Annotated in this window: 48 protein-coding genes, 1 pseudogene and 1 riboswitch (2 of these 50 cut by a window edge); of the genes and pseudogenes, 36 read left to right on the top strand and 13 right to left on the bottom strand. The window is 47.9% G+C overall.

The window, feature by feature from the left end; genetic code table 11:
* The 3 genes from ACT6PV_RS13900 to ACT6PV_RS13890 form a co-directional block, all read left to right on the top strand.
* Window positions 1-248, top strand: the final stretch of a protein-coding gene (locus ACT6PV_RS13900; protein ID WP_445116871.1) for an ankyrin repeat domain-containing protein. It extends 295 nt beyond the left edge of the window; only the last 248 of its 543 coding nucleotides appear in the window; its start codon lies off the left edge, out of view; its stop codon occupies window positions 246-248.
* A 14-nt stretch (window positions 249-262) separates the two neighbouring features.
* The gene (locus ACT6PV_RS13895; RefSeq protein WP_445116870.1) at window positions 263-1,030 is read left to right on the top strand and encodes a transporter; all 768 of its coding nucleotides are present in this window, start codon (window positions 263-265) and stop codon (window positions 1,028-1,030) included.
* Between the two features lie 111 nt (window positions 1,031-1,141).
* Window positions 1,142-1,846: a glutathione S-transferase family protein gene (locus ACT6PV_RS13890; RefSeq protein WP_445116869.1), complete on the top strand. Its 705-nt coding sequence runs from the start codon at window positions 1,142-1,144 to the stop codon at window positions 1,844-1,846.
* Between the two features lie 63 nt (window positions 1,847-1,909).
* Here the strand turns inward: ACT6PV_RS13890 and ACT6PV_RS13885 are convergent, their stop codons facing one another.
* A complete protein-coding gene (locus ACT6PV_RS13885; protein ID WP_445116868.1) occupies window positions 1,910-2,824 on the bottom strand; it encodes an alpha/beta hydrolase in 915 nt (304 codons plus the stop codon).
* A 152-nt stretch (window positions 2,825-2,976) separates the two neighbouring features.
* Between ACT6PV_RS13885 and ACT6PV_RS13880 the strand changes: the two genes are divergently transcribed.
* Complete coding sequence (locus ACT6PV_RS13880) at window positions 2,977-3,408, top strand: DUF2147 domain-containing protein (protein WP_445116867.1); 432 nt, start codon at window positions 2,977-2,979, stop codon at window positions 3,406-3,408.
* A 76-nt stretch (window positions 3,409-3,484) separates the two neighbouring features.
* Here the strand turns inward: ACT6PV_RS13880 and ACT6PV_RS13875 are convergent, their stop codons facing one another.
* Both ACT6PV_RS13875 and ACT6PV_RS13870 read right to left on the bottom strand, forming a co-directional pair.
* Window positions 3,485-3,832, bottom strand: coding sequence for a Spx/MgsR family RNA polymerase-binding regulatory protein (locus tag ACT6PV_RS13875; protein ID WP_445116866.1), 348 nt, complete (start codon window positions 3,830-3,832; stop codon window positions 3,485-3,487).
* 541 nt (window positions 3,833-4,373) lie between these two features.
* Window positions 4,374-5,192, bottom strand: a complete 819-nt coding sequence (locus ACT6PV_RS13870) for an exodeoxyribonuclease III (protein ID WP_445116865.1) — start codon at window positions 5,190-5,192, stop codon at window positions 4,374-4,376.
* 39 nt (window positions 5,193-5,231) lie between these two features.
* On the opposite strand from ACT6PV_RS13870, the gene pyrE reads away from it, so the two are divergent.
* The 10 genes from pyrE to lpxC all read left to right on the top strand — a co-directional run bounded on the left by pyrE (window position 5,232) and on the right by lpxC (window position 15,905).
* Window positions 5,232-5,882: an orotate phosphoribosyltransferase gene (gene pyrE, locus ACT6PV_RS13865; RefSeq protein WP_445116864.1), complete on the top strand. Its 651-nt coding sequence runs from the start codon at window positions 5,232-5,234 to the stop codon at window positions 5,880-5,882.
* Between the two features lie 74 nt (window positions 5,883-5,956).
* A complete protein-coding gene (locus tag ACT6PV_RS13860) occupies window positions 5,957-6,487 on the top strand; it encodes a hypothetical protein (protein ID WP_445116863.1) in 531 nt (176 codons plus the stop codon).
* 114 nt (window positions 6,488-6,601) lie between these two features.
* Window positions 6,602-7,546, top strand: a complete 945-nt coding sequence (gshB, locus tag ACT6PV_RS13855; protein ID WP_445116862.1) for a glutathione synthase — start codon at window positions 6,602-6,604, stop codon at window positions 7,544-7,546.
* A gap of 252 nt (window positions 7,547-7,798) precedes the next feature.
* On the top strand, window positions 7,799-8,896 hold the full coding sequence (gene murG, locus ACT6PV_RS13850; protein WP_445116861.1) for an undecaprenyldiphospho-muramoylpentapeptide beta-N-acetylglucosaminyltransferase: 1,098 nt from the start codon (window positions 7,799-7,801) through the stop codon (window positions 8,894-8,896).
* Between the two features lie 14 nt (window positions 8,897-8,910).
* A complete protein-coding gene (gene murC / locus ACT6PV_RS13845) occupies window positions 8,911-10,359 on the top strand; it encodes a UDP-N-acetylmuramate--L-alanine ligase (protein ID WP_445116860.1) in 1,449 nt (482 codons plus the stop codon).
* 59 nt (window positions 10,360-10,418) lie between these two features.
* Window positions 10,419-11,348, top strand: a complete 930-nt coding sequence (locus tag ACT6PV_RS13840; RefSeq protein ID WP_445116859.1) for a D-alanine--D-alanine ligase — start codon at window positions 10,419-10,421, stop codon at window positions 11,346-11,348.
* A gap of 3 nt (window positions 11,349-11,351) precedes the next feature.
* Window positions 11,352-12,206 (top strand): cell division protein FtsQ/DivIB, encoded by an 855-nt coding sequence (locus tag ACT6PV_RS13835; RefSeq protein ID WP_445116858.1) that lies wholly within the window; start codon window positions 11,352-11,354, stop codon window positions 12,204-12,206.
* Between the two features lie 64 nt (window positions 12,207-12,270).
* The gene (gene ftsA / locus ACT6PV_RS13830) at window positions 12,271-13,533 is read left to right on the top strand and encodes a cell division protein FtsA (protein ID WP_445116857.1); all 1,263 of its coding nucleotides are present in this window, start codon (window positions 12,271-12,273) and stop codon (window positions 13,531-13,533) included.
* A 164-nt stretch (window positions 13,534-13,697) separates the two neighbouring features.
* Window positions 13,698-14,879: a cell division protein FtsZ gene (gene ftsZ / locus ACT6PV_RS13825; protein WP_445116856.1), complete on the top strand. Its 1,182-nt coding sequence runs from the start codon at window positions 13,698-13,700 to the stop codon at window positions 14,877-14,879.
* Window positions 14,880-15,002: 123 nt separating this feature from the next.
* Window positions 15,003-15,905, top strand: coding sequence for a UDP-3-O-acyl-N-acetylglucosamine deacetylase (gene lpxC, locus ACT6PV_RS13820; protein WP_445116855.1), 903 nt, complete (start codon window positions 15,003-15,005; stop codon window positions 15,903-15,905).
* Window positions 15,906-16,002: 97 nt separating this feature from the next.
* On the opposite strand, the gene ACT6PV_RS13815 is transcribed toward lpxC, so the two are convergent.
* On the bottom strand, window positions 16,003-16,443 hold the full coding sequence (locus ACT6PV_RS13815) for a DUF721 domain-containing protein (protein WP_445116854.1): 441 nt from the start codon (window positions 16,441-16,443) through the stop codon (window positions 16,003-16,005).
* 106 nt (window positions 16,444-16,549) lie between these two features.
* On the opposite strand from ACT6PV_RS13815, the gene ACT6PV_RS13810 reads away from it, so the two are divergent.
* The 4 genes from ACT6PV_RS13810 (at window position 16,550) to ACT6PV_RS13795 (ending at window position 23,109) form a co-directional block, all read left to right on the top strand.
* Window positions 16,550-17,248 (top strand): M23 family metallopeptidase, encoded by a 699-nt coding sequence (locus tag ACT6PV_RS13810; protein WP_445116853.1) that lies wholly within the window; start codon window positions 16,550-16,552, stop codon window positions 17,246-17,248.
* A 238-nt stretch (window positions 17,249-17,486) separates the two neighbouring features.
* A complete protein-coding gene (aceE, locus tag ACT6PV_RS13805) occupies window positions 17,487-20,204 on the top strand; it encodes a pyruvate dehydrogenase (acetyl-transferring), homodimeric type (protein WP_445116852.1) in 2,718 nt (905 codons plus the stop codon).
* Window positions 20,204-22,183, top strand: a complete 1,980-nt coding sequence (locus ACT6PV_RS13800; protein ID WP_445116851.1) for a 2-oxo acid dehydrogenase subunit E2 — start codon at window positions 20,204-20,206, stop codon at window positions 22,181-22,183. Before aceE ends, ACT6PV_RS13800 begins: the two co-directional genes overlap by 1 nt.
* A gap of 109 nt (window positions 22,184-22,292) precedes the next feature.
* A riboswitch (yybP-ykoY riboswitch) is annotated at window positions 22,293-22,443 on the top strand.
* A gap of 90 nt (window positions 22,444-22,533) precedes the next feature.
* Window positions 22,534-23,109, top strand: coding sequence for a TMEM165/GDT1 family protein (locus ACT6PV_RS13795; RefSeq protein WP_445116850.1), 576 nt, complete (start codon window positions 22,534-22,536; stop codon window positions 23,107-23,109).
* A gap of 242 nt (window positions 23,110-23,351) precedes the next feature.
* Here the strand turns inward: ACT6PV_RS13795 and ACT6PV_RS13790 are convergent, their stop codons facing one another.
* Window positions 23,352-23,594, bottom strand: a complete 243-nt coding sequence (locus ACT6PV_RS13790) for a hypothetical protein (RefSeq protein ID WP_445117125.1) — start codon at window positions 23,592-23,594, stop codon at window positions 23,352-23,354.
* Between the two features lie 21 nt (window positions 23,595-23,615).
* Between ACT6PV_RS13790 and ACT6PV_RS13785 the strand changes: the two genes are divergently transcribed.
* The 5 genes from ACT6PV_RS13785 (at window position 23,616) to recJ (ending at window position 30,557) form a co-directional block, all read left to right on the top strand.
* A protein-coding gene (locus tag ACT6PV_RS13785; protein ID WP_445114756.1) for an IS3 family transposase occupies window positions 23,616-24,763 on the top strand; the annotation gives its coding sequence in 2 pieces (ribosomal slippage) (window positions 23,616-23,862 and window positions 23,862-24,763; 1,149 coding nt in all).
* Between the two features lie 486 nt (window positions 24,764-25,249).
* Window positions 25,250-26,716 carry an IMP dehydrogenase gene (gene guaB / locus ACT6PV_RS13780; RefSeq protein WP_445116849.1) on the top strand — a complete coding sequence of 489 codons (1,467 nt, stop codon included), beginning with the start codon at window positions 25,250-25,252 and terminating at the stop codon, window positions 26,714-26,716.
* A gap of 116 nt (window positions 26,717-26,832) precedes the next feature.
* The gene (gene glmM, locus ACT6PV_RS13775; protein ID WP_445116848.1) at window positions 26,833-28,170 is read left to right on the top strand and encodes a phosphoglucosamine mutase; all 1,338 of its coding nucleotides are present in this window, start codon (window positions 26,833-26,835) and stop codon (window positions 28,168-28,170) included.
* A gap of 24 nt (window positions 28,171-28,194) precedes the next feature.
* Window positions 28,195-28,851 (top strand): pyridoxamine 5'-phosphate oxidase, encoded by a 657-nt coding sequence (gene pdxH, locus ACT6PV_RS13770; RefSeq protein WP_445116847.1) that lies wholly within the window; start codon window positions 28,195-28,197, stop codon window positions 28,849-28,851.
* A 2-nt stretch (window positions 28,852-28,853) separates the two neighbouring features.
* Window positions 28,854-30,557: a single-stranded-DNA-specific exonuclease RecJ gene (gene recJ / locus ACT6PV_RS13765; RefSeq protein ID WP_445116846.1), complete on the top strand. Its 1,704-nt coding sequence runs from the start codon at window positions 28,854-28,856 to the stop codon at window positions 30,555-30,557.
* Between the two features lie 53 nt (window positions 30,558-30,610).
* On the opposite strand, the gene ACT6PV_RS13760 is transcribed toward recJ, so the two are convergent.
* Window positions 30,611-31,384, bottom strand: coding sequence for a putative porin (locus tag ACT6PV_RS13760; protein ID WP_445116845.1), 774 nt, complete (start codon window positions 31,382-31,384; stop codon window positions 30,611-30,613).
* A 418-nt stretch (window positions 31,385-31,802) separates the two neighbouring features.
* Here ACT6PV_RS13760 and prfB point away from each other — a divergent pair.
* The 5 genes and pseudogenes from prfB (at window position 31,803) to ACT6PV_RS13735 (ending at window position 36,439) form a co-directional block, all read left to right on the top strand.
* A protein-coding gene (gene prfB, locus ACT6PV_RS13755; RefSeq protein ID WP_445116844.1) for a peptide chain release factor 2 occupies window positions 31,803-32,898 on the top strand; the annotation gives its coding sequence in 2 pieces (ribosomal slippage) (window positions 31,803-31,874 and window positions 31,876-32,898; 1,095 coding nt in all).
* A 141-nt stretch (window positions 32,899-33,039) separates the two neighbouring features.
* The gene (locus ACT6PV_RS13750; protein ID WP_445116843.1) at window positions 33,040-33,339 is read left to right on the top strand and encodes an ArsR/SmtB family transcription factor; all 300 of its coding nucleotides are present in this window, start codon (window positions 33,040-33,042) and stop codon (window positions 33,337-33,339) included.
* Between the two features lie 64 nt (window positions 33,340-33,403).
* Window positions 33,404-34,279: pseudogene (locus ACT6PV_RS13745) on the top strand (oxidoreductase); the annotation flags it as partial.
* Window positions 34,280-34,437: 158 nt separating this feature from the next.
* Complete coding sequence (locus ACT6PV_RS13740; protein ID WP_445116842.1) at window positions 34,438-35,718, top strand: 3-deoxy-D-manno-octulosonic acid transferase; 1,281 nt, start codon at window positions 34,438-34,440, stop codon at window positions 35,716-35,718.
* 13 nt (window positions 35,719-35,731) lie between these two features.
* On the top strand, window positions 35,732-36,439 hold the full coding sequence (locus ACT6PV_RS13735) for a 16S rRNA (uracil(1498)-N(3))-methyltransferase (protein ID WP_445116841.1): 708 nt from the start codon (window positions 35,732-35,734) through the stop codon (window positions 36,437-36,439).
* Here ACT6PV_RS13735 and ACT6PV_RS13730 read toward each other — a convergent pair.
* A complete protein-coding gene (locus tag ACT6PV_RS13730) occupies window positions 36,419-37,411 on the bottom strand; it encodes a mechanosensitive ion channel family protein (RefSeq protein WP_445116840.1) in 993 nt (330 codons plus the stop codon). The genes ACT6PV_RS13735 and ACT6PV_RS13730 overlap by 21 nt on opposite strands.
* Before the next feature lie 318 nt (window positions 37,412-37,729).
* Between ACT6PV_RS13730 and acs the strand changes: the two genes are divergently transcribed.
* Window positions 37,730-39,673 carry an acetate--CoA ligase gene (gene acs, locus ACT6PV_RS13725; protein WP_445116839.1) on the top strand — a complete coding sequence of 648 codons (1,944 nt, stop codon included), beginning with the start codon at window positions 37,730-37,732 and terminating at the stop codon, window positions 39,671-39,673.
* Window positions 39,674-40,064: 391 nt separating this feature from the next.
* Window positions 40,065-41,246 carry an acyl-CoA dehydrogenase family protein gene (locus ACT6PV_RS13720; RefSeq protein ID WP_445116838.1) on the top strand — a complete coding sequence of 394 codons (1,182 nt, stop codon included), beginning with the start codon at window positions 40,065-40,067 and terminating at the stop codon, window positions 41,244-41,246.
* A 630-nt stretch (window positions 41,247-41,876) separates the two neighbouring features.
* Here ACT6PV_RS13720 and sfnG read toward each other — a convergent pair.
* Together sfnG and msuE are read right to left on the bottom strand one after the other, a co-directional pair.
* The gene (gene sfnG, locus ACT6PV_RS13715) at window positions 41,877-42,995 is read right to left on the bottom strand and encodes a dimethylsulfone monooxygenase SfnG (protein WP_445116837.1); all 1,119 of its coding nucleotides are present in this window, start codon (window positions 42,993-42,995) and stop codon (window positions 41,877-41,879) included.
* Between the two features lie 29 nt (window positions 42,996-43,024).
* On the bottom strand, window positions 43,025-43,765 hold the full coding sequence (gene msuE / locus ACT6PV_RS13710; RefSeq protein WP_445116836.1) for an FMN reductase: 741 nt from the start codon (window positions 43,763-43,765) through the stop codon (window positions 43,025-43,027).
* Between the two features lie 430 nt (window positions 43,766-44,195).
* Between msuE and ACT6PV_RS13705 the strand changes: the two genes are divergently transcribed.
* Entirely contained in the window at window positions 44,196-44,846 is a 651-nt protein-coding gene (locus ACT6PV_RS13705; protein ID WP_445116835.1) for a response regulator, read from the top strand.
* 144 nt (window positions 44,847-44,990) lie between these two features.
* Here the strand turns inward: ACT6PV_RS13705 and ACT6PV_RS13700 are convergent, their stop codons facing one another.
* A complete protein-coding gene (locus tag ACT6PV_RS13700; RefSeq protein ID WP_445116834.1) occupies window positions 44,991-45,767 on the bottom strand; it encodes a hypothetical protein in 777 nt (258 codons plus the stop codon).
* A 481-nt stretch (window positions 45,768-46,248) separates the two neighbouring features.
* Window positions 46,249-49,761: a hybrid sensor histidine kinase/response regulator gene (locus ACT6PV_RS13695; RefSeq protein ID WP_445116833.1), complete on the bottom strand. Its 3,513-nt coding sequence runs from the start codon at window positions 49,759-49,761 to the stop codon at window positions 46,249-46,251.
* Window positions 49,762-49,967: 206 nt separating this feature from the next.
* On the opposite strand from ACT6PV_RS13695, the gene ACT6PV_RS13690 reads away from it, so the two are divergent.
* From ACT6PV_RS13690 to ACT6PV_RS13675, 4 genes are all read left to right on the top strand, one after another.
* Window positions 49,968-50,300 carry a DUF485 domain-containing protein gene (locus ACT6PV_RS13690; protein ID WP_445116832.1) on the top strand — a complete coding sequence of 111 codons (333 nt, stop codon included), beginning with the start codon at window positions 49,968-49,970 and terminating at the stop codon, window positions 50,298-50,300.
* A 1-nt stretch (window position 50,301) separates the two neighbouring features.
* On the top strand, window positions 50,302-52,017 hold the full coding sequence (locus ACT6PV_RS13685) for a cation acetate symporter (RefSeq protein ID WP_445116831.1): 1,716 nt from the start codon (window positions 50,302-50,304) through the stop codon (window positions 52,015-52,017).
* 260 nt (window positions 52,018-52,277) lie between these two features.
* Window positions 52,278-52,955, top strand: coding sequence for an ion channel (locus ACT6PV_RS13680; RefSeq protein ID WP_445116830.1), 678 nt, complete (start codon window positions 52,278-52,280; stop codon window positions 52,953-52,955).
* 169 nt (window positions 52,956-53,124) lie between these two features.
* A complete protein-coding gene (locus tag ACT6PV_RS13675; protein WP_445116829.1) occupies window positions 53,125-55,092 on the top strand; it encodes a BCCT family transporter in 1,968 nt (655 codons plus the stop codon).
* Window positions 55,093-55,144: 52 nt separating this feature from the next.
* On the opposite strand, the gene omp33-36 is transcribed toward ACT6PV_RS13675, so the two are convergent.
* Window positions 55,145-56,029: a porin Omp33-36 gene (gene omp33-36, locus ACT6PV_RS13670; protein WP_445116828.1), complete on the bottom strand. Its 885-nt coding sequence runs from the start codon at window positions 56,027-56,029 to the stop codon at window positions 55,145-55,147.
* Window positions 56,030-56,815: 786 nt separating this feature from the next.
* A complete protein-coding gene (locus tag ACT6PV_RS13665) occupies window positions 56,816-57,517 on the bottom strand; it encodes an HAD family hydrolase (protein WP_445116827.1) in 702 nt (233 codons plus the stop codon).
* A gap of 83 nt (window positions 57,518-57,600) precedes the next feature.
* Here ACT6PV_RS13665 and ACT6PV_RS13660 point away from each other — a divergent pair, with 83 nt between their 5' ends.
* A protein-coding gene (locus ACT6PV_RS13660) for a GGDEF domain-containing protein (RefSeq protein ID WP_445117124.1) crosses the window boundary here: on the top strand, window positions 57,601-57,671 show its 5' end (the start). Its footprint extends 1,648 nt past the window's final position; the window shows 71 of its 1,719 coding nt (coding positions 1-71); it begins with the start codon at window positions 57,601-57,603; its stop codon lies beyond the right edge, outside the window.

The raw sequence follows: 57,671 nt of genomic DNA, 5'->3' as shown, positions 1-57,671 counted from the left end.
AATGCTATGGTCCGCTCTGGGACGCGGCAAGTGCTGCCTGTGTACCGGCGGTACAGCGTTTACTGGATCAGCAGGTGGATCCCAATACCCGCGATGAAGAAGGCAATACCATTCTGACCTCTATCAGTGACCTGTTCTTTGATGCGGATTTTGATCAGATTGACTGGACACAGGCTTTACCTGAAGAAAGAGAAACTTTAGAGTTGTTACGCAGTCGCGGCGCAAAAATGTCGAAAGAAGTTATTTAATTTTGGATAAGTACATGAAAATATGTAAAAAAATCACATTTATGCTTGTTTCTTCGGTCAGTATGGGCGGCATGGCTGCTGAGTTTTCATTTGACCGCCCTGGTACAGGTTTTGGTACAGGAATTGCTCCAGCGGGCCATCTGGTGTGGGAGCAGGGTCTGCCAAGTGCAAAATATACAGAAACAACCATAGATGGTGCAAAGTCCAGAACGGTGACTTTGAATGAAGATATGCTGTTTCGTACCGGTTTGACGCCTACGCTGGAATTAAGATTGGGATGGCAGGGCCCTGGCTGGACGCAGACCAGTTATAAGGGCGACAAACAGGATGAATCAGGTCTGGGTGATGTCAGTATCGGCATCAAAAAAGCCATTGATTTAAAAGATGATAAATTGTCACTGGCAGTGCTGGCCCAGGCACAGATTGCGACCGGGAATGAAGGTTTTGGTGAAGAAGATGATATTTACAGTATCGGTTCCTCACTGGCCTATAAATACAATGAACTGCTGAATACCGGAATCACCATGAACTATCAGGTGCAGGATGGCCGTTGGGCAGTGACCGCCATTCCGACAATTGGTTATAAAATTGCAGGGAAACTGTCAGGCTTTTCTGAGTTTGTTTACCGCAAGGAAGAAAGCCGGAACTATGAATACGGATTGGGTTCCGGTCTGATTTATGCGCTGAATGACCGGGCTCAGCTGGACGCCAGTATCGGGGTTGACCTGGATGGCGATGACCGCAGTTACAGAGCAGGTCTGGGCGTTGCATTCCTGTTCTGAGTGTTGTCTGAATCTCAGTTGAACGGGAACCATCAGGAGTAGCAGTGTTGCTCCTGATTCATACAAATACTCAATAAAAAATACTCTATTTTGTGTTTCCGGAGGCGGCCTATGATGGACTTATTTATCGGTAATAAAAACTATTCCACCTGGTCAATGCGACCCTGGCTGGTGCTCCGGCATTTTGAGATTCCTTTCAGCGAGCATCTGATTGCATTTGATCATTTCGGGCCGGACAGTACCTTCAAACAGAAGATTCTTCAGATCAATCCGACAGGTAAGGTGCCCGCACTCAAATTTGAGGATCTGCTCATCTGGGATACACTGGCCATCTGTGAGTTTCTGGCGGAACAGTTCCCTGACCGATCACTCTGGCCAAAAGATATGAAGCAGCGGGCACGGGCAAGATCAATCAGCGCTGAAATGCACAGTGGCTTTACAACGCTGCGCAGTATTTGCGAAATGAATATTGAAGCAGACCTGGCTGAAGTCGGGGCGCAATTGTGGCGCGACCATCCGGCATTGCAGCAGGATGTGCAAAGAATTGAAAGCATATGGTCCGAACGGCCTGAGCCGGAAGGTTTTCTGTGTGGTCCTCAGTTCAGCATTGCAGATGCCTTTTATGCGCCGGTGGTCATGCGTTTTCTCAGTTATGCCCTGCCGGTCAGCGCATCCAGCCAGCAATATATGCAACATATGCTGCAGTTACCGGCGATCCGGCAATGGATGGACGAAGCAAAGCAGGAGCATATGTTCGTGGAATGCGAAGAGCCTTATCGAAACCGGCCGGATGGACCAGATGAGTCCAGCATTTAAACAGGGTATTGCTACCATTTTATTTGTTCACAGGCCGGATAAGCTCTACAGGTCTGTAATGAATCAGCTCTGATCAATTTCCTGTGCGAACTCAGCAAGATCATCCAGTGAACGCTTTGCTTCATCAAACCAGGGGCTGAACATCTGAAAGTTATGCCACATGCCGGTATAAAGTTTAAATCGGACTGCAACGCCGGCCTGACTGGCTTTTTGTTCAAAGCGTCTGGCATCATCCAGTAAGATTTCCTTGGAGCCGACCTGTACCAGGGTGGGTGGCAAGCCGGTAAAATCTCCGAAAATCGGGGACAGTTCGGGTGTGGATCGGTCCATGTCCCCGGGAACATAAAAGGAGATGCCGGTTGCCACGGTTTCAATGGACAACAGGGCGTCATGTTTGCGGTTATAGCGCAGCGACTGGCTGGTCAGGGTCAGGTCCAGCAGCGGTGACATTAAAATCAGTGCGGAAGGTACCAGCGCCGGATTTCTCTGCTTGAGTTGCAGAACCAGTGCAAGTGCGAGACTGGCACCACAGGAGTCACCGGATACAATAATATCCTTCGGCTGAATACCCTGATCAAGCAATTGCTGATAGACATCATAAATTGCCTCAGCAGCATCAGGATATTGATGCTCAGGCGCCAGTGGATAGTCGATATGCAGCACCTGCATTTGAGTGCGGACAGCAATTTCAGATAAAAATGCACGATGCGTATTCAGCGAGCCCAGAAAAAATGCACCACCGTGAATATGAAAAATCAACTGAGTCGCGGCCGGTTGTGGTTTGATCTCTTCGGCAGCAATACCGGCAAGCCGGATCTGGCGTATTTCCACGTCCCTGCGCTGTGGGAAAACCCGGGTAATCTGTTCCAGCGCAAAACGCAAGGATGACGGTGGTAGTTTCAGGCGGCTCGGCATACGCAGACCGGTCTTTAAAATCGCCTCTGTAATATATTGTTTCAGAATTGGGGGTATCTTCATGTTTTTTCCATTTTATGCAATTCTGGAGCAGTTTTTGATGTGTTTATCTACAGTGTTTACTTAGGCTACACTAAATAGTCACATTCAAAAATTGCAAAATTGTTGTGAGTTTTGAATACTATCTAAGTCAAAATGACCAGGGAAATGAGAAAATGAAAAAAATTGTACTTGCACTGGGATTACTTGCAACTGCGGTACTGAGCCATGCAGCCGATCCATTGAATGGAACGGTATGGAAAACGATTGATGATAAAACCAAACAGCCCAAAGCTGTGGTGAAATTCACTGAGCAAAAGAATGGAACATTGTCTGCATCCATTCAGAATGTATTGACGCCAGGTGAAGAAAGCTCCTGTGGCAAGTGTGAAGGCCCATATCACAATAAGTCATTAAAGGGCGTAACCATTGTGACCGGCTTAAAAAATATTGGCGGTCAGAGCTATGACGGCGGAACCATCCTGGATCCTAAAAACGGCAAATCCTATAAATTAAAAGGTGAACTTGCCGGGAATCAGCTGAAACTGCGTGGTTATATCGGAGTTTCTGCATTAGGTCGTAATCAGACTTGGATTCGTGCAAACTGATACAGCTGTGCGTCTGACAGAAATGAAAAAGCCTGAATTGATTCAGGCTTTTTCATGATGAAATGGTGTCAGGTCCTTATTTTAAGGCTCGGATGGCATCTTCATTGAAGCCGGCAATATAGCCTGTTGCAGTTTGAATGACCGGACGTTTGATCATGCTGGTTTGTTGGGTCAGCGTTTCAATCAGATTTGCCTCACTGGCCAGTGCCTGTTGTTGTTCCTGATCAGACAGTTTTTTCCAGGTGGTGCCTTTTTTATTCAGAACAATATCCGCTCCAATTTCATTCAGCCATTGCTGTAAGGTTTCTGCATCAATTCCCTGTTTTTTATAGTCATGAAATTCATAGGCAAGGCCAAGCTCATTCAGTAAATCGAAAGTTTTTTTCATTGAATTACAATTTTTAATACCATAGATCTTTAACATGGATTTTATCCTGAATGATTAAGTCGGTGTACAGCCTAACAAAAGCGGGACGGAAACGGCAGCGCAAGTAAAAAGAAATTATTTAAAAAAGATGGGGTAAATGTCATAAAACTGTAAGGTTTTTATATCAGAATGTGTACAGAAGAGAAAAATAAAGAAAAAATAAGAATCAATGAGGGTTGATCGATAAATGACTTAATAATTAAAATAATAAGATAGATACAAAATAGAAGAAATAGAAATAGAAATAAAAAGCGGATAATTGAGAAAGTGATTGAAAAGAGAAAACCCGCATTAATCATCCTGATTATGCGGGTCTCGATACGACGTCCAATGTCTCATCCCTGGAAATAAACACTAAAAGTATTTATTTACGCTCCATCCTGCGGCTTCCTGTCCCTTTGTTGTCATCCTGACAATGTCCCTGTGCCGTACAAGCATAATGCGCTTATTTACAGGGAATAAAAATGCGTTAATACGACAAAAGCCGTAAGAAATTAACTTACATTGAGTAAACATTTGTTCACTCAATTTTTTTGACTTAAATTCGATAATCAATAATAACCGGTGCATGGTCACTGAACCATTCATCCTTATACACCCAGGCATTGACGGTCCGGTCTTTCCAGTCCGGTGAGCAGGCGTGGTAATCAATACGCCACCCGACATTTTTGGTCCGTGCCTGTCCCCGGTTTGACCACCATGAATACAATTCAGCGTCCTTACGGACTTCACGGAAGGTATCGACATAGCCCAGGTCGTCATAAATATGATCCAGCCATGCCCGTTCATGTGGTAAACAGCCGGATGATTTCTGGTTGCCGGACCAGTTTTTAATATCAATCCGTTTATGCACGATGTTGTAGTCACCACAGACAATCACGGATTTGTTCTCATCTCTCCATTGGCTGAGAATCTGCTGATATTGCTCCAGAAAATGATCCTTACGGGCCTGTGCCTCATCACCTGAGGAGCCGGAAGGCAGATACAGCGAACAGATATGTACCATTTTGCCCAGCCCCAGTTCAAACTCAGCACTGATAAAACGGCCCTGCGAATCTGCCAGTTCAAAACCAAGTCCATCTGTCACGGAAACAAAGGGTAGCCGGCTGTAAATGGCAGTGCCGGCATAGCCTGCACGTTCAGCAGGAAACAGATGGGTATGCCAGCCTTCAGGTCTGAATTTGTCAGTCCATTGCTCGTGGGTAATCCGACTTTCCTGCATGCAGATCACGTCTGCATCAGACTTTTCCAGCCATTCCAACAGCCCTTTGCTGACTGAGGAGCGTAAGCCGTTGACGTTAATTGAAACAACACGGAGAATTTTTTGATCACCTGGATAGCTACTCTTTGGTATCATGCGCAGTCATAACCTCAATTGATGAATCTGGAGCACTTCATGACATTGCCCGCTCAGTTTAATCCGCAAGCTTTTATCGAACTCGCCCTGTCACGCGGTGTGCTTAAATTTGGTGAGTTTACTTTAAAATCCGGTCGAGTGAGTCCTTATTTTTTTAATGCGGGTTTATTGAATGACGGGGAAGCCTTGTCGCTTCTGGCACAGGGCTATGCAGATAAATTAACACAATGTAGCAATGTTGACGTTATTTTTGGGCCAGCATATAAGGGAATTCCATTTGTTGCCGCCACTGCAGTGGCACTGTCTCAGCTGCATGGTGTGAATGTGCCCTGGGGCTTTAACCGGAAGGAAGCCAAGGATCATGGCGAGGGTGGTGTGCTGGTGGGTGCTTCTGTGGAAGGGAAAAAGGTCTGGATTGTTGATGATGTGATTACTGCCGGTACCGCAATCCGTGAAGTGGTGACCCTCCTGAAAAATGCCGGTGCGACCATTGCCGGTGTACTGGTGGCATTGGATCGCCAGGAGCGTGGCCAGGGGCAGTTTTCTGCCATTCAGGAGGTACAGCAGGAACTGGAAATTCCGGTTCATGCCCTGATCAGCATGCAGGATCTCATGCGCTTTCTGGAGGCTGGCGGTGAAATGGCGGCACTGGCAAAAATGGAAGCATACCGGGTGAAATATGGGGTATGAATAGGCTGTATCTATTCATATATGAAATATTGCAGCTTATCTGAGGCTGCAATGCTGACTGGAAGCAACTTTCAATGCATTTTCTGATTTTATTGCTTATTTGTGTTGCTGTGGGGTTTATTGTGGTCCGGCGGTTTGACCGGCGCAGATGGCACCGCTGCCAGATTGAACGGGATATTTTTTTTCGTAATCATCCCTATGGCCTGAACGGTGATCAGCAATTTAAAGTGAGTCTGGCGCTGAGTCAGTCTGCTCAGAAAAAACTGGTGAATGAATTGATGCTGAAACCGATAGATCAGAGTGTTTATAAAAAGGCTTGTCTTCAACGTGAGGCTGGTCAGCACAATCAGCCATTTCTGGTCAGGGTTATGATCCATGATTTTAAAATCGGTTATCTGGAGCCGGCCTATGCAGAGCAACTCTGCAAAAATCTGCATCAGACAGATTTTATGATTGGCCGTCCGGTCGCTGTGCTGGCCGAGATTCTGATTTTCCAGAAAACAGCGCATGATTTCAGATGTCGGGTTAAGCTGGACTTACCGCAGGATCCCCGAAGAGTCCGCAGTCTGATTGACTATAAAACCGTGGAGGGTTCTGCTGACTGAATACAGGCGGCTATGTTCAGGTCCTGTCGGATCAGCCTGTTGTGCGAGTGGAACAGGAATGCTCCAATCTCAGTTATACTTGTCTCAATCCGGAATTTTATACAGAGTCTGAATATGCGTGTACTTGTAGTGATGGATCCCATCGAAAATGTAAACCTGAAAAAAGATTCCACCATGGCCATGCTTTGGGCAGCATCACGTCGTGGACATGAGCTGGGCTATGTATTGCAACAGGATTTATATATTGACCAGGGCAAGGCATTTGGACTGGTTGCACCACTCAGGGTTTTTGAAGATTACGGGCACTATTTTGAGCTGGGGGACAGGAAAAGAGAGTCCATAGCGGCCTATGATGTGGTGCTGATGCGCAAGGATCCACCCTTCGACATGAATTTTGTTTACAGTACCTATATTCTGGAACAGGCTGAGCGGGAAGGTGCCTGGATTGTCAACAAACCGCAGAGTCTGCGGGATTGTAATGAAAAGCTATTTGCCACCCAGTTTCCGGCATTACAGGTTCCGACACTGGTCACATCACAACAGTCGCTGATTCGTGAGTTTCTGCAGGAACATGGTGATGTCATTGTCAAACCACTGGATGGTATGGGCGGCATGGGAGTTTTCCGTTTATATCAGGAGGGAGTGAATATTGGCTCGACCATTGAAATTCTGACTGAAAATGGGACCCGGCCGATTATGGCACAGCGTTATATTCCGGAAATTGTGGATGGTGATAAGCGCATTCTGATGATTAATGGTGAAGCTGTACCTTATTGCCTGGCCCGGATTCCTCAGAATGGCGAAGTCCGTGGCAACCTTGCCGCAGGTGGACTGGGCGAGGCACGGCCACTGACAGAACATGACCGGGCCATTGCTGCAAAAATCGGGCCTTTTCTGAAACAGAAGGGACTGGTCTTTGTCGGGCTGGATGTGATTGGCCAGTATGTGACTGAAATTAATGTGACCAGTCCGACCTGTATCCGTGAAATTGATGCTCAGTATGGTACATGCATTGCAGATGATCTGTTTGATGTACTGGAAGCCGGACGTTCTGTCTGATGCGTGGGTGTCATCCGCAAAAAGTCCATCCGGGCTTTTTGCGCTCAATAAATACCGGGCCTGCGCTGTGTCGGGCTGCATAAAATTTTAGTATTCAGCATGAAACTGGTTTAAACTGCCGGGCAGTAGCAAAAACAATGAAGTGTCTGGTAAAAAAGTAAATAAACTTTTCCCGCATGGCCATTTGTGATTAAAATTGGTTTTTTAAAACGTATCTGTATCCATTTTATTTTTTGAATTGAAGAATTGACCGTGACCAGACCTCAGCAAAGCTCACCCAGACACGTCATGATGATGGCGGCAGGGACCGGTGGGCATGTATTTCCCGCACTTGCTGTCGCAAAGGAACTGCAACAACAGGGCTGTCAGATCTCCTGGCTGGCAACACCATCCGGTATGGAAAATCGATTATTAAAACAACATGATATTCCGATTTATCAGATTGATATTCAGGGAGTGCGTGGCAATGGCCTGGTCCGTAAACTGGCGGCGCCCTTTAAAATTTTAAAAGCCACACTCAGTGCCATGCGTTATATGAAGCAGCTGAAAGTGGATGTCGTTGCCGGTTTTGGCGGCTATGTTGCCGGTCCGGGTGGTCTGGCGGCCCGTATGCTGGGTATCCCGGTGATTGTTCAGGAACAGAACGCAGTGGCCGGGTTTACCAACACCCAGCTTTCCCGTATTGCAAAAACCGTCTGCCAGGCATTTCCGGACACATTTCCGGCCAGTGATAAAGTCGTTACCACAGGCAACCCGGTACGTACGGAAATCACCGCCATTTATAACCCATCATTTCGGTATAAGGCCCGTCAGGCAGCGGATGAACCGATTCATATTCTGATTGTCGGTGGGTCGCTCGGTGCTCAGGCGCTGAATGAATGTGTGCCGTTGGCATTAAAGCAGCTGGATGTACCCTTAAGGGTCTTCCATCAGTGCGGACAAAATAAACAGGAAGGCACCGAGGCGCTATATGCTGACGCAGCTGACAACTTACAGGTCAATGTGCAGCCATTTATTGAAGATATGGCACAGGCCTATGCTGATGCCGATCTGATTATCTGTCGTGCCGGTGCATTGACTGTGACTGAGGTGGCAACTGCAGGTGTGGCAGCGATTTTTGTTCCGCTGCCGGGCGCAGTGGATGATCATCAGACCGCCAATGCAAAATTTCTGGCCAGGAGTGGTGCAGCTAAAATCTGCCCACAGGCAAGCCTGACTCCTGATTCACTGAAGGATGTGCTGATTCCGCTGATGAACCGTCAGCTGCTGATGGAAATGGCAGTTAAGGCACGCCAGCAAGCTCAACCAGACGCAACCCAGCGTGTGGCTGGTTTTATTCAAGATTTATAAGCTCAGAGTAAACTATGTCTCCAGTAAGTCCTGCCGATAAAGCAAAAAATCTGATTAAAATCCCGGAAATGCGCCGTATTAAACACATTCATTTTGTGGGCATTGGCGGGGCCGGGATGTGCGGTATTGCAGAAGTATTGAAAAACCAGGGTTATAAAGTGTCCGGTTCAGATATTAAGACCTCAAAAACCACGGCACAGCTGGAAGCCAACGGGATCAGGGTTTATATTGGACATGCGGCTGAAAATATTAAGGATGCAGATGTACTGGTGGTGTCGACAGCCATTGATGCGGACAATGCAGAAATCAGGGCGGCCATTGAAACCCGTATTCCGTTGGTACGCCGTGCAGAAATGCTGGGCGAGTTGATGCGTTATCGTCATGGGATTGCTGTTGCAGGAACACATGGCAAAACCACTACCACCAGTCTGGTGACCTGCATGCTTGCAGAAGAAAATATGGATCCGACCTATGTGATTGGCGGGTTGCTGAACCGTACCGGGGTTAATGCTGCATTGGGGGCAAGCCGTTATATTGTGGCTGAGGCCGATGAATCCGATGCTTCATTTTTGTATCTGGAGCCAATGGCTGCAATTGTCACTAACATCGATGCGGATCATATGGACACCTATGGTGGCAGTTTTGATACGCTGAAGGATACTTTTGTTCAGTTTTTGCATAAACTGCCGTTTTATGGTCTGGCGGTCATGTGTGGCGATGATGTCAACATCCGTGAAATCATGCCGCGTGTCGGTCGTCCGGTACTGACCTATGGTTTTGAAGAAGACAATGATATTCGTGCAGTGGATGTGGTGCAGGAAGGCATGCAGTCCCATTTTACCGTGCTGCGCAAGAACCGTGAACCTTTGCGTCTGACCATTAATTTGCCCGGCATGCATAATATTCTGAATGCCCTGGCTGCTATTGGTGTGGCGACGGATGAAGGCGTTTCCGATGCTGCCATTGCCCGCGCGCTGGAAAGTTTCAGTGGTGTGGGGCGCCGTTTCCAGGTGCATGGTGAGTTTGCACATGGTGAAGGGACCGTAAAACTGGTGGATGATTATGGCCATCATCCCCGGGAAGTTGAGGCGACCATTAAGGCGGCACGTGCCAGTCACCCGGACCGCCGGCTGGTGATGCTGTTCCAGCCACACCGTTTTTCCCGGACCCGGGACTGTTTCGATGACTTTGTCGATGTGTTGTCACAGGTGGATCAATTGCTGTTGCTGGAAGTCTATTCTGCAGGTGAAAAGCCCATTGTCGGGGCGGACAGTCGCTCACTGGCGCGCAGTATTCGTCTGCGCGGTGAGGTGGAGCCGATTCTGATTGATCCCGTGGAAGCCAATCTACAAAATGTGGTACAAAAAGTGTTACAAGCGAATGACTTGTTATTAACACAAGGTGCAGGTAACGTGGGAGCAATTTCGGTAGAATTGGCCCAGCATCAATTATATTTAAAATAGTCACATCAGTGATTTGACCCTGATCGACCCGATTTAAATCATTTTAAGGAAATAAAAACGTGTCAAATGCTGCTAAATTCGGCAAAGTTGCTGTGTTGCTCGGGGGGAACTCCGCAGAGCGTGAGGTGTCACTGGATAGTGGTCAGGCCGTGCTGGAAGCATTGCTGCGTTCTGGGGTGAATGCTGAAGCATTTGATCCGCAGCTGCGCAGTGTGACGGAACTGGTCAATTATGATCGTGCATTCATTGTGCTGCATGGTCGTGGTGGTGAGGATGGTCAGATCCAGGGCGCACTGGCGTGGATGGGCGTGCCTTATACCGGAACCGGTGTGCAGGGTTCCGCCATTGGTATGGACAAAGTAAAGACCAAGCAGATCTGGCAGGGTTCAGAATTACCTACGGCGCCTTATCGGATTATTGATCAGCACACGGATCTGGATGAAGTCATCAGCAGCGTGGGCTTGCCGCTGATTATCAAGCCGGTCCATGAAGGTTCCAGTGTCGGCATGAGCAAGGTTGAAAAGGCTGAGGACTTTGCCGGAGCCATCGAAAAGGCAACCCGGCACGATGCGGTGGTTATGGCTGAGCAATGGATTACAGGTCGTGAATACACCATTTCATTCTTAAATGACCAGCCCTTACCGGTGATTCGTCTTGAGCCGCCGGCAGATGTGGCATTTTATGATTATGACGCAAAATATAAACGCAATGACGTGGAGTACGGGATTCCTTCAGGGCTGAGTGAGAGCGAGGAAAAACGCCTTCAGGCACTGTGTCTGCGTGCTTTTCAGGCAGTTGGTGCAAGTGGCTGGGGGCGTATTGACGCCATGCAGGACGAGCAGGGTAATTTCTGGCTGCTGGAAGTCAATACTGTGCCGGGCATGACCAGTCATTCACTGGTTCCAAAGGCGGCAAAAGCTGTAGGCTATGATTTTGATGAATTGTGTGTTGCGATTCTTGAACAGACTTTATCCGGCGAAACACAATAATTTATGGCTCAACTTCCTGCTTCAATGCGTCGTAAACGCGCAGCCATTACATCAATACATGAAAAACCACCGACTCGCAGGGAAAAGTTTATCCATGCGAGCAGCTGGCTGTTGATGATTGTTGCCTGTTTTATACTGATTGCAGGGGTATATGGTCTGTATAAGGTGATTACTGATGCACGGACTGCGACCCTGCAGGTGGTGGGAACAGACTCTGAGGCAGAAACCCGGCAGTTGTCCGGTTATCTGACGCCGATGATTAAGGACAATTATTTTACTTCGGATCTGGAAAAAATTCGTGATCAGGCCTTACAGGTGTCGTGGGTGGATCATGTTGTGGTCTCCCGGGCGTGGCCCAGCAGCATCCGGGTCCGGGTAATGCCCCGGCATGCCATTGCCCGCTGGGGAACCGGAAGACTGCTCAGTGACAGCGGTGATGTGTACACCGAAGTGGCAATCAGGGACCATTCAAAATTGCCACTGCTGCATGGACCGCTCAGCCAGTCAAAAGTAATGATGCGCCGCTATAATGAAATTAATCAGTTGTTTTATCCGGCGAATATGCGGTTGAAGGAATTGTATTTAACAGAGCGGATGACCTGGTTTATGCAGTTTGATTCCGGTTTACGTATTATTGTGGACCAGGACCAGACCATGAGTAAACTGCAGCGTCTGAGTCACCTGGCACAAACCGATTTAAAACCGGTGTGGCCGCAAATTGCAGCGATTGATTTAAGATATCGCAATGGGCTTTCAGTTCAATGGAAAAATTCAACGGCACCACAGATTGTAAATGGTCGCTTTGTTGTAACCAGTGGTGACAGAAACATTGCAGATACAAGAGTAGCAACGCCATAATACGTGGATTTATCAGTGAAGCTTTGTAAAGTCTGACAAACAATGAAGAAAATGGTATTAAGTGATGAATGAAGCTGTCCCCTCCGTTGTTGCGATCGACATTGGGACACATAAGGTTTCCGTCCTGATCGGCAAAGTTCATGCCCCTGATAATATTCAGGTGATCGGCATGGCCAGTGCACACAATAAAGGCATGAACAAAGGCAAGATTGTGAGCCTGGAAAAGGTGATCAATGCCATTAAAAATGCAGTGCAGGAAGCAGAAGATATGGCGGAATGCCGTGTGCATTCAGCATGGATTTCCATTCCAAGCACAGAGTTACAGAGCTTTTATGCAGCGGGTCGTGTACCCATTGCCAATCCGGAACGCAGCATTACCACCACGGAGGTGGTGCGTGCACTTGAGCTGGCCAAAGCCAGTCATATGACATCGGATCATTATCTGGCGAGCGCAGTACCACTGGGTTTTGAGCTGGATGACTCACCGGAGTGGGTGCAGAACCCGGTTAACCTTTCTGCACAGACCATGATTGGGCACTATCAGCTGATGATGTTGCCGATCAGCACCATGCAGAACCTTGACCGGGCCATGAAAGGCGCCAATATTTTTGTTGAAAAAATGGTGGTGTCCTGCCTGGCAACAGCAGAGAGTAGTCTGTTGAAGGATGAAAAGGAATATGGCGTCTGCCTGCTGGATATCGGTGCCGGTACCACCAATCTTGCTGTTTATATAGAAGGGCATCTGGCGCTTGCACATACGATTCAGCGTGGCGGTGAACATGTCACCCGTGATATTGCTGCAGTCTTGCAGACCACAACAGAAGAAGCCGAACGCATTAAACTGCTGTATGGCTGTGTGGATCTGCATCAGGTGAAACCTGAACACATGATTCAGTTTGAGGCCATTGATGGCCCACAGTCCATCAGCCGGATTGAATTGTCAGAGATTATTATTGCGCGTTACGAAGAAATTCTGGGCCTGGTGCGTGATGCCCTGGAAAAACGTGGTGCGCTACAGGGTTTATATCATGGTGTGGTACTGACCGGTGATGTCTGTCAGATTGAAGGTATGGTAAGCTTAACCCGACGCGTGCTGGGTGTTTCCGCGCATCTGGGTAATCCACCCCTGCAGGTGTATGCAGACGATCAGCATCTGTCGGCATTGCGTCGTTCAATGTATGCAACGGCAGCAGGGCTGTTGATGTTCAGCCAGAGCGATATGCAGGAGTCTGTAGAGGAAGCGGGGATTGAAGATAAGCGCTCCTTACTGAGTCGTGTGGCCAATGGCTGGAACGCGCTGAATAATAAATTGAAGGGTATTTTTTAGGTGTAGTTTTTTTGGGAATATTGTTAGCAAGTTGTAAGCATGCGGTCCTGTGCTTGACAAGTTTCATAATGCACAGCATTCTAAAAAAACAATTTTTATTATTGAAGATCAAGGCAGTATACGGGCTTAAGTGACTGCCGCATTAATTAGGAACGCTAAAGGTCATGGCCTCATTTGAATTTTTGGAAGATGAACAAACCGATGGTAACGGCCAGGCCCGTTTTACTGTGTTTGGTGTGGGTGGTGGTGGTGGTAACGCCGTACAACACATGGTGCAATCCGATATCAAGGGTGTGAAATTTATCTGTGCCAATACAGATAAGCAGGCGCTCGATCGCATGAATGCGCCGTTCAAGATCCAGCTTGGAGAGCAAAGCACACGAGGCCTTGGTGCAGGTGCCAATCCGGATGTGGGTCAGATTGCTGCTGAAGAAAGCCGTGAGCAGATTCGTCAGCATCTTGAAGGTGCAGACATGGTCTTTGTAACTGCCGGAATGGGCGGTGGTACTGGAACAGGTGCTGCGCCGGTGGTTGCCGAAGTGGCCAAGGAAATGGGAATTTTAACGGTTGGTGTGGTCACCACACCGTTTAATTTTGAAGGTCGCCGTCGTCAGCGTTCTGCTGAAAAAGGTATTGAAGCGCTGGAAGCGCATGTGGATTCATTAATTATTATTCCGAATCAGCGTTTGCTGAGTGTCTATGGTGATATTTCCATGCAGGATGCTTACCGCAAGGCAGACGACGTGCTGCTGAATGCAGTACGTAGCATCTTTGATCTGGTGGTTCGTCCCGGTCATATTAACCTTGACTTTGCTGACTTAAAAACAGCGATGAGCACACGTGGTTACGCCATGATGGGTGAAGGCAAGAGCAGTGGTCCTGACCGTGCTGAAGAAGCTGCACGTCTTGCGATCCGCAGCCCGCTGCTGGATAACGTCAATATTGTCAATGCCAAGGGTGTGTTGATCAACATTACCGGTGGTGCTGATGTGACCCTGCGTGAAACAGAAATCATTACCGATGTGGTCAATCAGATTGTGGATCTGGACGAAGGTGAAGTGTTCTTTGGAACTGTATTTGATCCGGATGCGCGTGATGAAATCCGTGTGACGGTGATAGCAACCGGTTTAACACGCAATGCCAGTGAAGCCGCGGAAGTCAGACGCAAGAGCCAGCACAGCGTTGCAACCGGTATGCAGTCCTCTGCACAGGTTCAGGAAGAAGACGATGTGCCGGCCATCAGCAAGCGTCAGAATGCTGATGCACCTGTTTCTGCACCGGGTGCTTCACCGCGTTCTGCGCCGATGAGTATTCAGGACTATCTGAAAAACCAGCAGCGTAAATAATGAAAGTCTGTTGATTTTAAAGACTAATTTTGAAGAAGTAGTGATCATTCACTACTTTTTTGTTTTTTATCAATGGCTAAATGTGCTAACGTATAGCGGATTTAAGCAGAAGATCAAACAAGCATGTTGAAACAACGTACCCTGAAACGAGCCGTGAAAGCAAGCGGTATCGGACTGCATAGTGGACAAAAAGTGATGATCAACTTTTTACCACATGTAATGAATGGGGGAATTGTTTTTCGTCGTATTGATTTAAATCCACCTGTTGAAATTCCTGCGGATGCCATGCTGATTCAGGAAGCATTCATGTGTTCAAACCTGGTCCGGCAGGATGTCAGGGTTGGAACGGTTGAACATGTCATGAGTGCCATTGCCGGCCTGGGGATTGATAACTTAATCATTGAAGTATCTGCGTCTGAAGTGCCGATTATGGACGGCAGTGCCGGTCCTTTTATTTATTTGCTGATGCAGGGTGAGCTGGCTGAACAGCAGGCTCCGAAGAAATTTATTCGTATTCTGAAACCCGTTGAAGCCCTGATTGATGATAAAATAGCCACCTTCAAGCCCCATGAAGGCTTTCAGATTAATTTCACCATTGATTTTGATCATCCTGCATTTGCCAGGGAATATCAGTCAGCGACCATTGATTTTTCAACAGAAACTTTTGTCTATGAAGTCAGTGGTGCCCGAACCTTTGGCTTCATGAAAGACCTTGACTATTTAAAGGCGCACAATCTGGCATTGGGTGCAAGCCTGGACAACGCCATTGGTGTGGATGATACCGGGGTGGTCAATGAAGAAGGCCTGCGCTTTGCAGATGAATTTGTCCGACATAAAATTCTGGATGCTGTCGGTGATCTATATTTACTCGGGCATCAGATTATTGCCCGATTTGATGGCTATAAATCCGGACATGCATTGAATAATCAATTGTTACGCAATGTGCAGAGCGATCCGTCCAATTACGAAATTGTAACATTTGATGACGAGAAATCCTGCCCAATCCAGTTTGTGAGTGTGACATAAGTCATTGTCTTTGCTGTGCAATGTTATAATATAACAATAACTTCTGTGATCTGATCAGCAAAAATACAGATGTTAATCGCTTATATGAATCAAGGGTTTACTTTTTATTGCTTGCCAAACGTAACAAAGCCTGGCTAAGCTTGGGGTCGTTCACATAGCTTGCGGCATTTTGTAACATTTCCCGGGTTGCCGGTGAAAGTTGCTTTGCAGTTTTGATGGGGTTTATTTCCGATTGCGTTCTGGTTCGTAACCGAACCTGGATTTTTTGTAATTCCTTTAACTCCTCTATTTGTGACAACTGAGAAATATACTGTTTTTGAAGATAACCGAGCTGACTGATCATGGCTTGATTTTCACCGGTGATGGTCAAAATACCGTATTGATAACAGACAACTTGCCATTGCTCAGGTTTGGGTAATAACGGTTGAATTAATTCAGTAAGTTTTTGCCAGTTGGCAACTTGCTTTGTGAGAAACGATAAGTTTCCTGTTTTTATATGTTGTCTTGTGTACTGAAAGACGTTTTTGGGTTCTGACATACATTGTTCCTGCATGATGATGTTTTATCTTAAGCGTTTGTTTCAGTGAATATCAAGGAAGAGATTGCGCAAGAGACTTGATTAGGAACAGTTAAAGAGGTTTTTTATGCATTCGCGACGTATTTTACTGGCGTTTTCCCTGGCAGCTTCTGCCGCATCGGTTGCTTTCGCAGATCTGGTTCAGTTGGATGCCTCAAATGGCAATACAGCACCGGATCGTCTGACACAACTTTCCAGAACATTGTCCCAGGGCTCCTATGCTCACCCTGATGATATGGATATTCCGGCAAGCACCAGCCTGAATGTCAAATTGCGTAATCAGAGCAAACCGATTGAACTGAATAATGATTCGCTCGCTAAAAAATACAGCAGCGGTACGTCTGCAAATTATTCTGCAAATTCTCAGTATTCCTGGCTGGTGACACATCCACTGCCGGATATGAAAGGTATAAGCTCGCATTTTGGCAGCCGTAAGATGGGTGGCCGCACTGAACATCATTCCGGCATCGACCTTGCGGCGCCAAGCGGTACCCCGATTTATGCAACAGGTCCCGGTATGGTGACCAAATCGGGCTGGGGCAAGGGTTATGGTCAGTACATAGAAATTAATCATGGCAATGGTTATGTAACCCGTTATGCACATGCGTCACGCCTGATTGCCCGTGTTGGTGACCGTGTGGAAGCCGGTGAGCATATTGCCAATGTGGGGTGTACCGGCCGTTGTACCGGTCCGCATCTGCACTATGAAGTGGTGAAGGATGGTCAGCGCAGAAATCCGTCAACTTACCTGGCTATGTTGCCTTGATAATTGAGCACTATCTGGATTGTACTGTTGAATAATTGTATTGATTGTCGTACAGCTGAATTGCAGAAAAAACCGCCTGAAACTGGCGGTTTTTTGTTGTCTGGTGTAACAAAGGGTCAACTACTATTTAATTACTAAATAATAGTACTGAGTCACATTCAGCTGTAACGATAACTTAACACCCTTAAAACATGATACATATATGATAATAGAAAACAGATCAGGGAACAGGTGAGTTATGGCGTATTATGGTGATACAGATGCACAGGAGACGCTGGAATGGCAGGATGCCTTTGATTCCGTTTTACAGCATATGGGGACAGAGCGCGCGGCTTTTTTACTGGAAAAGCTATATCAGCGGGCAATTGCAAAGCATGTTCCCATTCAGCGCCTGAATACTCCTTACTTAAATACAATTTCGGTTGAAGAAACACCGGCCATGCCGGGTGACCAGGATATGGAACGACGGATTCGCGCTTTAATCCGCTGGAATGCATTGGCCATGGTGCTGCGTGCCAATAAGACCGGGGATGACCTGGGAGGGCACCTGGCAAGTTTTGCGTCATCAGCAACCCTGTATGATGTCGGATTTAACCATTTCTTCCGTGCCAACAGTGACAGTTTTGGCGGTGACATGATCTATTATCAGGGGCATTCTGCACCGGGTATTTATGCACGTTCCTATCTGGAAGGTCGTCTGACTGAGGATCAGCTGAATAATTTCCGTCGTGAAGTGGGGGGGCAGGGGCTTTCAAGCTATCCGCATCCTTATCTGATGCCGGACTATTGGCAGTTCCCGACGGTTTCCATGGGGCTTGGGCCGATTATGTCCATTTATCAGGCGCATATTCAGAAATATCTGATGAATCGTGGCTTGATTAAGGAAGAAGACCGTAAAGTATGGGCCTATCTGGGCGATGGTGAAATGGATGAGCCGGAAAGTCTGGGGGCAATCTCACTGGCCGGACGTGAAAAACTCGATAATCTGATCTGGGTAGTCAACTGTAATTTACAGCGGCTGGATGGTCCGGTACGTGGGAATGGCAAGATTATTCAGGAACTGGAGTCATTGTTCCGGGGGGCTGGCTGGCGTGTCATTAAGGTGGTATGGGGGCGTCACTGGGACCCATTGCTGGACAAGGACAGCTCCGGTGCGTTGAAAGCCTGTATGGAAGAAACCGTGGATGGTGACTATCAGCGCTATCAGGTGAAGGGCGGTGCCTATACCCGTGAGCATTTCTTCGGCAGATATCCTGAAGCGGCTGAACTGGTCAAGGGGTTGAGTGATGAAGATATTGATAACCTGAATCGTGGCGGTCATGATCCATATAAAGTCTATGCAGCTTATGCGGCAGCCACACAGAGTAATGGCCAGCCAACGGTGATTCTGGCCAAGACGGTCAAGGGTTATGGCTTGTCGGATGAAGTTGAGGCCGTCAATAAGACGCATCAGATTAAAAAAATGCAGCTGGAATCGCTGAAATACTTCCGTAATCGTTTCAATTTGCCCTTTACCGATGAGCAACTTGAAGAGTTGCCGCTGTACCGTCCGAGTGAAAACTCACCTGAACTGAAATATATGAAGGCCCGTCGTGAAGCATTGGGCGGTTATTTGCCGGCACGCCGTAAGGAAAGTGTTGCACTGGAAATTCCTGAGCTATCGATTTTTGATGGGGTACTGAAGGGCAGTGGCGGCAAGGAGCAGTCCACCACCATGGCCATGGTGCGCTTAATTGCGGCTTTATTGAAGGATAAGGCGATTAAGGACCGTGTGGTACCGATCGTACCGGATGAAGCACGGACTTTCGGTCTGGAAGGCATGTTCCGCCAATTGGGTATTTACGCTGCGCATGGACAGAATTATACGCCTGAAGACCAGGAACAGCTGATGAACTACCGTGAAGCCCGTGATGGTCACATGCTGCAGGAAGGGATTAATGAAGCCGGTGCCATGAGTGCCTGGGCTGCATTGGGCACCAGTTATTCCACCAATAACCTGCCGATGATTCCAATGTACATGTATTACTCCATGTTTGGTTTCCAGCGGATTGGAGATATTGCCTGGGCTGCCGGTGATTCTCAGGCACAGGGCTTCCTGTTCGGTGCCACTGCCGGGCGCACCACACTGAACGGAGAAGGTCTACAGCATCAGGATGGCCATTCGCATGTACTGGCCAATACCATTCCAAACTGTGTGGCCTACGACCCATGCTTTGGTTATGAACTGGCTATCATTATCCATGACGGTTTAAAACGCATGTATGTCAATCAGGAGCGGGTGTTTTATTACCTGACCCTGATGAATGAAAACTATGATCAGCCGGCGCTGCCGCAGGGTGCAGAAGAAGGTATCCGGCGTGGCATGTATTTGTTTGAAAAAGATGAAAAGGCAACGGTGCAGTTGCTGGGGTCCGGTGTGATTCTGCGTGAAGTGATCAAGGCCGGTCAGATTTTGCGGGATGAATATCAGATTCACGCCAACATCTGGAGTGTGACCAGTTTTAATGAGCTGGCACGCGACGGCATGGCTGTTGAGGAATATAACCGCTTGCATCCAATGGCGGAAACAGGGAAAGAGAGCTGGGTGTCCAGTCAGTTGCGTGACAGCGATGGCATTGTGGTTGCGGCAACGGATCATATCCGCGCCTATAGTGAGCAGATTCGTGCTTATTTGCCGGATAACCGTCCCTATGTGACGCTGGGGACTGATGGCTATGGTCGTTCCGACACCCGTGGCAATCTGCGCAGTTATTTTGGTGTTGATGCCGCTCACATTGTGGTGGCGACCCTGAAAAAACTGGCAGATGAAGGTGAAGTGGATGCCCGACTGGTGAAGGATGCGATTTCGACCTTTGAACTGGATGTGGATCGCCCTGTGGCCTGGTTGCCTCAGGCATATCCTTCGGTACAGGACGTTGCTGCCTATACCGAGCAATCAGGTGAGGAGAACCAATAATGCAGATCAAAACACCTGATATTGGCGTGGAAAAGGCGACGGTCGCCGAAATCCTGGTCAAGGTTGGCGATAGCATTGCCGTGGATGACAGCATTGTATTACTTGAGTCAGATAAGGCCTCTGTTGAAGTACCCAGTACTTCAGCAGGCGTGGTCAAAAATATTCTGATCAGTGAAGGGGATGAAGTCTCTGAGGGCCAGCCCCTGATTGAAATTGAATCGGATGCCGGTGAAACATCCGGCCCGACAGCGGCTGTTGCGCCTGCTCAGCAGCCATCAGCGTCATCTGAACAAGCGCCGGTGGTTGAAGCAGAAGCAACTGCTGTAACGGCCTCTGCCTCTCCTGCAGCATCATCTGCTTCAACGCAGGTGGTGGAGGTGAAAGTCCCGGACATTGGTGTGGAAAAAGCACTGGTTGGCGAAGTACTGGTCAAAGCAGGGGATCAGATTGCCATTGATGACAGTATTGTGGTGGTGGAATCTGACAAAGCCACTGTTGAAGTGCCGAGCACAGCAGCGGGTACCGTGGAAAGTGTCGATGTTGCAGAAGGCGATACGGTGAAGGAAGGTGTACTGCTGATTACGGTTAAAACAGCGTCTTCTGCATCTGCTGCCACAGCGCCGCAACAGGCGACAACACCGGCAGCAGCTGAATCTGTTCAGGCGGCTGCAGCACCGGCTGCCGCTCCTGTCCAGGCGGGTCCGGTTGAAGTGATTGTTCCGGATTTGGGTGTGGACAAAGCGTTGATTTCCGAGATTCTGGTCAGTGTGGGTGATCAGGTGGAGAAAGACCAGAGCCTGTGTGTTGTCGAGTCGGACAAGGCATCGGTGGAAGTGCCGAGTACGGTTGCAGGGGTGATCCAGGCCATTCATATTAAAACTGGGCAGGAAGTGACGCAGGGTTCAGCGCTGGTGACCATTACTGCAGAAGCTCAGCCATCCCCGGTGCCCGCCACGGCAGCGCCGGTTGTACCTGCGCCGGCAGCCGTTGAATCAGCGCCGAAAACAACCGCAGCTGCAACACCGCTTGTGGCCGATGCAGACCGGTTAACGTCTCAGCAACAGGCAGAAAATGCCCGGGTTTATGCTGGCCCTGCGGTCCGTAAACTGGCTCGTGAGCTGGGTGTGGTGCTTTCACAGGTTCAGGCTTCCGGTCCGAATCAGCGTGTCATGAAGGACGATGTCTTTGTCTTTGTTAAATCACGTTTAACTGCACCACAGGCTGCGGCCGCTGTTGCGGCTTCAGCACCTTCAGGTTTGCCGGCATTACCGGACTTCAGTGCATTCGGTGGCGGTGAAGTCAGGGCGATGACCCGGTTGCAGCAGGTGTCTGTGCCGCAATTGTCACTGAATAACTTTATTCCGCAGGTGACCCAGTTTGATCTGGCAGATATCACAGCGCTTGAAGCATGGCGTGGCGAACTGAAAGCAGGTTTTAAACAACAGGGTATCAGTCTGACCATTCTGGCGTTTATTGCCCGGGCTGTTGCGCATTTGCTGAAAGAAGAACCTTATTTTGCCGGTCATCTGGCAGATGATCAGAAATCAGTGTTATTGCGTAATGAAATTCACATGGGGATCGCCGTAGCGACCCCGGATGGTCTGACCGTACCGGTATTGCGTAATCCGGACCAGAAGTCAATTCAGCAGATTGCTGTGGAATTGGGTGAACTGAGTAAAAAAGCCCGGGATAAAAAATTGTCTCCCAAAGATTTACAGGGGGCAAATTTTACCATCACCAGTCTGGGGTCCATTGGCGGCACGGCATTTACGCCACTGGTCAATTGGCCACAGGTGGCTATTCTGGGAATTTCTCCAGCCACTATGCAACCGGTATGGAATGGGACGGATTTTGATCCACGTTTAATGTTGCCGCTGTCGCTGTCCTATGATCACCGTGTAATTAATGGTGCGGATGCAGCACGTTTTACCCATAAACTGACTGAATTACTGGCAGATATTCGTAATATCCTGCTTTAAGGCGGGATCGGTTGTCAGTGATGAAGAATCCCGCTGCGGCGGGTTTTTTCATTCCTGTGATTTATTACAAGGGAAGGTTTGAAAACCGTTTTAAAAGCCGGTAAACTAGCAATACTTCATTGGGGAGTAGCCGCCATTTACCCGCAGTCCGCAGTAAATGGGTGATGATCAACATGATTGCTCAACAGGGCATGGTCATCATAGCAAAGAACCAATTTAACTGATCACTCAGTTTTCTTTTGTTGGCAAGACCTTTGATTTATCACTCCGCATTCAGTTGCTGCAACTGATTATTGGCTGGCGGGAGGGATAAGTCATCGGTAAAATTTGCTGGCCAGAGAAAACATGTGATGAATGCCTTTCTTATCTCGCTGGTTGTAATTGCCTTATCCGAAATGGGTGATAAAACCCAGTTGTTGGCCCTGTTGCTGGCGGCAAAATTTCGTAAGCCTGTTCCCATTCTGATTGCCATTTTTCTTGCCACCGTGATTAATCATGGCGTCTCTGCCGTATTTGGTCAGTGGATTACCACCGTACTCAGCCCGGTCGTGCTGCTGTGGATTGTATCGCTTGGTTTTATTGGCATGGCGGTATGGATGCTGATTCCGGATGAACTGGGTGATGAGTCTGAAAATATTCATAAATGGCAACGCTACGGTGTATTCGGCGCCACATTTGTTTTGTTCTTTCTTGCTGAAATTGGGGATAAAACCCAGATTGCCACCGTTGCTTTGGCTGCCCGATATGACAGTATTGGCTGGGTGACGGTTGGGACTACGCTGGGGATTTTACTGGTAAATATTCCGGCAGTCTTTATTGGTAACCGACTGGCAGATAAATTGCCCATTGCACTGATTCATAAAATTGGTGCGGTCATCTTCCTGCTGATCGGCATCAGTGCATTGGTGCAGCATTATTTCTTCTGATTCTGAAACAATCCGGATAATTGGCCCTATGATGGATTGGACACTATTAATATTATAAATGTTAAATTTCATAAACTTATAAATAAAAATTAAAATTATGGCGTAAAAATGGTGTAAAATTATTGATTACAAAAAAGTTAGTGCTATGTTCAACTATCTTAGTATGGGCCACTAAATCACCACTTATAAATGGTAATACATCCTTTATTTCAAAACACCTTAAATAATTACACCCTTTTTAATCACTTATTTACTTTTTCCAAGTTAATTACACCAAAGGTTCTTCTTCCTGAATTATTGAAATAAGAAGCCTTACCCAATTTTAACTCTTTATCAAACTCAATTTCACAATACCCTTTATGGGAATTTAACTCATATGATTTTTCTAACTCTGGCTCATTTCTATAACTATAACTGAGCAACCAACCACCTGTTGGTCCATGAATAGCCACTAAGTTTGTCGATACCGAATAGTTAGATAAAATAGCTAATTAAGAGGTGTTTTTATGAGTGGCAAACGATTTACCGAAGAGTTCAAGATTGCAGCAGCGCAGCAAGTCATTGAGAAAGGCTACAGTGTTGCAGAGGTTGCGGGAAGATTAGGCACAACGACCCATAGTGTTTATGCTTGGGTTAAGAAATACTTTCCTAAAACACCCCAAGCTACTGCTCTTGAAGATCAAACCAAAGAGTTGGCTCGATTAAAGAAAGAGCTGCAACGAGTTACAGAAGAGCGTGATATCTTAAAAAAGGCCGCGGCGTACTTCGCCAGCCAGTCAAAATGAGGTACGCCTTTATCAAGGATCACCAGCAGGTCTGGTCAATTTATAGAATGTGCTCGGTACTGGAGGTTCATCCCAGTGGCTATTATGCATGGTTGAAACAACCTTTGAGTGCTACAGCCAAACGTAGCAAACAACTGTCAGGCCTGATTAAACAGTTTTGGTTAGAGTCAGGCGGTGTATATGGCTATCGCAAGATTTTCTGTGACTTGCGTGATATTGGTGAGCCTTGTGGAGTTAATCGTGTACATCGACTGATGCGACAGGAAGGCTTGAAATCCCAACGTGGCTATCGAAAACCAGGATATTCAAAGGGCTATCAACCTATTGTTCAAGCCAATACATTAGATCGGCAGTTTAATCCTGCACAGCCAAATCAAGCATGGGCAACAGATATCACTTATATCCGTACTCATGAAGGCTGGCTGTATTTAGCTGTTGTGATTGACCTTTTCTCAAGGTTAGTCGTTGGCTGGTCTATGAAACCAATGATCACTAAAGAGCTAGTTCTTGATGCTTTATTGATGGCAGTTTGGCGTAGATCGCCAACAAATAAAGTATTGGTTCACTCTGACCAAGGTAGCCAATATACCAGTCATGAATGGCAAGCCTTTCTGAAGCAACATGGTTTGGAAAGCAGCATGAGCCGTCGCGGCAACTGTCACGATAATGCTGTGGCAGAGAGCTTTTTCCAATTACTGAAACGAGAAAGAGTTAAACGGAAAATATATTCAACGCGTGCTGAAGCTAGATCAGATATATTTGAGTATATTGAGATGTTCTACAACGTGAAACGTCGCCATGGTGCTAACGACCAGCGGTCGCCAAAGGACTTCGAGACGTTTTATGAAATGAAGCTGGCGTGTATCTAGATTCTTAGTGGCTATTCATATCTTAAATTTAGATAACTTAGGTGAACTTTAATTTTAAATCTTTGTGCAACAAAGCCGTTCCATTTACTAATTTTCGCTGTGCTATTGTCCCCATAAATTTACGCCCTAAACATTCTCATGAGCATTATGGCGCAAATCAAATTTTAAAAAGCGTAAAACAAGTTAAAATGGTTCTTAATAGTTTTAAACAAATATTGATTCAAGTTGGTGATTTTAAATGAATATTTTACAAAGCAATGATATCAAAAGAAAACCACGAATCAGTGTTGCCCCGATGATATGGTGGAACGGACCCTGGACAACGGTTTATTCATGCATGCAGGGGGCCAATCAGCAACAGCCATGATGTGTGGCGCTAATGATGAGGACTTTAATCAGGTCTGCTGAAAAATACTCTGCAATTAAAATGAAATCCGGATGGAAATTTGTATATAATAGCTCACGGAAATTACCAGTGAGACTGTTATGCTGACCATCGTTCAGGAAGCGTTAACCTTTGATGATGTCCTGTTACTCCCTGCCTATTCTACCATCCTTCCAAAAGATGTCTCGCTGAAGACACGCCTGACCCGCGACATCCATCTGAATATTCCCCTGGTATCAGCGGCAATGGATACCGTGACCGAATCACGCATGGCCATTGCAATGGCGCAGAATGGCGGTATTGGTATTTTACATAAAAACATGGATATTTCTGCACAGGCTGCAGAAGTGCGCCGTGTCAAGAAATTTGAAGCGGGTATGGTCAAAGACCCGATTACCGTCACTCCGGAAACCACGGTTCGTGAATTGATTGCTGTGACTCAGGCCAATAACATCAGCGGTGTGCCTGTGGTAAAGGATGGCAAAGTTGTTGGTATTGTCACGGGACGTGATACCCGTTTTGAGACCAATCTGGAGCAGCCGGTCAGTAATATCATGACCGGGCAGGACCGCCTGGTGACAGTCCGGGAAGGCGAATCCAAGGAAAATATTCAGGCATTATTACAAAAATATCGCATTGAAAAAGTATTGGTGGTGGGTGACAACAATGAATTAAAAGGTCTGATTACGGTCACTGATTTCCGTAAGGCAGAGCTTTATCCAAACAGCTGTAAGGATGATCTGGGCCGTTTACGTGTCGGTGCTGCAGTGGGTACCGGTGCAGAAACCCCCAGCCGTGTTGAGGCGCTGGTGGACGCCGGAGTGGATGTGATTGTGGTGGATACTGCCCACGGCCATTCTGCCGGTGTGATTGAACGTGTCCGCTGGGTGAAGCAGAATTATCCGCAGGTTCAGGTGATTGGTGGCAACATTGCCACCGGCGATGCGGCCCTGGCTTTACTGGACGCCGGTGCAGATGCGGTCAAAGTGGGAATCGGCCCAGGTTCAATCTGTACTACCCGGATTGTGGCCGGTATTGGCGTACCTCAGATTTCTGCAATTGACAATGTGGCCAATGCATTAAAAGAGCAGATTCCGTTAATTGCAGATGGCGGTATCCGTTTTTCCGGAGATATGGCAAAAGCAATCGGAGCGGGAGCAAGTACGGTCATGGTGGGTTCCATGATGGCCGGGACCGAAGAGGCGCCCGGTGAGGTTGAGTTCTTCCAGGGGCGCTATTACAAGGCGTATCGTGGCATGGGTTCACTGGGAGCAATGGCGGGGGCAACAGGTTCCGCAGACCGTTATTTCCAGGATTCCAGGGCTGGTGCTGAAAAACTGGTGCCGGAAGGGATTGAAGGCCGTGTTCCTTACAAGGGGCCAATGGGCAATATTGTGCATCAGATGATGGGTGGCCTGCGCTCCTCAATGGGCTATACCGGTTCTGCCACCGTTGAAGATCTGCGTCAGCATGCTCAATTTGTTAAAATCACTGCTGCCGGCATGAAAGAATCGCATGTACATGATGTCACCATTACCAAAGAGGCGCCTAACTATCGTGTTGGCTAATCTCTGTGCAATATTTTATGCAAAGGGCCGTCAGTTTATGACGGCCTTTTTATTTTGGTGTAAAGTGGGCAGGTAATGGACTGGTTTAATGACACGATCATAAGTGGGTAAAAAAGATGAGTTATTTTGGTACGGATGGGATTCGTGGAAAATTTGGTGAACTCCCGGTTACCCCTGAGTTTTCGCTGAAACTGGGATTTGCAGCCGGTAAGGTATTGAAACAGCTGAACCCAGGTTCCAAACCCATTGTGGTATTGGGTAAGGACACCCGTCTTTCAGGTTATATTCTGGAAGCAGCCCTGCAGGCAGGCTTAAATGCTGCCGGGGTTTATGTGCATCTGCTGGGGCCATTGCCGACACCGGCCATTGCACATTTAACCCGTGCCCTGCATGCCAATCTGGGTATTGTGATTTCTGCATCGCACAATCCTTATTTTGATAATGGAATCAAGTTCTTTTCCGGTGAGGGTAAAAAACTGCCGGATGAGGTTCAGGATGCGATCAATCAGGCGCTGGAACAGGATATCGTGATTGAAGATACTGCCAGTCTTGGAAAAAGTGTCCGGGTCAAGGATGCCAATGGCCGTTATATTGAATTCTGTAAATCATCATTTCCCTACCATTTCAATTTACGTCATCTGAAAATTGTGGTGGATTGTGCCAACGGTGCGGCGTATAGCGTGGGCCCGGCAGTATTTCGTGAGCTGGGTGCCCGGGTGGTGACACTCAATACCGAACCGGATGGTCTGAATATTAATAAAAACTGTGGTTCCACCCATCCTGAGCATTTGCAGAAAGCTGTGGTTGAACACCAGGCGGATCTGGGCATTGCTTTTGATGGTGACGCTGACCGGGTAGTGATGGTGGATCGTCATGGTCAGCTGGTGGATGGTGACCATATCCTGTATATACTGGCAACCGGGGCGGCCACCAGACCTGCCGGGATTGTCGGTACTGTCATGAGTAATATGGCGCTGGAACTGGCACTGGCTCAGGCACAGGTGCCATTTTACCGTGCGAAAGTCGGCGACCGTTATGTACTCCAGGCACTGGAAGAAAATGCCTGGATTATCGGGGGAGAGCCATCCGGGCATATTCTGACCCTGGATAAAAGCACCACCGGGGATGCGATTATTTCTGCACTCCAGGTACTGACCGTCATGGTGGAGCAGCAAAAAGGCCTGGATGAGCTGGTGGCAGACTTTAAACTGTTCCCACAAGTACTGGTCAATGTCCGCCTGGAGCAGATGCTTGATCCGTTTGAAATTCCTGCACTGGTGAATATGTTTGATCAGGCGGAACAGCAACTGGCCGGTCATGGACGAATCTTAATCCGTAAGTCAGGTACTGAGCCAGTGATCCGGGTGATGGTGGAAGGCGATAATCTTCAGGAAGTCACCGAGCTGGCCAACCGGCTGGCAGATGCAGTCCGTCAGCATGCTGTTGCTGCATAAACCTTATTCAGACAGGCTATTCCCGTGAGTGATCGTATTCAGGATTTAAGTGAACTTCGTCTTTCCTATGAAAAGAGTGAACTTCATGAAGCGCAGATGGAATCACATCCGCATGAGCAATTTCTGATCTGGTTTGAGCATGCGCTACAGGCAAAACTGCATGAACCCTATGCCATGTCACTGGCCACGGCAGATGGCCGGGGACGGCCGCATGTGCGTACGGTGTTATTACGGGGTGCAACGGATGCCGGCTATGACTTTTATAGCAACTATGACAGTCAGAAAGGTCTTGATCTGGCGGCCAATCCCTATGCGGAACTGCTGTTTTACTGGCCTGCACTGGAGCGTCAGATTCGTATCAGCGGTGAGGTGCATAAAATTTCAGATCAGGAATCCACCTGGTATTATCATAAACGTCCCCGTGACAGTCAGATTGCAGCGCACGTCAGTACGCCGCAGAGCGGTGTGATTGCAAGCCGTGAGCTGTTACAGCAGCGTTTTCAGGACCTGCATGCCAGGGTCGGGCAACAGACCGAACTGCCCCGGCCTGAATTCTGGGGCGGTTATCGGTTGCAGCCGGAGCACTATGAGTTCTGGCAGGGACGTCCAAATCGTCTGCATGACCGGCTGAGCTATGCAAAAAACGGTGAATACTGGACCCTGCAGCGGTTGATGCCTTAAATATGTCTGACATTCAGATCAAACAGCGCCCTTATTTGACCTCTCCTGAACTTTTTCCGGAGATGTCTCCCTTAATTGCACGAATTCTGGCTGGCCGTGGTGTTCAGTCTGAGCAGGAATTGCAGCTCAAACTGAAACATCTGGTCGCACCCGATATGAAGGGACTGGATCAGGCGGTGCAGATTATTGATCAGGCACTTGATCAGCAGAAAAAAATCGTGATTGTCGGGGATTATGATGCTGATGGTGCCACCAGTACCGCACTGATGCTGCTGGTGTTGCGTGAAATGGGTGGCCATGTGGAGTATCTGGTGCCGGATCGTTTTAAATATGGTTACGGTCTGACTCCGGCCATTGCGGATCTGGCACACAGCAATTATCAGCCGGATTTGCTGATCACCGTGGATAACGGAATTTCCAGTCATGCGGGGGTCAGGCAGGCGCAGTCACATGCCATGCAGGTGATTATTACCGATCATCACCTGACTACAAAGCCAACACCGGAAGCAGAAGCGGTGGTCAATCCCAATCAGCTGGGCTGTGAGTTTCCCAGCAAGGCACTGGCTGGGGTGGGGGTTGCATTTTATGTACTGGCCAATCTGGCGACACATCGTGCCGGGCTGCAAAAATCCACATGCAGGGTGGTGCAGTATCTCGACCTGGTAGCGCTGGGTACTTATGCCGATGTGGCAAGTCTGGATCAGAATAACCGGATTCTGGTGGATGCCGGTGTCAGACGGATTCAGCAGAGTCAGTGCCGGCCGGGTATCAGTGCCTTACTCGATATTGCCGGACGTGATCCATCTCAGTTAAAGGCACAGGATCTGGGCTTTGTGCTGGGACCCCGCATTAATGCCGCAGGCCGCATGGAGACCATGGACATCGGCATTGAATGTCTGTTGGCAGCCGATATGCAGAGCGCCTGTCAACTGGCGCAGCAGCTGAATGATTTAAATCTTGAACGTCGTCAGGTGGAAAGCCAGATGAAGCAGGAAGCACTGACTGAACTGGCACATTTAAATCTGGATCAGGATAACTTGCCTGCAGCGCTGGTCATGTTTGAACCACACTGGCACCAGGGCGTGATTGGCATTGTTGCCGGGCGTCTGAAGGAGCAGTTTCATCGGCCGACGATTGTCTTTGCGGCGGATCAGGATGGCGAACACATCAAGGGTTCGGCACGCTCCATTGAAGGCATTCATATCCGGGATGTCATTGAAAAAGTTGCAGAGCAGCATCCTCATATTATCAGTCATTTTGGCGGACATGCGGCGGCGGCGGGACTGACCCTGAAAAAAGCAGATTTTGCCGTGTTCAGGGAGCTGTTCATCCAGCAGATTCAGCAGGTGGATGACGCGTTATTTCAGGCTACGCTGTGGACAGATGGTGAATTATCTGCAGATGCTTTTTTATTGCAAACCATTGATCAGCTTGAACAGCTGGGGCCGTGGGGACAGAAGTTTCCTTCCCCGGTATTTGAAGGGCATTTTAAGGTGCTTGATTATAAATGGCTGAAGGATGCGCATTTAAAATTGCGACTGGCGCTGGACAATGGCCGGGCGGTAGAAGCCATTGCCTTTTATGCAAAGGAAAAATTTGCCTTTGATCCGATGTGTGATGCTGTACATATTGTTTATGAACTGGATAAAAACCAGTTTAATGGCAATGTCAGTCTGCAGCTGCGTCTGTTGCATCTGTCGCAATAAAAAAACCGCTCAGCTGCTGAGCGGTTTTTTATGATGTTTAAAGTTATGGAGTCTTAGAAACGGTATGCAGCACGTACACCATAGGTGTTGTAGTCATCACCGAATCCGACACGACCTTCAAGGCTGACCTGTTGATTCAGGAATTTTTTCGCGTTAATGCCCCATTCATCCCTTTCAGTCAGGTCGTTGTTATAGTAGTCAGCACCAACACTTAATGTTTTGTCGATGTAGTAGTCACCACGAACGCTGTACTCGTCCAGGTCACCGAAGGCACCGTAGGCTTCAAGGTTAACATCGTGCTGACCGAACTGGGTGACATATTTTGCACGGACTGTCGGGTCGGCACCATCATCCCCATTTTTGGCGTCATAGCCTTTCACCCCTAAAGCAAGCAATAAGCCCGGAGCAGGTAAATAACCCACTTCTGCACCATAGGTCGTGACTTTTCTCTCGACATTGATGTCATCAAATTCAGTTTTGTTATGACCGACATTGGCACCAATATAGAAGTCGCTGTTCGGCACAAAGTATTCAACGCCAAGGCCGTATTGCGTATTTTCAACACCGCTGTTGTCGCCATAATTGACTTTTGCTTTTACATTACTGGACCGGTCAAGGAACGCAGCTTCATTTAATGGTGAGTTACGCACCTGAACCGGATTGAAGTAGTAAGTTCCATCCAGTCCAAAATTGTGAGTTCCATCAAAATCATCCCAGTCTGTATATGTATACGAACCACCAACTTCTGCCTGATACGCATTTGCAGTGCCGGAGATACTGAACGTCACGGCAGACAAAAGCGCTGAAGCAATTGCTAATTTTTTCATGGTTGTTACCCCTTTTGAAACTTTACTGAAAATTACATGTTTTGTTACAACTTAAGTCTAGTTTAAAAATAGGGTGCGTCAATCTGTTGGATGTAACAGAACTGTAATAAAGGTAAGTTTGTGTAATAAGATTAATATAGGATATTGATTAAATAAGAATAAAATCTATGTTTTGTTTTATTAAAACTGTGTGTTTAATATGAAGATAGGGGTTTTGGGGGAAGAGCCTGACATAATTTGTAATAAAAAAGCATTTTGTGCATAAAAAACAGTCTAAAAATTGATCAAACAGGAAGCTGGAAATTCTGCATTCTTGCAGTCGTCGTTTTTGTGATTGAAAAGCAATAACGCCAGTCTGGCTGTGCTGTGTTAGAATGCCTGCCAATTTGAAATTGTTCACTATGGGATAAAAAAGCTCGTGGAAATTAATCCTTATCTAAACCAATTGAAAGACTTAAATGACCGTGGTCAGACACTACGGGGGTATCTTTGACTACGATCTGAAGAAAGAACGTTTAGAAGAGGTCCTCCGTGAGCTGGAAGATCCGACCATCTGGAATGATCAGAGTCGTGCCCAGGCAATGGCGAAAGAAAAAGGCGAACTGGAAAACGTATTAAACGTGCTGGATGGCCTGGCTGAACAGCTTGAAGATGCAAAGGCCATGCTTGACCTTGCTGTTGAAGCAGAAGATGAAAGCCTGCTTGCAGATGTCCAGGCTGAACTCGATGCTGCAGAAGAAGCATTGGCGAAGCTTGAATTCCGCCGTATGTTCAATAACCCGATGGACCCGAATCCGTGTTTTGTTGAAATTCAGTCCGGTTCTGGCGGTACAGAGGCACAGGACTGGGCATCCATGCTGCTGCGTATGTACATGCGCTGGATTGAACGTCACGGTTTCAAGGCTGAGTTGGCGGAAGTTTCCGATGGTGATGTCGCCGGGATTAAATCTGCAACCATCCGTGTGGAAGGTGAGTATGCTTTTGGATGGCTGCGTACCGAAAGTGGTGTGCATCGCCTGGTGCGGAAATCACCGTTTGACTCCGGTAACCGGCGTCATACTTCTTTCTCGGCGGTTTTTGTGTCGCCTGAGGTGGATGACAATATTGAAATTGATATCAATCCATCGGATGTCCGTACCGACACTTACCGCGCTTCGGGTGCTGGTGGTCAGCACATTAACAAAACCGACTCCGCAGTACGTCTGACACATATTCCGACCGGGATTGTGGTGGCCTGCCAGAACCAGCGTTCACAGCATGCAAACCGTGACAGCGCCTGGAAGCAGTTACGTGCAAAACTGTATGAACTGGAAATGCAGAAGCGCAATGAAGCCGCACAGGCAATGGAAGATTCCAAATCAGATATTGGCTGGGGTAGTCAGATCCGTTCCTATGTACTGGATGACTCCCGGATTAAGGATTTAAGAACTGGGGTGGAGAACTCCAATACTGGCGCAGTGCTGGACGGGGACCTGGACCGGTTTATTGAAGCAAGTCTGAAACAGGGCCTGTAAGTTTAAATTCAGTCTTCGGACAACGCGATTCAGCTGTGGTTACAATGTATCTAAAAAAGTCGATATTAAAATCGAAAAAATACGATATATTGGAGCGAGATGCTGAACTGAGCGTTGTCATGTATTGATCGTGTCTTCATTATGGATATAGATTTAATCTTTAAAGCGCTGGCCAATCCGATCCGCCGGCAGATTCTGGAATGGCTGAAAACGCCTGAACAGTTTCTGTCTGCTGAAGAATATGGCGGCTTTAAGCGTGGTGTGTGTGCAGGACATATTGAACGGCTGGGAAAAGTGTCGCAATCGACCATGTCCAGTCATTTGTCTGTGTTGCAACAGGCCGGGCTGATCCAGGTGGAAAAATATGGACAGTGGTCTTATTTTTCACGCAATGAAGCGCTCATTCAGCAATATATCGAACATCTGAAAAACTCACTTTAATCTCATGTATTTGAATATTAACAGTGGGTGTCGAGGCACATATGGCTGAACTCAACTCACCGCTGACACTCCGGGATTATTCAGTGATGCTCAGGTGCAGGGCTGGACAGCGGTGACGGAGGCGGTACACGCCCGCGATGGTCTGATTATTGCTCAGTTATGGCATGTGGGTCGGGTATCACATCCGGACCTGCTGCAGGGCGAGACGCCGGTTGCCGCCAGTGCAGTCCAGCCGCAGGGTTATGTCAGTCTCTTACGGCCTAAGCGTGAATATGTGTTGCCAAGGGCACTGCAGATTTCAGAAATTCAGGTGATTGTGGAGCAATACCGACAGGCGGCCATCCGGGCAAAGGCTGCCGGCTTTGATGGTGTTGAACTGCATGCTGCCAATGGCTATCTGATTGACCAGTTTCTGCAAAGTTCAACCAATCACCGTGAAGATGAATATGGTGGTTCAGTGGAAAATCGGGCCCGGCTGTTATTGCAGGTCATGGATGCCCTGATTGAGGTATGGGGTGCCGGCCGGGTTGGTATTCATCTGGCGCCACGGGGTGATGAGCATGATATGGGCGATGATGATCCACGTGAAACCTTCGGTTATGTGATGGAGCAGATGGGGCAGCGCAAAATTGCCTTTTTCTTTACCCGGGAATATCTGGCTGAAGACAGCATCAGTGAATATATGCAGGCACGTTCACAGGGTGTGCCTTATATTGCCAATATGCGTCTGAGTCGTGAAGATGCAGTCCATCTGCTGCATGCAGGTAAGGCGGATGCGGTTTCCTTCGGTAAGGCTTATATTGCCAACCCGGATCTGTATGAACGTCTGATCCAGGATGCGCCGTTAAATGAACTGAAGCTCGAGAACATGATTGGTGCGCGCAGTGCAGAAGGCTATACGGATTATCCTGCGCTGGCTGAAATTTCTGTTGCAGGTTGATACTGGCTGCCTGCACATCTGATCATGAAAATTCGATTGTGAAACTTTGATGATGAAAATCAGATCACGAAAATAAAAAGATTTCCGGGCATGATTCATTAACAACTGAATCATGCTCTGTTATATTTGCCGCTTGCATCTGATGCGGGACATATGCTTTGGCCACTCCTTTCTGGTATAACGCAGCACTTTCCATAATCAAGCCGTTGTATAAGTGGCGGATCAAAAAACGTGCCCTGAATATGGCTCAGTACCATCAGGAATGCGTGGAGCGCTTTGGTCCTTTTCAGCCGGCCCTGAATAAAAATGTAATCTGGTTTCATGCTGTATCCGTGGGGGAAACCAATGCAGCACAGCCTTTAATTGAACATTATCTGAACGCCGGGCATGCGGTGCTGGTGACCAATACCACCACAACCGGTCAGGCGCGTGCCCGGGCATTGTTTTTAAAAGCATGCTATGAACGCTTATTTCAGGCCGTGTATTTACCTGCAGATCAGGTGCAGCTGCTGCGTACATTCTACGAAAAGTACCAGCCCAGACTGCTGATTCTGGTGGAAACGGAACTGTGGCCAAATTTAATTAATCAGGCCCGGCAGCTGCATGTACCGTGTTTGCTGATCAATGCCCGGCTGTCCGAAAAATCTGCGCGGGGCTATGCCCGGGTGCCCGGTCTGACCCGTTCCATGTTGCAGGGACTGGATTATTTACTGGCGCAGGACCAGGTCAGTCAGCAGCGCTTTATTGAACTGGGCATGCCGCCACAGAAAACCATCGTAGCCGGCAGCATTAAATTTGATATACAGGCGCCTGAACAGTTTTTGTTGCAGGCGCATCAGTTACAGCAGGACTGGCAGCTTGCGTCCCGAAAAATCATAACCATTGCCAGTACACATGCACCGGAAGAACAGAAACTGCTGTCTGCACTGAAAGCTGATTTCATGGATCATCCGGAGTTGCTTTGCATTGTGGTGCCACGTCATCCTGAACGGTTTGACGAAGTTTTCCAGCTTGCACAAAGTCTGAACCTGCGCACGCGTCGCCGCAGCCGGGGCGAGTCGATTCAGCAGGATACTCAGGTGTATCTGGCAGACAGTATGGGCGAGTTATGGTTATGGTATGCCTTAAGTCAGGCCTGTTTTGTCGGTGGTTCTTTAAATACACCCGGTGGTGGGCATAATCTGCTGGAGCCGATGGTGTTGCAGGTTCCCACCGTGACAGGTCCCCACTATTTTAACTTCCAGAGCATTGTGGATGCGTTTTTACAGGCAGATGCGGTCCGGGTTGCAACAGATGCTGAACAGGCCGCCGAATGGTTAAGACAGTATTTGAATGATAAACAACTGGCCGCCCGGCTGGTGACCCATGCAAATGCGGTACTGGAGCAGAATAAGGGCTCACTGTATCGGCATATCCAGATGATCAATAGCTATCTTTAAGGGTGTTGCTGTAATGAATATTGTTCTGCTTGAGCCTGAACAGGCCGTATCCGAACCATGGTCGATCCGTTGCAGGCGCCAGCTGGAACATCTGACCACGCATGTTAATGTGCAGCCGGGAGATACACTGAAAGTCGGTATTCGTGGTGGACTGCGTTATCTGACCGAGGTGACGGCAATTTCAGAGCAACAGATCCAGCTCAGGCCACTGACGGAAGAGGCTGTACCGGACAAGCTGCCGGTCACGCTGATTGTTGCGCTGCCCAGACCGAAAGTGCTGCGACGTCTGATTATGGACAGTGTGACGCTGGGGGTGGAAAAAATTATTTTATTGCACAGTTATCGGGTCGATAAGAGTTACTGGCAGACCCCATTTTTACAGCAGCTGGATCATTATGTGACGCTGGGCCTGGAACAGGCCGGGGATACCATCGTCCCGGAGGTTCAGTTTTATAAACGCTTTAAACCCTTTGTGGAAGATGTGTTGCCCACATTGATCACTGCGGATCGGCCGGCCTATGCGGCACATCCCCATGCAGACAATCCCATGCCCTGTGCCATTGATCAGGCGTGCAGCATTGTGATTGGCCCGGAAGGGGGATTCATTCCCTATGAAGTTGATTTACTCATAAAAAACGGTTGCCAGGCAGTCAGTCTGGGCAACCGTATTTTCAGGACAGAAACAGCGATTTCCTATGTATTAGGTCGGCTGTTTGTCTGACTCGTCCGGTTTGACATAAGGATGATCACGGTGAACCTTCACCTCCTGAACCGGATATGGAATATTGATGTCGTGCTCATTGAAGGCCTGTTTCACTTCAGCCTGAATTTCACTGACAGATGCCGGGATATTGGTTTCTGTGGTATCAATCCACCAGCGGACAGTTAAATTGACCGAAAAGTCTGCCAGTGCACTGACATTGACTGAAAAACCCGGCTGGCTGAGGACATTTCTGTGTTTATCGAGAATGGCCAGGATAATCTCGCGGGCTTTCTGTTCATCATCGTCATAACCAATACCGACCACAAACTCACAGCGGCGGCGCTGATAGGCGGTATTGACCGTGACCGGGCTGGTGTAGACCGTGGCGTTGGGAATGACAATGCGGCGTCCGTCATATGAACGTAAAAAAGTGGCCCGGATCTGAATATCCTCAACGGTTCCTTCCATGCTGTTGACAATAATATCATCACCAATCCGGAAAGGTTCACCCAGTAAAATCAGTACACCGGACAGCATATTCTGGAAAATATCCTTAAATGCAAAACCAATGGCAACCGAACCGATCCCCAGGGCGCTCATTAACTGCCCGGGAGTAAAGCCGGGAATGGCAATGACCATGGCAATTAGAAAACCAAAGAAAATAATAATGGAACTGCCGACACGGTTCAGCACCAATACCAGGTTCTGGCGGGTATAGGAGCGGTTTTCCAGGGTTTTGCGAATGGAAAATTTAAACAGGCGGGATAACAACCAGAAAATAATGAGGACAACAACTGCGATACACAGATAGGGCAAACGATCCCAGAAGCCATCCACGATTTTATCAATCGTTGTATAAGTGTCATGATATTTGGCGGTATGCGCCAATACCGATTGTGCAGTTTTTTCACCGGCGGTATGTATCAGTTGAGATGTATCCTGTACCACAGTATTCAATTTGGTTGCCTCTTCAGCCACATTCATATCCATAAAAAATTGCAATATTTTGCCTGAAATTTTTCTGAAATCAACTATATCAATCACAGGCCCGACATGCTGTCGGTGCACTGTTGTGTTTCGTTAAAAATCTTCCACTTTGATGCAGATTAATTATAAGATTAAAACGGTACAGACGGCATATTCATATGGTTTAAAAGCCATCAGCGCCAGGCGGGCCACCGGAAAATCTGGTCTACGACCAAAGCACAATTGTTCTGATATTTACAGTATCTTCATACTGAAACCTGATCAGAGCATGATATGCGCAATATCTCCTGTAATGAGATGAACAGGCACAGGGAAGTCAATATGAATGAAATCTATCCAGTCCCGGAAGCGTTTGCAAAAACAGCCCGGACCAATGAACAGCAATATTTTGAGCGCTATCAGCAATCCATTGAACATCCGGCTGAGTTCTGGGCTGAGGCGGCAAAACAACTTGACTGGATGAAACCGTTTAGCCAGGTGAAAAACACCAGTTATGACCGGGACAATTTTAAAATTGAATGGTTTGCAGACGGCGAACTGAATGTCAGTGCAAACTGTCTGGATCGGCATTTGAAGGAACACCCGCATAAGCCGGCGATTATCTGGGAAGGGGATCATCCGTCGCGGCATAAAATTATTTCCTTTGCAGAGTTGCATGCCGAAGTCTGTCGTTTTGCCAATGTGCTTAAAAAACATGGCGTACAGAAGGGTGACCGTGTGGTGATGTATTTGCCCATGATTTCGGAAGCCGCAATTGCCATGCTGGCCTGTAGCCGTATTGGCGCGGTGCATTGTGTGGTGTTTGGCGGTTTTTCACCGGATTCACTGGCCAGCCGGATTGAGGACAGCCAGGCAAAGATTGTGATTACGGCCGATGCCGGGATGCGTGGTGGCAAACAGATTCCCCTCAAGGAAAATGTGGATGCAGCACTGGCACTGGACCTGACAGATACGGTGCAGACGGTGATTGTGGTGCATCGTACCGGCAATCCGGTCAGTATGCAGGATGGTCGTGATCTGTGGTATCACATGGAAATCATGACAGTCAATGAGCTTTGCCCGCCTGAGCCGATGAATGCCGAAGATCCATTATTTATTCTGTATACCTCAGGTTCAACCGGCAAACCCAAGGGCGTTCTGCATACGACCGGTGGCTACCTGACCTATGTCAATGCCACGTTCCGGGAAGTATTTGATCTGAAACAGGATGATGTCTTCTGGTGTACGGCCGATGTCGGCTGGATCACCGGGCATTCCTATGTACTGTATGGCCCACTGTCCAATGGAACCACCACGGTCATGTTTGAAGGGGTTCCGCAGTATCCGAGCTGGGCACGGACCGGGCATATTGTGGACAAACACAAGGTCACCATTTTATATACTGCACCGACCGCGATCCGGGCTATGATGCGTGAAGGAGATGCCTTTGTCCGGGAAAGTGACCGCAGTAGTCTGCGTTTGCTGGGCTCTGTTGGTGAACCGATTAATCCGGAGGCGTGGAACTGGTATTATACTGTGGTGGGTGAAAGCCGTTGTCCAATAGTGGATACCTGGTGGCAGACCGAAACCGGTGGAATTCTGATTTCGCCACTGCCGGGTGCAACAGCACTGAAACCCGGCTCTGCAACACGTCCGTTGTTTGGCATACAGCCTGCATTGGTGGATGCTGAAGGCAGGGAGCTGAGCGGAGAAGCAGAAGGAAACCTGATTATCAAGGATTCCTGGCCAGGTCAGATGCGGACCATCTGGGGTGATCCGGAACGTTTTATCGATGCTTATTTTTCAACGTATCCTGGCAGTTATTTTACCGGGGATGGTGCCCGCCGTGATCAGGACGGTTATTACTGGATTACCGGCCGGGTCGATGATGTTCTGAATGTCTCCGGTCATCGATTGGGTACTGCGGAAATTGAAAGTGCACTGGTGGCGCATGCACATGTTGCTGAGGCCGCAGTGGTAGGCATGCCACATGACATTAAGGGACAGGGAATCTGTGCCTATGTCACCTTACAGGCCGGGGTAAGCGAAACGGAAGATTTGCGCAGGGAACTGGTGCTGTGGGTGCGTAAGGTCATGGGGCCGATTGCCACACCGGATGCAATTTACTGGGCACCGTCTTTGCCCAAAACCCGTTCAGGCAAAATCATGCGTCGTATTCTCAGAAAAATTGCAGCAAATGAGCTGGACAGTCTGGGGGATACCTCTACGCTGGCCGATCCGCTGGTGGTCGATCAGCTGATTGTAGAAGTGAGGCAGGCGCACTGAGCCTGCCTGGCTTTTTATTTTTTAAATTCAGCATATGATCCAGGACATGATCTGATACCCGAAAGTGTCAGCTGCAAGCTGCGTGCTATGTTAAAAGGATTGTTTTTGCAAAAAAAATGATTCAGGTGCCGGCAGTAAACAGGTTTTGCAGCTGCCGGATGTTTTTGGTTCTTCTGGCGCAACAAAAGAACCAACGAGCTCTGGTCTTTTGCTTTAAAACGGTCGGCTCCGTCGAAAAGGGCTAAAAAAGTACAGAAATGACTGTCAGCACAGCCATCAGCATATTATGTGGTGGTATTTTTATTTCAGGAATAAACACAGCAGGCATTCAGATAAACATTATGCGTCCAGTCTGCTAAGCTCAACATCAGATGAAATATGAGCACATCGCATGAATGCACCACAGCCGTCCTTCAGTCTGTCACCACTGGATATTGCCCGGAACCTTGCCGAACAGTTTGCACAAACAGCTGCTGAGCGGGATAAGGCCGGAGGAAACCCGAAAGCTGAGCGGGATTTAATCCGCCAGAGTGGCTTACTGGGTCTGGCGATTCCTTCAGTCTATGGTGGTCAGGGCGCAGACTGGAGCACCATTTTTCAGACTATTCAGATCCTTGCCCGGGTGGACAGCTCCCTTGCCCATGTTTATGCGTTTCATCATTTATTGATTGCCACCGTACAGTTATTTTCACAACCAACGCAATATCAGGGTTGGTTTGAAGCAACGGCAAGGGAGCATCTGTTCTGGGGAAACACCCTGAATCCACTGGATAAACGTACCACTGCCCGGCAGATTTCCGAACATGAGTTTATTTTCCAGGGCGATAAAAGCTTTAGTTCGGGGTCGATCGATTCCGATATGCTGTTGTGCTCGGCCTATGACAGCAGTGAGAAATTACTGATTGGGGTGATTCCTACCAGCCGGGAAGGAGTCAGTTTCCTGGGGGACTGGGACAATATGGGACAGCGGCAGACAGACAGCGGTACCAGTCATTTTGAACAGGTAAAAATCCATCGAACCGAGTTACTGCTGAATCCCGGGCCTTTAAGTACGCCGTATGCCAGCTTGCGTCCTTTAATTGCCCAGCTGATTTTTGTGCATCTGTTTCTGGCGGTTGCAGAAGGTGCATTTCAGGTGGCTAGAGAGACCGTCTCCGGGCAACGGGCATGGTCAAAATCGCTGGTTGATCAGGCTGTAAATGATCCATTTACCCAGCGGCATTTTGCCGAATTTCATGTTCAGCTTGAAAGCGTCCGATTACTGACTCAAAAAGCGATTCAGGCTCTGCAGCAAGCCTGGGACATTGGAGCGGAGCTGACCGCTGAACAGCGTGGTGAGGCCGCCATTGCCATTGCTACGGCAAAAATAGCCGCAAGCAATACCTCATTGTACATCACACAGCATATTTTTCAGGTGATGGGCGCGCGTGCCACCACGGCCAGACTGAACCTGGACAGATTCTGGCGCAATGTCCGGACCCAGACCCTGCATGATCCGGTTGATTATAAATATCAGGAAGTCGGTGAGTGGGTATTGACTGGAAAAGTGCCTGATCCAGGCTTTTATTCGTGAGTTAAAATGGCAGGTTTCTGATCAATCCTCTGTATTTAGTCAGGGTTCATTTTTTTGTTCCTTCATCATACCCATAAAAGCAACAGATGAGATCAGCATATTGGCTACCGCAACACCACCGGTGATAGAAAATAAAGTCACCATCAGTCACTCTGGATAAAACATTGCCACCAGGAAGACGAGTGAATGGTTTTTCAGTGAATAATATACGCAACATATTGGTCTGATTGGTTCAATTGGATTGATGTGGATGCAACCGTTGTTTTTATAAAATTTACATGTCAGTCGTTACGGTTTTACAACGGATGTAAATTAAGCAAAGTACACGCCATGGTCTATAATTTTTAGCAATTCAATGCCTGTTTTCGATATGACGCATTTTTTCTGATCTGCTGATTTATATTTTTTAAGTTGATCGCTGTGTCTTATATTAGTGCGTTGTTCAGTGTTATTGTTCAGCGCCGTCAACAAATACAATTAAAATCCTGTCGTTGAGAAAATTCAATCTGCCTGAGTTGTTTAGGCATTAGATCCAGCCATGAAAAAAATCCCCCAGGCCGAGTCCAGGGGGAAATATCTGCATCATCACTGTTCTTATTTTTATTTATTGTTGTCTTTATCTGTCCGTTATTAAGCTGATTTTGCAGTGATCTGGCTCTGCTGTTGCTGTTCCAACTGTCTGACCAGCGGCAGGACCCTTTCACCGAAATATTCCACTTCTTCAATAAAGTGCAGGAAGCCTGACAGAATTAAATCGACGCCCACTGCTTTAAGTTCCACAATCCTTTCGGCAATTTGCTGAGGCGTGCCAATCAGATTGGTTTTAAAGCCATCGTTATATTGTACCAGGTCCTCAAAGGTGGATTTTGCCCAGTTGCCTTCTCCTTCCTTTGACGCTGCACCGGCTTCACGGGTGGCATCCCCAAAGGCATTGACGGCTTCAATATTGGCATTGTCGATGATTTCCTGAAGCACGGCTTTTGCTTCCTGTTCGGTATCCCGGGCAATGATAAAGGCATTGACCCCAATTTTGACCTCATGCTGATTGATCCGGGCTTTGTCACGGATGTCATCAATCTGTTTTTTAATTTCTTCCGGACTGTTGCCATTGGTGAAATACCAATCGGATACCCGGGAAGCCATATCCCGTGCCGCACGTGAACTGCCACCCTGGAATACTTCGATATGCGGTTGCTGTAGTGGTTTGGGTTTCAGCGTATAGTTCTTAAACTGATAATATTTGCCATCAAAACTATAGTTGTCGGTGCTCCAGATGCCCTTGAGGGTGCGGATGAACTCTTCTGAGCGGACATAGCGTTCATCATGTTCCGGCCATGGTTCACCAATGGCATCGAATTCACCACGGAACCAGCCGCTCACGACATTAATGGCCACACGGCCATTGGTCAGATAATCAATGGTGGCCAGTTGCTTGGCTGCAAGTGCCGGTTTCCACGGTCCTGGCAGAATGGCGGCAATCACTTTCAGTTTTTCAGTTTTAGCCAGCAGTGCATGGCTGAAACTGACCGATTCATGCTGATTTTCTGCGCCATAGCCTGCGGTAAAGCGGATCTGGGTCAGTGCATATTCAAAGCCGCTTTTTTCTGCAGCCTGGGCCAGGCGGATGTTGTAGTCGTAGCTCCAGTCCGTCCGCTGTTCGATATGACTCACCACCAGGCCGCCACTGACATTGGGCACCCAATAGGCAAATTTAATGGCTTGCTGTGATTGTTTTTTAGGCTGAGTCATGATGATTTCCTCTGTCAGATGCGGGTTGTTCAGGCCACCCGGTGTTTTGGGGTGTGCGTTGTGTGATGATGCAGGCGTGATTCAGCGGCATTCAGATCGGGCACTGCTGCTGAAGGCAGCACTTCATCCTGTTCAATCTGTTTGTTGATGCCCAATTGCTGGTTGGCCTGTTCAGTCCGGGTTTTGACGGCTTCGGCACGCCGACCCTTGGCCGGTGCCCATTCCAGAATGGGTAAGGCGCGGGCAATGGCCAGGGTAATGCGGTCACGAATCTGCGTACTTTTGATGCTGTATTCAGGGCTGAAGTCCCGGTCTGTGGCATATACGCCAATGGGTAAGGTCTGAGCCTGGAAAAAGCTGAACAGCGGACGCAACTGATGTTCAAGGACCAGCGCATGGCGATCACTGCCCCCTGACGCGGCAAGCAATACCGGAACATCCACCAGTGCGGTCGGTTCAACAAAGTCAAAGAAGTGTTTGAACAGGCCGGTAAATGACGCACGATACACCGGTGTTCCCACAATCAGGGCATCGGCGGCTTCCACTGCGGCCAGATCATTCTGAATACGCTGCGGCAATTGCTTCCGATAGATTGCGCCGCCCAGTAAATGCCCAATTTCACTGAATTTAATGAAATGAACATGAATGGGTGTTGCCTGTTGCAGTTCGTCCAGGATTGCTTGAACCAGGCTTTCTGTTTTGGAGGGATGATTTAAACCGCCGGAAACAGCGACGATGTTCAAGGGTTTTTGCTGTGAATCAGTAGACATACGGGCAACCTGAAATTGATCTCGGAATGCCATTTATTAATCAATATCCAGCCATGCACTGTAAAATAAGCAAAACAAGATTATTTATCAGTTTTTGAGATATTCAGGTCCCGGAGCTGAAATGATCTGAATTTTTTTAATATATAGTTGATTGTTAACATTATATTTAAATTTGCTATGCATTGCATTTTTGTGGATTTCTCTTATATTTAAAAATGATATTCAAATCCTGATTCTGGCCAATGCGCTGAATATTCAATTGACGCGATTGCCCCGAACATGCAATAAAAAGAGATATATGGTATGCCTGATGAAAGCAATCTGATCCGGTTTGAATATTGGATGACACTTTTTTTGAAAAATCGTTAATATGGAACTGGCCTCAATTGTTACCCTGCAGTTGGAATGAACCAGGAATCCTGCTTCGCTTATGAATATTTTAATTGTTGATGACCATCCACTGTTTCGCCATGCGCTGATTCAGGCCATACGCTACAGTTTGCCACAGGCGCAGATTTATGAAACTGCGGCGGTCAATGAGTTTTATGCCCGACTGGAAAGTGGCGCTGAGCCAGACCTGGTTTTACTGGATTTAAATCTGCCGGGTGCATCCGGATTTTCTGCCCTGGTTTATGTGCGGGCACAGTATCCTGCCATTCCGATTATTGTGGTCTCTGCCTATGAGGAACTTTCCATCATGCAGCGTGCCATAGCTCATGGTGCCGTGGGCTATATTCCAAAATCTGCACATCCGGGTCATATTGGCGAAGCGATTTGCCGGGTCATGGAAGGTGACGTCTGGCTGCCGGCCAATTTACCCGGCAACTTGCATTTTGACCCACGGGCAGCAGATGAAACGGCCCAGGCTGAACGAATGCAGTTACTGACACCGCAGCAGTTCCGGGTATTGATGATGCTGGCCGAAGGTCTGCTGAACAAACAGATTGCATATGAATTAAGTGTTTCAGAAGCCACCATAAAAGCACATGTTACGGCGATTTTCCGTAAACTCGGCGTCCAGAATCGTACCCAGGCTGTACTGGCAATTAACGCCCTGAATATTGAAGAGCGGCGTGTTTAGGATGGTCCGCAGATCGTAGTTAACTGATCGTGCTTTGTCATGGCTGATTACTGGAGAATCGAAATCCGGCCCTGGATCCCGACATAAAAAACCCGGCACAGGTTGCCGGGTTTTTTATGCATTGGTAAAGGTATATTTTTAAATTCAAGCCAGACAGTCCTGCTTAGGCGTCAGGTTATCGCAGTACAGGGGATTCAGTGCGCATTGTAAATCGTCAATCTGATCCTGGGTGACATGACCAGTGGATTTTAAATACTCGGCGACCCGGTCATCCCTTAGACCTAAAAATGCAGCATCATAAATGCCCAGATCAACAAACAGTGCGGCAGTTTCTAGACTGTTAAAACGATCCAGGAAAACATCATCACCATACATCAGGAAAATATGCTCATAGTCGGCCTGTGGATCCACTTTTAAGCGGCTGGCCAATGTTTCAGGTGCAGTTTTAATGAACAGTAAATCGGATAATTCATCGAATTGCGTCATATCCAGCTCATTCTGTCCTGACTTTACTTTACCCAGCCATGCTTTAAAGACCAATACAGCACCACCGCGTAACAGCATGCTCCAGATCTGGTGGCGGACTTCCTCATTCTGGCAGTCGCCTGCGCATTCTGCTTCCAGGGTCTGAATCAGTTTTGATTCCTGTTGTGAGAGTTTGTCAAACAGGCCCAGTCCCTGTGGATGATAGGCGGTCGGGCTAAATACATCAAAATTTAATTCTTCAAAAACCTGTAATGCCAATGGTACGGTACTCTGATACAGCGTATTGAGCGCCTTGATATGTATTTCATTTAATTTGCTGAATTTAAAAAGTGCCTGCCAGTCAATCTCCGGTAATATGGCATTGGCACCGTACTGGCGGTGAAATTGCTGGGTTTGATGCACTCCATTCGGGACTGCATGTTCTGAAATATTCATGGTGGCACTCCTGATTTCGTTACTGGTTCTGATCCTGTGTTTTTTACAATTTTTCAGCCTGAGCGCGCAGGCGTTTTAAAAACAGGCATTTTAAAATTGAATGTTATGCCTGATTTTATGGTTCAGGTGGAATGCAATAGATATACGACTAAAGTTCTATATGTGGCTAAAGCAATATTAATCTGATAAAAATCAGCTGACTGGAAATTGTAACCAGGTGTGCGGAAGTTTACTTACGTTTTTGATCATCTTTGCCATGGAAAATGTGTTAATGAAATTTTCAGTCAGTCACTTTCGTGCTTTTTATATGCAGAATGACAATGTTTTGCCGGATGCTGCAAATAAATTGCCATTTTGCTTAAATCTCTGTGAGATTCTGTATAAAAAATGCCTGAATCCAGTCGTAGTTCAATGGTCAGCCATCTGGCCATGTCCCCCTGTCCTGAGAGGCAACACTGGTCATCATCCGCTCGCTGTCAGCTTATGGATCTGATGATTCCGGTGGTTTTAAACCGGATAACCACGCGCGCAGTGCTGCCGGTTTGAGTGGTTTTCTGAACAACATGATCTCCAGCGCTTTGAGCCGCTGCGGAAGTTCAGGGTCAGAGTCTGCGGTGATCAACGCTACAGGCACTCCAGGCTGGCGGTGTTGCTGAATAAACGCCAGACCGGATTGTGGATGATCCAGATGCTGATCAACCAGCCAGACCTGTATCTGCTGTTGCTGAATGATCTGCAGCGCCGCCCCGGGTTCTGTTGCAGCCAGCACCTGATAACCCCATCTGGTCAGCAGGGCCGACATGCCCTGTAGAATGGTGTCATCATTATCCAGGCACAGAATGTGATAGGTGTGGGTTTTCAGCGGTATGGTCTGCATTGGCGCTGTCATGGTTTCAGGTCTGGCCAGTGGGACTTCAATCATGAAACAGGCGCCCTGACCTGAAGCAGAATAGACATGGACGGGATAATCAAGCAGTGAAGCCATGCGCTGTACAATCGCCAGTCCGAGTCCCAGCCCCTGTTCACCCCAGGGCGAGGTATGGCCACAGCGCTCAAATTCCCGAAACAATCTGATCCGCTGTTCTTCTGTAATCCCGGGGCCGGTGTCCCAGACACCAATGCGGATATGCTGTGGACGTTCAGCACAGCGCAGTACGCCGACAATGACCCGGCCTGTTGCGGTATAGCGCAGGGCGTTGCTGATAAAGTTCTGAATGATGCGCCGGATCCATTGCGGATCGGTATCAATCCAGCAGCTGGTTTCATGGACGCTCAGGGTGATATTGCGCTGTATGGCAATGGATTTAAATTGCAATTCCAGGTCCCGGAGCAAGGGCTGCAGTGCATAGGCCTGTCGTCTGGGTTGAATGCTGCCGCTTTCCAGCCGGGCAATATCCAGCAGCGCGGAAAGCATGCTTTCTGCACCATGCAGGGCACGATCCAGTTGTTGCAGGGTCTGTTGATCTTCACTGGACTGCGCATTCTGTTCAAGCACGGTACTGAACAGACGGGCAGCATGCATGGGCTGCAGCAAATCATGACTGGCCGCAGCAATAAAGCGGCTTTTTGACAGATTGGCCAGGTCCGCCTGTTCACGGGCCAGCTGTTGTTCTGTCAGTGCGTCCACCAGCTGGCGGGTCCGCTCCTGCACCCGAGCTTCCAGTATGGCTTCATTTTCACGGAAGGCGGTAATGTCGGCAAAGGTTGTGACAAACCCTCCTCCGCTAATTGGATGGCCACGCATCTGAATCACCCGTCCATCCTTACGTACCCGTTCAAATTCATGGGCACTGCCGGCTTTCATCCAGTGAATCCGCTTACGGACGTGTTCCTCCACGGAACCGGGACCGCATTCACCACGTTCAGCATTGTAGCGGATCAGATCAGCAATTGGGCAACCGACATATACCAGGTCCCTGGGATAATCAAATAAAGTCAGATATTGATGATTCCAGGAGACCAGGCACATCTGTTCATCGACCACACTCACGCCCTGAGTCATATGATCCATCATGGTCATGATCAGATTCTGATTAAAACGCTGCCATTGTGAAGCCTGATCCAGGATATTGGCAACCTGCCCCAATGCAAGGCCATTATTGACCATTGCTGTGGTTAACAGCGTCCGTGCTGATGCAGTACCAATGGTGCCGGCAAGATATTGTTCGGTAAAACGCCACCACATGCCATTGGCATGGCTGTTTGCATTGAGGCTCAGATGATGTGTACTGCAAAACTGCCGGAACGCATGCATGGTATGCGCCTTTCCGGTAATGCGCTGTGCCAGGGCAATCAGGTCACCGACCTTTAAACGGGTGATATCGTGCTGTAAATAGCTTAAATCCCCGGAAGTTTGCTGAGTGAGCAGTGACCGGGTGTCATCATGCGTCTCATAATAAAAAAAGTTTTCTGCCTGAATCTGTTCTGCAATCCCGGGACGGTAAATTCGTGAGACCCAGATATACAGCAGAATATTCAGGCCGAGTGCCCAGCTGACACCGTGGGTCAATGGGGCAAACGATGCAAAACCGAGCAGGGCTTCAGGCCTGAGCCATGTCATTCCCAGTGGCCCCTGTTGCAGGAACTGATGGGCGAAATGACCATATTCCGGGGAAAGGCTGCGTAAAATGGTGGGCAGCAGCAGGGTATAGCCCCATAAAATAAACCCGGCAACCAGTCCGGCGTAAACGCCCTGACGACTGCCGCCACGCCAGTACAGGCCACCGATCAGGGCCGGGGCGAACTGGGCAACAGCACTGAATGCCAGCAGACCGAAAGTGGATAACTGGTCAATATCATTAAAGAAATGAAAAAACAGGAAACCCAGTAGCATCACCGCCAGAATACAGATCCGGCGGGTCAGTTTGAGTACCTGAGGCAGGTGCTTATGATGACGGGGCAGCATGTTGAACCGCCACAGGGTCGGAATGATCAGGTCATTGCTGAGCATGATTGAAAGCGCCACGGAAGAAACCAGCAGCATACCGGTGGATGCAGAAAACCCACCCAGGAAGGCCAGTAAAGTCAGCCATTGCTGATCATAACTGAGCGGCAGTGACAGCACTGCAACATCGGGAATGCTCAGATAGTTGGGTGTGGCATGCAGTGCCCAGCTGGCAATGGGCACAATGGCAAAAATGGTTAAAATCAGATAGGCAGCAAACCAGCGGGAAGCACCCCGGATATGCTTTTCATCCTTTAACTCCACCACAGCCACATGAAACTGGCGTGGCAGACAGATCATGGCCAGGCCTGCCAGCAGGGTCTGTATCCAGAAGGTTTCGGGCACTCCGGACCGCTGGACCTGCTGAAATATCTGTGCAGTATCAGCGGAAATCTGCACAATATTCTGTGGGTTTTCAAAGATAAAGAAAAACGCAACACAGAGCAGGGCAAACAGTTTGACAAATGATTCAAGGGCCACGGCCAGCATCAGCCCGCCGTGTTGTTCTGTACTGGCAATCTGACGGGTACCGAACATCATGGCCAGGATGGCCAGCACAGCTGTCAGGGTCAACACGCCATTGGTTGTGGTGGAAACCAGCTGAGTATTGGTGTCCAGCATTACCGACGCACTCAGGGCAATGGCCCGCAGCTGTAAGGCCAGATAGGGAATAATGGCAATTACCGCAAGGATGGTGACCAGCGAGGCCAGCGCACCGCTTTTGCCATAACGGGCAGCAATAAAATCGGCAATGGATGAAATGGCATGATGTTGCCGGATTCGTCCCAGTCGGCGCCAGATGTCATAGCCCAGCCCGATAAACAGCAGTGGCCCCAGGTAGATGGGCAAGAACAGAATACCCTCACGGACCGCGGCACCGGTTGCACCGTAAAATGTCCAGGATGAGCAATATACCCCCAGCGTCAGGCTGAAAAGCAGCATGCGGCCACGCGAACCCAGTCGGCTGGCATGTCTTTCACCAAAGAAAGCGCAGGCGAATAAAATCAGAATATAGACGGCCAGTACGCCAATAATCAACCAGCTGTTCATAGGCACTACGGTTAAAAATTCAGAAACCATGATAACGCATCGTGGTCCGGCTGCAGCTATGCTGGTCAGAATTTAACGACCAAAGTCTAAGTTACGGGTGGTATCTAACATTGTTAAGCTGGTCAGTGAATAAAAGCAACGATATAAAAAATGCAAAACAGTAACTACGGATAAGGTGATGAATACAATGGACAAGGAGTCGCGTTATGGATGAAAAGCAGGTTGAGGCAATTTTACGAAATCCCGGATTTCAGGATATGGTGGCCAGGAAAAGCCGGCTCAGCTGGATACTGACCGCCATTATGTTATTTGTTTATGTCGGATTCATGCTGCTGGTGGGCTATGACAAGGCATTGTTAATGCGACCTTTGAATGGAACAGTGATCACGCTGGGTATTCCATTGGGTCTGGGCATTATTGTGCTGTCCTTCTTGCTGTGTGGAGTGTATGCCTACATCACCAATCATCAGCTGGATCAGTTGACGCAGGACGCCATCAGGGAAGTGGAGGCCATTGCCGATGAGCAAGGGAAAAAATAAGATGAAATGGAATGCATTCAAACATAAAGTCATTGGGGCATCCGCATTGTTATATGCCGGAGTGACACTGGCAGCGCCGGATCTGGGCGTGGCAGAACAGCAGGCAACCAACTGGCATGCCATTATCATGTTTATTATTTTTGTGGGGCTGACGCTGTTTATTACCCGCTGGGCCGCAAAGCAGACCACAAATAATCGTGATTTTTATACGGCTGGCGGAGGAATTTCCGGTTTTCAGAATGGCCTTGCAATTGCAGGCGACTATATGTCGGCAGCATCCTTTCTGGGGATCTCGGCCATGGTGTTCAGTTCAGGTTTTGACGGCTTACTGTATTCACTCGGGTTTATGGTTGGCTGGCCTGTTGTATTATTTTTAGTGGCGGAACGCTTGCGTAATCTGGGGAAATACAATCTGTCGGATGTGGTGTCCTTTCGACTCGCGGAAAAGCCGGTCCGGACCCTGGCTGCGGTCAGCTCACTGGTGGTGGTTGCTTTTTATCTGATTGCGCAGATGGTGGGTGCCGGCCAGTTAATTAAACTTTTATTCGGTCTGAATTATAATTTTGCTGTGATCATTGTGGGGTTGCTGATGATGGCCTATGTCATTTTTGGTGGCATGCTGGCGACCACCTGGGTGCAGATTATTAAGGCGGTCATGCTGCTGTCCGGTGCCACATTCATGGCGCTGATGGTGATGCACTCGGTGGGATATAACTTTTCGAATATGTTTTATCAGGCCATTGAGGTTTATGGTCAGGTGCGCAATATCAGTTTTGAGGAGGCAGCGAAGATCATGGGGCCTGGCAGCCTGGCAGCCAATCCGATTGACGCTTTGTCGCTGGGGCTGGCCTTAATGTTTGGAACGGCCGGTTTACCGCATATTCTGATGCGGTTTTTTACCGTGAAGGATGCAAAGGAGGCGCGCAAGTCTGTGGTGGTTGCGACCGGTTTTATTGGCTATTTCTACCTATTGACCTTTATTATCGGTTTTGGTGCCATTCTGTTTGTGTCCAATAATCCGCAGTTTCTGGATGTTGCCAGAGCTGCTGTGACTGGAAAGCTTGAGCTGGTCGGTGGCAATAACATGGCCGCGGTGCATCTGAGTGATGCGGTGGGCGGTGATCTGTTTATGGGCTTCATTTCTGCAGTGGCGTTTGCAACCATTCTTGCGGTGGTTGCCGGCCTGACCCTGTCCGGGGCTTCGGCAATTTCACATGATTTATATGCCAACGTATTTAAAAAAGGCAGGACCACGCCTGAGTCTGAATTGCGCATGTCCAAAATTGCAACGCTCGGACTTGCCGTTTTTGCCATGATCCTGGGTATTTTATTTGAAAAACAGAACGTTGCCTTTATGGTGGGTCTGGCATTTGCAGTGGCTTGCTGTGCCAGTTTCCCCATTCTTGTGCTTTCCATGTTCTGGAAAGGTCTCACCACACGCGGGGCGGTTGTGGGGGGTGTTGCCGGCCTGGTCACTGCAGTGACTTTAATCATTCTGTCTAAGGCAGTGTGGGTGGATACCCTGAATATTTCAGAAACTCCGGTCAATCCATTCAATGGCCCGGCGATTTTCGCCATGCCGCTGGCGTTCTTCTGCTGCTGGTTGTTTTCGGTTACAGACCATTCAGCACGTGCTCAGGCGGAACGCAAAGCGTTTGATGCACAATTTGTACGTTCAATGACAGGGATTGGTGCATCCGGTGCATCAGATCACTGACTGAGTGACGGGCGCAGCAATCTAAAATGGGGCACTGATCCTTAGCGTTTAAAAAGTTCAGCGCCTCATGATGAATCTTATAGGTCTGCCCCGGCATGGTCTTCTCCTCTGCCGGCTGATCGACTGTGGCTGATGGGCGGTTATATTTAAGATTACACTTTCTGTACCTGCCATTGATCAGATCAGCCACCAGCCTGCTGTCTGTTCTGCGGCTGATTATGCTAATGTTAATTTCATGACAAAAATAACATGGATAAGACATGCAGATCCTTGCTGATTACTGGAAAGCTGTTAAATCATTACCTTCCGTCTGGCTCCTGCTGGTCCAGTTCTTTATTCTGATTTTATCTGCGACAGGTTTGCACAGTCGGAACTATCAGGCATTTATCTGGGCGCTGGGGGTACTGGCATTACTCATTATTGCAAAAGTTATTCGCCAAACCCCGGTTTTTACTGCACTGGGGCTGTTTTTTGTCAGTGGTGCCTGCCTGTTTTCCTTTTTTATTCTGATCGGTTATAGCCCGACATATATTCAGGTAGCAGCACATCTGTTCGAGGCAATGGCTTATTTCTGTGCGGCTTATGGGCTGTTGCGTTATATGTTTGCCGATCGCTATGTGACCAAAGATGAGTTATTTGCTGCAGCTGCGGTATTTACGTTGATTGCCTGGGCTTTTGCATTCTTATACAGCGTGTGTCAGATGCTGGTGCCTCACAGCTTTATGAATACAATGCATCCCGGGGTTGATCAGAACTGGCTGGATCTGTTATTCCTCAGTGTCAGCCTGCAGTCCGCAACAGGATTGTCGGATTTAATGCCTGTAAGTGCCGCCGCCCGGGTGATTGCCATGTTGCAGATGTTTGGCGGGGTGATGTATCTGGCACTGGTCGTTTCCCGCTTAATCAGCCTGCATTATATTGCCAAAAATTCTGACTGATGAGCATGACTGAAATTTACAGTAAGCAAACTGTTGATTAAATTCACTTAAATTATAATGCAATCAGCGTCCATCTGATGTTCTGCCGGACTCGCTTTTTTTCACTGCGGTGAATGCCTTTTATTGCCCGAACGGGTATGTCTTTTGACTATAAAAAAATGGGGGAATTATGCCTTCCACAAAGACATCCTGGTTTTCAAATGTGAAACCCAATGTTTTTATCAGCACGGTTACAATTATTGTGATTTTTCTGGCCGTGATTCTGTTTGACCCGAGTGGTTTTGAGACACTCACCAAAAGCCTGAATCAGTCAATTATTGATTCATTCAGCTGGTTCTACGTATTGGCTGTTGCCTTCTTTTTAATCTTACTGATGTTCATGGCGCTGTCAGACATCGGTAAGATTAAACTGGGGCCGGATCACAGTATGCCGGAGTACAGCAATGCATCTTGGTTCGCCATGCTGTTTACTGCCGGCATGGGTATCGGGCTGATGTTTTTTGGTGTTGCAGAGCCGGTTATGCATTATGTCAGTCCGCCATCGGGAGAGGGCCAGACGGTACAGGCGGCTCAGGATGCCATGCGGATCACCTTTTTTCACTGGGGGCTGCATGCCTGGGCAATTTATGCCGTGGTGGGACTTGCACTGGCCTATTTTTCCTTCCGTCATCACTTGCCACTGAAAATCCGTTCTGCACTTTTCCCACTGATCGGAAAGAAAATTTATGGGCCCATCGGTGATGGTGTTGATACATTTGCCACACTGGGTACGGTCTTTGGTGTTGCTACAACGCTGGGTTTTGGTGTGACTCAGATTAATTCCGGTCTGAATTATCTATTTGGATGGCCACAAGGTACGGGCATACAGGCTGGATTAATCATCTTTGTGACGGCACTGGCTTCGCTGTCGGTTGCTTTTGGCCTGGATAAAGGCATTAAACGGCTTTCTGAATTAAATCTGTTGCTGGCTGTATTGCTGCTGATTTTTGTATTCTTTGCCGGCGCTTCCATTCATATTCTGCAGGCGACCATCCAGAACGCAGGACAATACGTTTCCAGCCTGTTCAGCATGACCTTTAATTTGTATGCCTATCAGCCCAATGGCTGGATAGGCGGCTGGACCATTATGTACTGGGCCTGGTGGATTTCCTGGTCACCATTTGTCGGCATGTTTATTGCCCGGGTGTCCCGTGGTCGCAGTATCCGTGAATTTATTGTCGGTGTGTTGCTGATTCCGACCGGTTTCACCCTGATATGGGTGGGTTTTATGGGCAATGCTGCGCTTACTTCCATTATGCAGGACGGTCATGGCACGCTGATTACTGCAGTACAAAAGGACTCATCGGTTGCATTATTTGAGTTTCTGACCCATCTGCCTTTTGCTGGAATCACCAGTTTAATTGCCACGGTACTGGTGATTTTATTCTTTGTGACCTCTGCAGATTCCGGTGCGCTGGTAATTGATTATCTGACTTCAGAGACAGAAAACTCACCGCTGTGGCAACGTCTATTCTGGACTGTTCTCATTGCAGTGCTGGCGATTCTGCTGCTGATGGCCGGTGGACTGGCTGCATTACAGTCTGCAACCATTATGAGTGCATTGCCATTTACACTGGTGATGCTGTTGCTCTGTTGGGGACTGATCCGGGCATTGCGGCTGGATGCACTGAAAATACGGGCGTTACAGGATGCACGAATTACCCCAAGGGCGATACAGAACCCAAGAAGCTGGCAACAGCGTTTAGGCCTGATCATGCATTATCCTCATCATCTGCAGGAAGTTCATGCGTATATTCAGCAGGATGTACGTAAAGCCTTTGAGAGTATTCAGCGCGAATTCAAACGCCGTGACCTGATGGTGCATATTCAGGAGGTTGATCAGGGCCTGCAGCTGAAAGTGGATCACCAGGATGAATTCAATTTCATGTATAAAGTGATTGCCCGTGAAATTACGGCGCCGGGCTTTATGCTGCATGCTGATGAGCTACCACAGCATGATTTTTATCAGGCGGAGGTTTTCTTAAGGGAAGGCGGTCAGAACTATGATGTCATGGACTGGACCCAGGAAGACTTACTGCAGGATATACTGGATCAATATGAGCGGCATCTGCATTTTCTGAACGTGGTCAGAAATTAAACATAAAAAAAGGACTCCTCCAGGAGTCCTTTTTTATACGCTTTCCAGAAAATCAGAAGCGGAATTTTGCATTCAGACCAATGGACTGAGTGTCCATGTTTGAACCTTTTTCAGCATTGGCATTGACATAACTTGCACCTACCGCAACAGCCGGCGTGATGAAGTAGTTGACGTTTGCACCCCAGGCAGAATCCGGTGTGCCGTCAAAGCTGGATTTTGCAAAGGACGCACCAACGCTTAACTGTGGGTTCAGGTACAGGTCAGTTTTTAACTGATAGGCTGTGTCTTCGCCATAGACCAGACCGGTTTCAAAACCGACTGCCATGTTGGTGCCATCAATATTACCCACATATTTGGTACGTGCAGTAATGGCATCCTGGTCTTCACCAATGGTTGCAGACTCACCGACTGCTTTTACAATACCGTTTTTCAGAATACCGAAAGTATCCAGCGAGTTCTGATCAGCAACATTGGTATAACCAACTGCAACCAGGAAGTTCGGTACAACAACAGCACCGACTTCAAGCGCATAACGGTCGCCGTTGTCATCACGGTTGACCTGATTTGCACCATCAAATTCAGTTTTTGTATGGCTGTAAGACAGGCTTGCATAGACAGGAACATATTTAGTCGGGAAATACGCTTCACCTTTGGCACCAAAGGTATGTGCTTCAAGTTCTTCGCCATTACTGTCATGAGTTGCATAGTTATAACCCAGGGAAACACTGGAAGCCTGATTTAAAAACGCTGCTTCGGCAAGGGGGCCTTTTGAAGAGTCAACATCTTTCAGGTAATAAGTTCCGGCAACTGAACCTGTAAAATCTTTGTCATTTACAGTGGTGTCCAGATACTCAGACTGACCCTGTACTTCAAATTGATATGCCTGAGCACCAGTCATCGCTAATAATACAGCAGTGGCTAAACCGAGTTTTTTCATAAACATTTCCATAGGTTGAAATGGGTTAAATGTTCCTCATTATATTGTAACAAATTATTAGGTCAATGATGTATAAGGACATTGAGGCTTTGAGTTTTTACGCTGAATCTGTTATAGATCAAAAAACATACAGTCGAATATTGATCTGTCAACCTATAAAAATATGATGAATAACAATGAAATAAAATAATATGCTGATGTTGATCCACGTAATTTGCTGGCAATAGACGATTCTTAATCATTGGATTATCCTATTATATTGATTGAATTAAATCATATTAGTCCTTAAATTAAGGAGCAAATTCACAAAAAATTAATGATTATGTGTTAGATGTTGCCACCTTTGCGGCTAAATATTGATGGATATGCACAGCTGATTCAGGTCAGCAGCAGTGTTTCGGAGTTTTTACATACGGATTTCCGTGTGAACAGTTTTTTATATGAAAATTCAACTTATTTTACATTGAAAGCCGGCTGGAACGTTCTGCACTGAAATGGATGGGCTCTGCGCCAGAAAACGACATGCCGAATGAAGAAAACTCACCATTTTTTACACTGTGCTTTTATGGAGTCCGTTGGTATGGCACGGACATGAGCAGATAAAACATATAAAAAAAGCCCGGTCAATTGGGGGTGGCCGGACTGGAAATGGATGTTTATATGGGAGAAACATCCGGAGGAAGACGGGACAGTTGATCATGCGGGGGGATTGAAAACAGCACTGATCTTCTGTATGGAGCCATTATCTCCCAATGAGAAAATAAAATAAAACAGAGAAAAATCATGTTAATTATCTGGTTTTTCGATAGTGTGCCTTGCTATTGTTCTGATTGCCTCTGGCAGGTCGGCAAAGTCATGAATGACCGCATGTGCCTGTGAATGAATTTCTGTGGAATCCCTGGCATATTTAACCGCATACATGCCGGCACCGATTGCCCCCTGAATATCGGCAAGTTCGTTATCCCCCACGAAGATACATTGTTCAGGCTGTACCGCCAGCCGGGCACAGGCCAGCTGAAAAATCTCAGGATCCGGCTTGCGTAGATTGACCGCTTCAGAAACAATGACGGTGGAAAAATATCGGTTGAGGCCTAAATGATTAAAATTATTTTCCTGAAAAGGGCTTTTGCCATTGCTGATTAGTCCAGACAGGTAGCCTTGTCGGGAAAGGTCAGCCAGGGTTGCTGCAACATTTGGATTGGCCGTACAAAACCGCTGAAACTGACTGAGATAAATACTGACCAGTCGGTTGACTGTGTCCGGAATGGGAAACTCCTGTTTCAGCTGCCGGTATACCTGATCTTTCCACACAGAACCTGCGGCATCCAGTTGTATAAAACGATGCACATATTTCTGTACGGTCAGCTCATCAAATGCAAAACACTGTGTAGCCTGCCATTTACAATAATCCATCAGTGCGGCCTGCCGATTCAACAGGGTTTCATCCAGGTCAAATAGAATTGCAGTAAACGGCGGTTCGCTATTCATAATCAAATTCTGTAATATTACGCAACATGGTTAAAAATAAGACGACTTCACTGCGGAAGCCGTTGGTCTATGAGGCAGATGGCATGCGGTCTGGGTTACATACAGAGCAGATCAGTAAGCGACTCTTTTTGTTTATGTCGCTGATCATTATTTC

The organism is Acinetobacter sp. WZC-1 (genome assembly GCF_052544965.1).
Note: the sequence above shows the minus strand (reverse complement) of the source record. Positions and strands in the feature narration are given on the sequence as shown.

Excerpts from the sequence above, each read along its gene's own strand:
- lpxC (WP_445116855.1), top strand. The coding sequence starts at position 15,003 with ATGTTGAAACAACGTACCCTGAAACGAGCCGTGAAAGCAAGCGGTATC.
- acs (WP_445116839.1), top strand. The coding sequence starts at position 37,730 with ATGAATGAAATCTATCCAGTCCCGGAAGCGTTTGCAAAAACAGCCCGG.
- ACT6PV_RS13835 (WP_445116858.1), top strand. The coding sequence starts at position 11,352 with ATGGCTCAACTTCCTGCTTCAATGCGTCGTAAACGCGCAGCCATTACA.
- recJ (WP_445116846.1), top strand. The coding sequence starts at position 28,854 with ATGTCTGACATTCAGATCAAACAGCGCCCTTATTTGACCTCTCCTGAA.
- pyrE (WP_445116864.1), top strand. The coding sequence starts at position 5,232 with ATGACATTGCCCGCTCAGTTTAATCCGCAAGCTTTTATCGAACTCGCC.
- guaB (WP_445116849.1), top strand. The coding sequence starts at position 25,250 with ATGCTGACCATCGTTCAGGAAGCGTTAACCTTTGATGATGTCCTGTTA.
- ACT6PV_RS13815 (WP_445116854.1), bottom strand. The coding sequence starts at position 16,443 with ATGTCAGAACCCAAAAACGTCTTTCAGTACACAAGACAACATATAAAA.
- ACT6PV_RS13885 (WP_445116868.1), bottom strand. The coding sequence starts at position 2,824 with ATGAAGATACCCCCAATTCTGAAACAATATATTACAGAGGCGATTTTA.
- ftsA (WP_445116857.1), top strand. The coding sequence starts at position 12,271 with ATGAATGAAGCTGTCCCCTCCGTTGTTGCGATCGACATTGGGACACAT.
- ACT6PV_RS13810 (WP_445116853.1), top strand. The coding sequence starts at position 16,550 with ATGCATTCGCGACGTATTTTACTGGCGTTTTCCCTGGCAGCTTCTGCC.
- ACT6PV_RS13695 (WP_445116833.1), bottom strand. The coding sequence starts at position 49,761 with ATGAACAGCTGGTTGATTATTGGCGTACTGGCCGTCTATATTCTGATT.
- murC (WP_445116860.1), top strand. The coding sequence starts at position 8,911 with ATGTCTCCAGTAAGTCCTGCCGATAAAGCAAAAAATCTGATTAAAATC.
- ACT6PV_RS13760 (WP_445116845.1), bottom strand. The coding sequence starts at position 31,384 with ATGAAAAAATTAGCAATTGCTTCAGCGCTTTTGTCTGCCGTGACGTTC.
- ACT6PV_RS13685 (WP_445116831.1), top strand. The coding sequence starts at position 50,302 with ATGAAATGGAATGCATTCAAACATAAAGTCATTGGGGCATCCGCATTG.
- gshB (WP_445116862.1), top strand. The coding sequence starts at position 6,602 with ATGCGTGTACTTGTAGTGATGGATCCCATCGAAAATGTAAACCTGAAA.
- ACT6PV_RS13800 (WP_445116851.1), top strand. The coding sequence starts at position 20,204 with ATGCAGATCAAAACACCTGATATTGGCGTGGAAAAGGCGACGGTCGCC.
- ACT6PV_RS13880 (WP_445116867.1), top strand. The coding sequence starts at position 2,977 with ATGAAAAAAATTGTACTTGCACTGGGATTACTTGCAACTGCGGTACTG.
- ACT6PV_RS13730 (WP_445116840.1), bottom strand. The coding sequence starts at position 37,411 with ATGGATATGAATGTGGCTGAAGAGGCAACCAAATTGAATACTGTGGTA.
- ACT6PV_RS13795 (WP_445116850.1), top strand. The coding sequence starts at position 22,534 with ATGAATGCCTTTCTTATCTCGCTGGTTGTAATTGCCTTATCCGAAATG.
- aceE (WP_445116852.1), top strand. The coding sequence starts at position 17,487 with ATGGCGTATTATGGTGATACAGATGCACAGGAGACGCTGGAATGGCAG.
- msuE (WP_445116836.1), bottom strand. The coding sequence starts at position 43,765 with ATGTCTACTGATTCACAGCAAAAACCCTTGAACATCGTCGCTGTTTCC.
- ftsZ (WP_445116856.1), top strand. The coding sequence starts at position 13,698 with ATGGCCTCATTTGAATTTTTGGAAGATGAACAAACCGATGGTAACGGC.
- ACT6PV_RS13870 (WP_445116865.1), bottom strand. The coding sequence starts at position 5,192 with ATGATACCAAAGAGTAGCTATCCAGGTGATCAAAAAATTCTCCGTGTT.
- ACT6PV_RS13875 (WP_445116866.1), bottom strand. The coding sequence starts at position 3,832 with ATGTTAAAGATCTATGGTATTAAAAATTGTAATTCAATGAAAAAAACT.
- ACT6PV_RS13735 (WP_445116841.1), top strand. The coding sequence starts at position 35,732 with ATGAATATTGTTCTGCTTGAGCCTGAACAGGCCGTATCCGAACCATGG.
- ACT6PV_RS13705 (WP_445116835.1), top strand. The coding sequence starts at position 44,196 with ATGAATATTTTAATTGTTGATGACCATCCACTGTTTCGCCATGCGCTG.
- ACT6PV_RS13675 (WP_445116829.1), top strand. The coding sequence starts at position 53,125 with ATGCCTTCCACAAAGACATCCTGGTTTTCAAATGTGAAACCCAATGTT.
- ACT6PV_RS13700 (WP_445116834.1), bottom strand. The coding sequence starts at position 45,767 with ATGAATATTTCAGAACATGCAGTCCCGAATGGAGTGCATCAAACCCAG.
- ACT6PV_RS13750 (WP_445116843.1), top strand. The coding sequence starts at position 33,040 with ATGGATATAGATTTAATCTTTAAAGCGCTGGCCAATCCGATCCGCCGG.
- sfnG (WP_445116837.1), bottom strand. The coding sequence starts at position 42,995 with ATGACTCAGCCTAAAAAACAATCACAGCAAGCCATTAAATTTGCCTAT.
- ACT6PV_RS13690 (WP_445116832.1), top strand. The coding sequence starts at position 49,968 with ATGGATGAAAAGCAGGTTGAGGCAATTTTACGAAATCCCGGATTTCAG.
- ACT6PV_RS13895 (WP_445116870.1), top strand. The coding sequence starts at position 263 with ATGAAAATATGTAAAAAAATCACATTTATGCTTGTTTCTTCGGTCAGT.
- omp33-36 (WP_445116828.1), bottom strand. The coding sequence starts at position 56,029 with ATGAAAAAACTCGGTTTAGCCACTGCTGTATTATTAGCGATGACTGGT.
- ACT6PV_RS13860 (WP_445116863.1), top strand. The coding sequence starts at position 5,957 with ATGCATTTTCTGATTTTATTGCTTATTTGTGTTGCTGTGGGGTTTATT.
- glmM (WP_445116848.1), top strand. The coding sequence starts at position 26,833 with ATGAGTTATTTTGGTACGGATGGGATTCGTGGAAAATTTGGTGAACTC.
- ACT6PV_RS13680 (WP_445116830.1), top strand. The coding sequence starts at position 52,278 with ATGCAGATCCTTGCTGATTACTGGAAAGCTGTTAAATCATTACCTTCC.
- ACT6PV_RS13890 (WP_445116869.1), top strand. The coding sequence starts at position 1,142 with ATGATGGACTTATTTATCGGTAATAAAAACTATTCCACCTGGTCAATG.
- ACT6PV_RS13720 (WP_445116838.1), top strand. The coding sequence starts at position 40,065 with ATGAATGCACCACAGCCGTCCTTCAGTCTGTCACCACTGGATATTGCC.
- ACT6PV_RS13665 (WP_445116827.1), bottom strand. The coding sequence starts at position 57,517 with ATGAATAGCGAACCGCCGTTTACTGCAATTCTATTTGACCTGGATGAA.